The following is a 57,671-nucleotide window of genomic DNA, read 5'->3' on the forward strand; positions in this document are numbered from 1 at the left end:
AATCCTCGTTAGAACATGCAACATCATTGAATCCAGGTTTTGGACCTCTTCGACCCATCTTGCTACACCCACAATGAGATAGAACGTAATAGTATAAATAACATCAACTCACTGCTGGTTCACTACCCGAATTTACCGTGAGATCCAGGAACAGGGGTTCGAGGGCAGATACACGATCGTAAAGGACTATGTGAGAGAGACGAGACCGAATTTGGCGCTTTGGCAAAAAGATCCACTTCTGAAGAAGTCCGACTTGGACCTCAACGGTACAGAGGAAGTGTGGACGAGTATAAGGACGGCCATTTTCCGGTCGCGTACTCAGATTACTGAATAGCGCTAACGGGTGACGTAATGGCTGTTTGGCGGAAAATACGTCCCTTGAATTCGATTCGAGTGGCGATTTTCAGTAGATCGAGTACGCGACCCATTTTCCTTAACCCTATTTTTCCATCGTTTGAATCGTTAAGGGAAGGCCGCCCTCTTGTCCCTTTTCGTTATATCTTGAGAGGCGTCCATTCGGATCGTCGCTCCTATCCTTCTCCGAGGGGAGATGGTACGGTGGCGGGGGGGAGGGGTGGCGATCGATCGACCATGCCGGCTCGGCGGGAGGGAATGGGAGAGGGCCAGCGACCCGTCTTGTGATACCGGCTCCATCAATCACGAAAAACTGTTAATATCTTGTGCTGAAAGGATGTTGAAACAGATGATGCCAGGAAGGTCAGCACAAATGCTGAAATACTCATCTCTCAGGGGGTTAGACGCTGATGAAAAGGATTTTGGCTCATTCTATCGTTCTCGTGATCTTCCTTTTATCACTCACGACGACCGCTGCCGGAGCGCCCGCTCCTGCAAAGATCGATAAGACCGCCTCGGAGCTGGCCGTCGCCGCACCGTCGATGACCGCCGACGCGAGAGCCGTCATCTATCCGTGCGCCTTCGAGGGGAGGGTCACCGACGAGGTGACCGGTGACCCGATCCGGGGCGTCGCCGTCACCTTCGTCAGTGGCGATGATCGACGCTCCTGGACGGCGACGACCGGCGGCACCGGGAGCTTTCGGGTGGCGGTCCCTGAGGGGAGCTATTCGTACATGGCGACCCACAGAGACTACATCATGGAGTCGAGCAGCCCGGAGCTCATCAGCGTCCGCGCCCCCTATTCTCGAAGGGTCCGCGGCGCGGGCGGGATCGTCCGGGAGATCACCGTCACCAGCGATAGCATGAGGGTTATCGACGTCGATATGAAGCCCCGGCCCCGGGAAGTCCTCCTCGTCACGACCAGCCTCTTGAGGGAGACGGCAGCCCTCGAAGACGCCGTCGAGAGGTACGTCGAGACGGTGGGTCGGACCGACGGCCTCGACGCACGTTACATCGTCCTCGACTCGATGGAGTGCTTGAGGGATTACGGCGTCCGGGCGTCCGATCCTGCCGACTGGCACGAGATCAGGGACGCCCTGGAGGGGATCTGCGAGGAGACGGGACCCGCCTACATAATACTCCTGGGAGGAGAGGCTGTCGTCCCGAGGCCCCTCACCGTTACCATCGACGGCCGACTCTCTTACCTCCCGACCGACGCCTGGTACGTCGACTTCGACGACGACGGGATCGTCGACGAGGGTTTCGTCGCGAGCAGGCTCCCCGACCTCTCGACTGACTCCGGGGGAATAGTCTCGGCTCTGGAGACGTCCATCGACCTTCACGAATCCGGGGGTTATGGGCTGAGCCCCGAGGTCTGGTTCAGCACCAGGTGCTGGCTATCCCCACCGATCGGCCTCGGAGACGCCTGCGATCCGGACGATGCCTCCTGTGGCCCCTGCCGGGCGACGCCCCCCTACGGGGTCTGCGACGCCTGCAGCATGAGAGACGAGACCTTCGAGCTGATATCGGAGAGCGACTACATCGTCTTCATGGGCCACGGAAGCCCCACATCCTTCTCCACCAACGATCGCGTCCCGATATTCAGGGTAGAGAACGTCGAGGAAGTGGATCTCGCAACGAACCACCCGGTGATAACCGGCTACGTCTCCTGCAACACCGGCCTTCTGTACCGGGATCGTCCGAGCTATGCAACTGAGTTTTTGCGGGCGGGAGCTGCAGCCTTCGTCGCGAGGAACACGGAGCAGGGTACTCCCAGCCACTTCGCCGCACGCTTCCCGGATTACATATCCGGGACCGGGTCGCAAGGGACATACAGGATCGGAGACGCCCTCTTCGAGCTGATGCGGGAGTCGGTCTTGATGGCGGGCGATTCGGAGAAGCCGGCGGCATCCCAGCTCTCCATCTACGGCGACCCCACCCTCAAGAGAGACCCGCGAGAGATGCTCGTCGTTTCGCGAGAGATGCTCGTCGTTTCAAGGCCCGCCATGAAGGCGATAAGGTGAGGCGGGACCTGATGAAGGCTTACTTCATGTGAAGGGGAGAGGTCCCCCTCGCCCCTCACATGAAGTCCGCAAGCCCCATCTGCTTCGACTTGTCGTTATGGAATAGGGAGTCGATGTCCATCTTTATGATCTCGAGCCTCTGGCGGGTGTAGTCGTCGACCCCGAACTCCTCGGCGACCTTAATCGAGACCTCCAGGTACTTTCTGACGCTCCCCTCGTGGACGGTGAGGATGACCCGGCCGCCGCATTTGGGGCAGACGTCGGATAGGGGGGGCCTTCTAAACTTCGCCCCGCACTTGACGCACCGGACCTTCTGCCTGGAGAAGGCCCGGAGGTTTCCTATCAGGTCCGGGAGGAAGTGGGAGTTGATCACCCTCGTCGCCACGTCCCTCTCGTCAACGGCCCGGATCGACCTCGCCAGGGCGAGCTGGGCGTCCATCTTCTCCACCATCGTCCCCAGAGTCTTATAGGCGCTGTTCTTCGGCCCCGCGGCGATATCGTCGGTGTCGTGGGTGAACGAGAAGCCGGAGTACTGTCCATCGGTCCCAAGTCTCTTGGATACGATGTCGATCAATCCCTCTACATCCTTCGGCGACGCTCCGCCGAGGGTCGCCCGGTAGAACTCCAGGGGGTATCTCGACGGCAGGTCCAGGTTGTGGGCCTCGCCGTCCACCTCCGAGGGGTCGAGCCTGGTGGTCATCACCAGGGGAGCGTCCATCTTGCCGCCCCTCTTCTCCGGGAGGTAAGACATGGAGAAGTTGAGGAGGGCATCCATGAGGAGCATGACGCAGTCCTCGTCTCCGTCACAGTTCCTCCTCTTGGCGGCGTGGAAGAAGGGGTGGCCGTATCCGGCGGAGGCGGAGGTGTAGCCGATGAGCCGGCATAAGACCCCGGCGGAGGTGTGGGGTGCGAGCCCCACCATGAGGACGCCGATGAGGTCGTCGGGGGTCTCTGCGTTGTAGAACCTCTCAAGGCCGTAGAACTTCTCCAGCTCGTCATCGACGAACTTCGCCACCTTCAGGAGGTACTCGCCTCCGTCGAAGGATAGGACGACATCCTGGACCAGAAGCTCCAGGATCTGGTCGGGGCTTCTCAGGGGCTCGCCGCGAATGTCGTGGGTATAGCCGAGCTCCTTCAGCTTTTCAAGATCGGCGTGGACCTCCCTAGGAAGGAAATGGGTGAGGGGGAGGTCCGTCAGGTCGTACCTCACCGTCCCGTCCTTGAATATGTAGACCCCGTTCTTCGCCCGCAGGACCCCCTTCTCCAGGCTCTCGGGGGTCTTATCCCGGCTGGTGAGGCCCAGGACGCCCCTCACCAGATCCGGCTCCCTCTCGGAGAGGGAGGTGAGGGCCCGGGAGTAGAGATCCCTGACGTCGAGCTTCATGATGGCTGCGGCGGTGGTGGGCTTTGCGCACCGGGGACACTTCTCTGCTCCCGGCTGGTGGCAGACGGGGCACGCCCTTTTGAGGAGTGTGTGGCTCCCGCATCCGCAGAGGAACTCGTGGGTTTCGGCGCCGCATTCAGGACAGTATCTCTTTCCTATGGAGGTCTCTATGATCCCGTGCCTGCCGTTGCCGACGTGGTTTTTTGCGCACTCCCCCACCGACCTGCTCTTCCCACCGGCGTCGCCGGTGGGGAAGAGGACGTGGGGGGGAGGCCTCATCTCCCGCTTGTCCGACTTCTCGGGCCGCCCCATCCGGGAACCTACCCTGGTGGGGGCCCTCGCCATAACTCTGATCCCGGCGACGAGGTTGACGAGGTCGAGGGCGGTCTTGGGATCCTCTAACTTCGAAGAAACGATCTCGTCGTCCTTTCCCCCTCTCAATTCATCATCTTCAACACTATCAGGCTCTTCGCAAAGCTCCTTGATCCTCATCCCATCGGGATCGATCCCGAGACAGAGGAGGAGGGGGAGCGGATCGTCCACCTCTAGCCTCCCACCTCTCGCCCTGTGGAGGACGAGGAGCGTCTCCAGGGGTTCCAAGAGACATGGAGGTAAGAGGAGAACGCCGTCCTCGAGGACCCCCTCGATGGAGACGGCCTCTCTCAGCCGACGATACTCGTCGATGGAGAGGTCGTGCCAGAGGTGGGTCGAGGTCGGGTGGAGGGGCACTCCCCACCGGCGGGATACCTCTATCGCCTCCTCTCCCCCTATCTCCTCAAGCCCCTCGGGGTCGCCGCCTGCCTCGAGAAGCTCCGCCGCCCACCACTCAAAGCAGTAGGATGCGGGAGCCAGGGTCCGGTTGTTCTCAAGAAAGTCGCCGAAGCTGATCAGAACCTCGCCGACGTCGATGATTCTCGCCACCTCTCCTCTCATCAGGACCGCCTCCTCGACGGAGTCGATCCGGACCAGGTCGCCGTTCTTCAGCCTCACCGTCGGCCCCTCGATGCTGGAGACCGGGGAGACGGCCGCCGCCTTTCCCGGAAGCTCCACCTTCACCTGGGTTCCGGCGGCGAGAAAGTCCCAGAGGAGGATCATGGAAGCAGGGCTGAACCCTGCGGCCGCAAGGCCGGTGTTCCGCGACCTGCCATACCTGAGCCGAAATCCCCCCGGGCGGTGGGGGTGGCAGAAGACCGGCCTTCCGGCGATGATATCTCTGAGGAACTTCTCTCCGGAGGCCCCACCGTCCTTCTTTCCTCCGCTGGCGAGGTCGTCAAGCCAGTCCCACCCCTCGATCCCGAGCTTTGTCACGTGCTTTTTCAGCTTCGGTCTCTTGAGGGCGATCCCCTCTGCCGAGACCAGGGCGACGCCGCCACGGATCCTGTTCGTCTCGATCCTATCGAGATCTCGATAGCCCGAGACCTCCTCCTCCTCCGTTGGCTCCCCCTCGATGCAGATGGGACAATTTCGGACGAGGGTCCTTATCTCCTCGTCGGAAGGGACGTACTGTAGCCCCGCCACCCGGCGGTATAGGCCGATCTCCTCTACGTACCTCTCCACCTCCTCGGCCCTGGGCTTGTAGCGATCGATCCCCACTCCCCGTCGGACGTAGTCTGCGACGAGGACGGAGAGGGCCTGGGCCGTCCCCCCAGCGCTCCTGATGGGACCAGCGTAGTAGACCTTGAGGTAGTCGGTGGCGTCGTCGTTTTTGCCCAGCTCCACTTTGGCGATACCCTCGATCGGGGCCGCCACGACCCCTTCGGTGAGGAGGGCTACAGAGGTCCTGATGGCGCCGTCGATCGCCTCGATCTTGGTCGAGAAGCTTCCTATCCTCCCCTCGGCGAAGTCGAGGCCGATGGCGAGGGCAGCCTCCTCCCGGCTCATCCCCTCCCCCTCCAGCTCTCTGATCCTCTTTGCTACCCCATCGATCCCGATGAGCTTCTCAACCCTCTCCGCCAGGTCGACGGCGGTCGGAACCTCCACCAAGAGGCTCGGATCTTTCCCCTGACTTCTGGCTTTGCCGGCGATCTCCATCTCCCGGGCGAGCCCCCCCTCCAGAGCTTCGAAGTAATCTGAGGTCTTCAATAGGTCTCACTCCAGAGGAAGAGGCCCGTCGTGGGGTCGTGGCTTCTTGTTGGCGGCCGTCCGACCAGCTCCCTGATGTACACTTCTGCCGCAAAGACCGTCCCGCTGGATAGGTGGCCGCCTCTATCGTTTCCTTGCGAGTCGGCGAGGGTCGCATGGATGTGGAGGAAGGGCTTCCCGTCTCTGATGGAGATGTTTCCGGAGAGGCTTGATATCTCCACGGGACCGCCGATCTCCATCGATCTGTACTCGTGGGCCACCTGATCGTAGTAGCCGATTACAGCATCCTTCAGCGCTCCAATCCCTGAGACGATCCCTGCCTCTACCCCCAGGGATTCGGCCAGAGCGGTTATAGAGGCGACGATCTCAGAAACGTGATCGAGGCTAGCGAGAAAGAGCCTTCCAGGCGTCAGTTCATGGACTATCGACAGAGATGACCCCACCTACCTCGCGAGAGGTGGGACCTCTCGATTGAAAAAGTATGTGGTGGATCTCCCTCACATGAAGGTCTCCAGATAATCGGAGAGATTACTGAAGTTTCTCCTCCTGGCCAACCTCTTCATCTCTCGCATCACCCCGGAGCCGTACTGCATCGCCTTCTTCTCGCGATAGGCGACCTCGTTCGGCATGTGTCGAGCCGCCACCTCCCGAAGGGGCCTCTTTCGGATCCCGCCCCTGACCTTCTCCTCCGGCGGGATCCCTCGCGCTGCCCTCACCACCCGGACGTCCAGGTAGGGGAGAGAAAAAAGGGCGCCGAAGAGGTCGGCCACCGCCTGGTCCCGGGCCGCCTGGGCCGGAAGGCCGAGGAAGTCACGATGGAGTTCCTGACCGAGGGTCTCGGTCTCCAGGTATCGGGCGTAGCCTCCGAAGAGCTCGTCGGCCCCCTGCCCCGCCAGGATCCTCTCGTACCCGTGATCCTTCGCCCATTCCGCGACGAAGTAGAGGGTGGCGGCGATGGAGGCGTCGACGGGGGTCCTTCGGGGGATTACGGCAAGAACCTGGCCCAGGGCCTCCTCGATCCTTCCGGGGTCGATGACCGCCGCCACCAGCGCCAGATCCAGCATCTCTGCGACCTCTCGCGCCCTCTTCAAATCCCCGGACCCTTCGACCCCCACGGCGACGCACTCCCTTCTGGCGATGGCCGCCACCAGGGCGGAGTCGACGCCTCCGGAGAGGGCGACGACCGCCCCGTCCTTTCGAAGGAGGACGGCGGTCTTTATGGCTGCTGCGAGGTCCGGGGCCGGAGGATCTGGATCGACGGCTCCCACCACCTCGCCGTCGGAGACGACGGCTCCAGGCGGACCGTCGCCGGGTACGATCCCGAAACGGTCCCGGGCCGAAAAGCCGTCCCACCGGAGGAAGAACTCGCCGCCAAATCTGGAGACGATCTGTGGTCCCTCTTCGAGGAGACTATAGACCTGCGACTCGGAGAGCCTTCTGCCATCCACTTCGATCCACCCCTTCAGTTCAAAGCCGCCTTCCATCGGATAGGCAGTTATCATACAGGCCGTTTATAAGGCTGCGCCCTCGGGATAGACCTGGTGAAGACCATCCATATCGATGCCGAAGTACTTATGGTAGATCTCTTCGTGCAAAGACCTCGGATCCAGATCTTCGAAGAGGTGGGGGTGGAACCACCGGGCGTAGTAGAGCATGTTCACCACCTCTGCAAGGCCGCTGGCCATGTTTATGTCCACTACGTAGACTCGGCCGGCCTTGACGGCGTCGATCTCGGTGAAGCCCGGAAGGGCTATGATCTCATCCCTCTTCTCTGCCATCTCCTCGGGGGTAGGGACCGTCCCCTGATACTGGGAAGATGGCATCGAGTAGACGATCACCTCCGGGTTTCTCTCTATCACCCACTCCATCTCGACTTGAGGGACCTTCCCCATCAGATCCTCTGCCGTGTTCATGCCCCCTGCCGCCTTGATCCTATCGTGGCCCGTCGATTCGGAGCTGGCGGTCCAGTCGAAGTGGCCCATAGACATGAAGTATACCCTCGGCCTCTCCTCCTCCGGGATCCCGGCGGTCCTGCTGATTACGACGTCGGCATATACTCCGAGATAGTCCACCATTTCTTTCGCCTCGTCCTCCCTATCCAGGATCAGTCCCAGATCTTCGATCATGGGGATGAGGGTATTGATGGATAGCGCCCGATACCTGAGGACGGGGACGCCGTAGCCTGCAAGCTGCTCCTCATGCTCTTGGGCAAAGAGGCCGCCGGTCTTTGCTATCACGAGGCTGGGACGAAGCTCCATGATCCTCTCGATGTCCGCCTCCCGCCCAGACCTGCCGACCCGCTCCTTCTCGCAGAGGGCTGGCGGGATGGTGCAATCGTCGGAGAGGGCGACGAGCCGATGGGACTCGCCGAGGGCGTATACCACCTCTGCCGCTGCGGGGGTGAGGCAGACGATCCTTTCGGGGGATTTGTCCACCGAAACCATCCTCCCCTCTTCGTCGGTTACGTAGACCTGCTGGCGGGAGAAGGCGCCCTCCGAGAGGGAAGGCGCGGAGAGGAGCGCCAGGGAGAGAAATACCATCAGAGTTCTCTTCATATCGAAACACCTCAAGCAAATTCATTTGTCTTATTTAAAATTCACTTGTTCAATGGTGGTTAAAGTACTTTTGGGTAAATCAAGCTAAATTGTCCTCTCCCACACGGATCCGACCTTCATCCAGCCCCACCTCAGCAAAGTTTCTTGAAGGGCGGGAGCGGATAGATCTCTTGACGGAGAGCCTCCTTCTTCGGAGAGCTAGCGTCGTCAAACCGGAGGTGACTTCCTTGATCGTGACCGAATACGTAGACTTTCAGACCAGAGGAGACGGAGAGATGACAGATCTAACCGGAAAGGTGGCCGCCGCCGTAGATAGGTCGGGGCTCTCCGCGGGTGCGGCCGTCGTCTTCGCCTCCGGCGCCACCGGAGCCATCACCACCATCGAGTACGAGCCGGGGCTCGTCGAGGATATGAAGGCCGCCCTGGAGAGGATCGCGCCCCAGGATATCGAGTACGCCCACAATCGGAGGTGGGGCGACGGGAACGGCCACTCTCACATCAGGGCCTCCATCATCGGTCCGAGCCTCGCCATCCCCTTCTCCGACGGCAAATTGATGCTGGGCACGTGGCAGCAGATAGTCTTCATAGACCTGGACACAAGCCCTCGCTACCGGAGGGTCGTCGTCCAGATCATAGGAGAATGAGACCGTCGATCACCTGGCGAAGGCGAGGAGTACCAAGAGGATCAGAAACCTGACGAAGATGCTCATCCCCGAAGATAAGGCGACGATTCCGACCCCGAGGCGCGGTCCGAAGAGGCCGACGTAGCGGGGCAGGAGGCTTCTTGCGGCGAAGAGGGGGAGCATGAACATGCTTCCCAGCATCAGGACGATCATCGCCTGGACCTCTGAGATCCCGTTGCTCGCGATCATCGGTCCCAAGAGGGATATCCCGACGATGGGGCTTGCGACGTAGGTCGTCAGGGGGACGATGCTCTCCGGGGGTATCCCGAAGATCTCCGCCAGGGGGAGGACGCCGAAGGCATCGAAGGCTCCTCGATCCCTGAGGGCGAAGACGGCGGCGGTCATCGTGACGTAGAGGGCGGCGATCTTGAGAAAGAGCCTCCTCTCCCGGCGTATAGACCTCTTTGCCGCCTCCAGGAAGGAGACCCTCTCCTCTTGTATCCCCTCGGGGACGCTGCAGACCCTCTTTCCAAGGAAGAGCCTGCTCATGATCACCACCGCCGAGATCTTGAAGAGGGCGGTGACTATGAAGACGAGGGCGTAAAAACCACCCACCACAAGTCCGAGGGCGGGAATGACGATGGGTATCTGGTAGGTGAACAGCTCCCTCAAGTAGACGGGGATGCTGTTCATGATGGCGCAGAGGACCACCTCCTTCTCTTCGAGCCGCCCCTCATCCCTGAACTTCGCCACCATCCCGTTGGCTGCCACCGCCGACCCCAGGGAGACGACGAAGGCCGAGGCGCAGGCATCGGGGAGCCCCGTGAAGGAAAAGATGGGCCTGGTGATCCTGGAAAGCCCTCCCAACAGCCCCATCTCCGTCATGACCCCGGCTCCGAAGAGGCCTAGGCCTATCATCGCGAGGATGGGGGCTGCGAACTCGAGGGTCCTAAGGATGAGATCCATCATCAGATGATGTTTTAGCCTCCCGATAGATCAACCTATTCCAGAAGAGAGGGCCGAAAAGTCATCATCTCGTTGATGGCGGCATCCAAAGATGGTCCATCGAGGTTCCGGAGATCGAGGGCATCATTTTAGCAATATTTATATGTGATATAGGAGAAAGATAGAGCAAAAATGGGGAGTAACGAGTATTGATGCGGGGTGACTTATGATGAGAAATCTTCCTTTCGGCAGGACAGCTCTCTTGGTTCTGGTTTTGGCCCTGGCGGCCACATCGGCCTCCGGGAACGGCGACCAATTTCATTACGGATCAAAGGTTATGGTTAACGATATGGACGAGTCGAGGGCTTTGAGCCCGTTTTATATGGGTCCTGAGTTCGCCTTCTGGGACGGCGGGATCGTAGGCGTATTCGACCGCGAGGACGTCGTCTACATAAATATCGATCCCACCAGCGATGTCGTCGGCGAAAATGACATAAGGCTTACGCCGTTCGGCGACCTTCCTGCGGGATCGCAGGTGGCCAAGGCCGACAACGACATAGGCAAGCCCCTGACCAAGTTCGGGACCACCACCACCCCCAGGGCTGAGCTCAGGTTCCTCGATACGGGGGGGGACCGGGCCTACAACCTGGATGATCCCATATACCTCAACGTCGTCCCCGGAGAGATCAACTCCAACGACGTCCGGATCACCAATTATAAGGGCTTTCCGGCAGGGAGCAGAGTCAACGACACCGACCCGGATAACGGCCTGAAGACCTCGACCCTCCCGGGGATGCTGAGCTTCTTCAACACCAACGGGAACATCAACAACGGAGGGTATGCCATCTATGATAGAGGTGACATAGTCTACATGGACACCCAGTTCCCCTTCTACGTGGTGACTATAAACGACGTCAGGATGTCCATCTGAGCTTTCTTTCATCCCCTCGACCTCTCTTTATTTGAGGTAGAGGGGATCGAAGACGCGTGATGGATCAGGTCCTTCTCAGGAATCCGAAGATTTGTATCCGCCCGACTTTCGGTTGAGGATTCGATCTGGCGTTTTTTCCTGGATGAAAATTGCCCATCAGAGTTTTGGTCCAACTTATCCTCCCGAATCCCAAAAAAGTACTTATAAGATTACGGTAGACTGTAATCCATTCCTATAAATATGAAGGGGGGTTAATTTGAAGGGAATAACGAAAGTTTGTATCATGGCCGGACTTCTTTTTGTCCTGAGCTTAAACGGGGCTGTCGGACAGTTCGGGTCAAAGGTGATGGCTGGAGACGCCGACATAGGGCGTTTTCTCGAGGACTTCCCGCAACCGCTGAATCCAACTCTCGGCTACTGGGACACCGGTGCTAATCCTGGGATCTATGATGACGGCGACACCATCTATCTGGACATGTTGGGAAATAACATCATCGACTCCAACGACATAAGGCTCACCGATTACGCCGGATATCGGGCCGGCACCAAAGTGACGTCCATGGACAACGACATAAACAAGCCCCTGTCCCCGCTGCCGGGCCAGGCGGCTGGCATCTATTACGCAGACCTTTACGGCAGCCAGGGTTACGACTTCCGGGATCCGGTATACGTGCTGGCGATGACGCCAGCGGCCATCGGTGCTCGTACCGCCACAAAGGATGTACGGCTGGGACCGGTCTTAGGCCTCTCTCCGGGGACTAAGGTCCTCGACTACCATCCTGACAGAGACGGACCTGCGATCCCCATGATCGTCCCAATCTCCGCAGGAGGGCCGGTGGCAACCCTGAGGTTCTACAACGCCAACGGAAACGTCAATGGTATTGGGGATCCCATCTACGACTACAGCGACGACGTCTACATAGACATATCTCTGCCCAGCGTAGCCATGGGAGGTTATCCCTTCGGTTTTGTGGTTCCGAACAACATCCGACTTACCGGTTGATGAGCTGATGAGAGTCTTGGAATATCTGGAGGTTACATGAAGAGATCGATGAGGGCCTCTGCTCTTATGGTCCTGATCCTCATGCTCTGTATCGGTGGAGTCAGTGGCCAGTTTGGCTACAGGGTAACAAACTCAAGTCCGGAGAACGGGATGATCGTCGAGGACTTTGCATCTGCCGGTGATTTGAAGCAGACTCCTGTCCAGATAGGGTACTCGGAAGGAGGGTCTAACGCAGATCTGCTGGATATGGATGACGTCGTATATCTCCACATCGGAGAGGTGACCTTAACAGGATCTAAGGTTAAGGTCAACGATATAAGGCTGACAGACTCCCTCTTTGGTCCTCCGGGGTCAAAGGTTGATGGGGGAGACGGCGATCATGATATGGATCTAAAGAGGTTTCCTCCCGGTTTGCCGCGAATGGTCTATTTAGATTCCGGCAGCATCATGGGGCAGTACGATCTTGACGATCCAGTTTATATCAAGATCGTACCTCCCCTGGATAAAATCGGTATAGGAGATATCAGGTTGGACTCCCTTGAAGGCCCGCCGGGCTCGAGGGTATCGAACTTAGATGGCGATAAAGGTGCCACCTGTTCCGTCCTTCACCCCGGTCCCAGCTTCAACCTCTGGCTTCCCGGGGCTGGAGGTGTGGTGAGGTTCATCAACGCCAACGGAAACCTCTATACCAACCCCATCGGCATGATCAGCAGCTGGCCCAGCCCGCCGATCTATGACTGGCCTGATGTCGTCTACTTCGACGTATCCAGCCCCGCGGCATACCCACGGAATTTTGGGTATCTGACGCCCAACGCCATACGAATGAGCCTTTAGAGCGCCCTCCGACGCTCTCTCTTTTTATCAGGTAAAGCGACATCATGCCAGCTAATATTCTTGCCGGGTCACCTTTTGCTCCGAAATAAAAAGCTATATTTATGATTAAGTCAGTAATTTAAGGCTGAATGAGATCGCCGACGAACTCCGACGCCGCCTCCCTTATCCTTATGGGTTTATGGTTGAGGTCATCGATCTCTCTGGTTTGTATGGGTGGAACGGAGGATATCTGACTTGAGAAAGATGGCTGGGGATCGGTATGCTATGGTCTGTGCAATTCTCATCTCTCTCCTGCTTATGAACCAGGCGTCAGGTCAGTTGGAGTTTGGTTCGATATCTTATCCTGCGAACCCTGGCGAAGTTCTGATAGTAGAGGACTTCTCCTCCGCCCCCGGCCTCGTCCAGCGACCTGTGACGATAATGTACCTCGATATCGGGATAGCGCCGGGGTTTTACGACCAAAAAGACCCTATATACCTTCACGTCGGCCCTGGACCCGTCGGCCTCGCAGATATAAGGCTCACACCATCGCCCTTCGGACCCGGAGGGTCGAGGGTGGTTCCGGGAGATAAAGACCTGGGCCTGGAGCTTATGTCTTTCGATCCGCCCTATTCCAGGCTCGTATATGCAGATATCGGGGGGAAGATGGGTCAGTACGATCCGATGGACTCGGTCTACGTCAAGGCCGTCCCGCCGATCTCAGAGCTGGCCGTCGGCGACGTAAGGGTCACCTGGGCGGGGAGCCTTCCTCCAGGGACGAAGGTCAAAAGCTCTGATCCGGATCGCGGGTCTGCGGTCATCCTCCTCCATCCCGGCCCCGACTTCGCCTTCTGGTCGCCTCTCGCCCGGGGCCAGGCCAGGTTCTACAACGCCAACGGGAACGTCTTCGGCGATCCGATCAGCCTTCCCATCTACGATGCTTCCGACAGGGTCTACTTCGACATGTCGGTCCCCTCGGATCCGCCGAGGCTTTTTGGGTATGTGATGGTCAATGAGCCAAGGTTTTCTGGAGCTATTGGAGATTTCGTCTGGTGGGACCGGGACGAGGACGGGATTCAGGATGCTATTGAGATTGAACCCGGAATTCCTGGAGTGATGGTGAAGCTTTATTATGAATATGAAGGCGACTGCTGGGAACTTGGGACCAATTGGACGGATAATTCTGGCTACTACAGATTCGATAGGTTGCCCAGCGGGAAATACATAGCGAAAGTGGATATGAATACCCTGCCTGGAAAAGGATGGAAGCCTACCAAATACAGAGCAGGGGACGACAGGCCGCTGGATAGCAACGGGGATCCGGCTTTCCAACCCGGATGCTTGGGACATGCCTGATCCCGGCCGAGAAAGAAGATGAGGACGAAACGATTATCAATCAGAAGAATTAAACACCTACAAAGATCTAGTATTGATCTTCATGGATGAGGGAGATGGAGATGAGGCACGTTTATTTCTTTATGTTTATGGTGTTGCTCTGCCTCGGTGCAGGGACGGCGTCTGCTCAGCCGGATGAATCCCGGGATAGCAATAATTATATTTACTCTGATGAGATCAATCTCGGCACAAATGAATATAATGATACGATAGATTTCGGATTTATTATCCCTGGTGTTTCCTCCATAGGTGATCTGTTCTGGTTGGACTTAAACAGAAACGGCATTCAGGACGATTTTGACTCCAGCGGCAGACTGCTGGGGATCAAAGAAGTTCGTATCCTCCTTTATTATAAGCTTGGAGATGATTACGTCAAATTAGGTGAACAGCTCACCGGAGAGGACGGTTCATATAGATTCGACGGCCTCCCTTCCGGAACATATAAAGTATATGTCGACAGAAGCACTCTCCCCGATGACAGCTACCAGCCCACGATACCATATGCTCCCGGAAGCACCATAGAGAACGATAGCAATGGGATAGGTATAACGGATACACTTCCAGCGTGATAGGCGCTCGCAGGTATGAGGAAACGAGAAAAAGAAGCTTGTGCGATATGGCGGGCTAGGCTGATTCTCAGCCCGCGTCCAAATCTTCGAGGGTCTACCATCAATTGGGGGGGGGATTCGAGTGAAACTTTATAGAAGCATATCGGTGGCGATGGCGGTTCTATTCCTCACCGCCACCTTTGCATATTCGGAGCCCTCAAAAATAGGCGGTTATGAGGAGGATATTCATAAATTCATATCTACTGATGATGTGATCCTCGGAGATGATGAGCAGAATGATACCATAGACTTCGGATTCATGGCTAAAAAGGGCCTCATCGGCGACTTCGTATGGAACGACTCCAATGAGAATGGGATTCAAGACGATGGTGAAGAAGGCCTTCCCGGGGTTAATGTATCACTTTACATGCTTCCTGATGGCGAAAAAGAAGTGTTCTACAACAGCACCTTCTCCGATTTAAACGGTAGTTATTCCTTCATAGTGCCGTTCGGCAGATATGTAGTGAAGACGGGAGAAGGGCAGAAATACGGGAACGGTTACATAAGGATTTTTGATCCCACTTTACCAGAGGATGTAAGGATCTTTCCGTGGGGTGAAATAGACAAGATTTATGCAGGCGGTGAAGAGAACGACAGCAATGATCATAAAGGATCTATTGTAGTCATGGACCATCATGATCCAGTAAATACGACGATCGATTTCGGTTATGTGAAATATTATTGATAATAAGGAGGCGATAATGTGATAATGAGAAACCTCTTGGTGAGCATACTATGCCTTTCAAGCCTCGCTTTCGCATCATCATTTGTACAGCCTCATTTGAATGTGACATATCATGATGTATCCCCAAATCCGATCTGCATTGCAGGCTCCGGGACTCCGTGTGAGAGCGTTGTCAAGCTTAAGATAGAAGGTTTAGGAGATCCTAGGCCTGTACAAGTGGTTCTCTCCATTGACAGTTCCTCCAGCATGTTCAAATATGACAGCAACAAAACTCGGCTCGATGCTGCCAGGGGCTTCATAGGAGTTTTGGACAACAGAAGTGACAAAGTCGGTCTCGTCATCTGGAGTGATCAAGTCATTGAAGCAGAGCCTCCGACGAGTAATTTTGAATCTGTTAATAGAACTATTAGTGGAATTATTTCTTATGGTGCTACAGATCTATATTACGGATTGAAACCGGCGATCGAAATGTTTGAAAACGAAAGCGTCGACCATCAAAAACACATAATACTCCTGACTGACGGCACAACTCGTGCAAGAGATCCCGAGGATTATCTTTCTGAGGTATATAGAGCCAAAGAAGCTGGCATCAAAATATGGACAATCGGTTTTCCTGCAGATGAGGCGGGTGAATTAGTTCTAAAAAATATTAGTGAATTGACGGCGGGAAATTATAGCACCGCAGATAATGCCACAGTCGAAAACGTCTTTATCAAAATTTATAAGGATATGACAAGTCTAGCTGGCAATAACGTCACAGTGAGATACGTTGCTCCTGGAGATCTTATCTACTTCCTCCAGGACGCCGAGGTTGAGGGGGATGATAAGGTCTTCACGTGGAAGCCGACGGTGGATGACGGAAGCGGCCCAAGGAACCATTTCTACATAGGGGAAAGATGGAGCAAGACCTTCGCAGTCCGCTCCGAGAATACCGGATTGTTCCCCCTCGGGAAGCCGGGGTCGGAGATGACCTATTCGGCACAAAACACGAACGGAAGCTACATCCCAATGAAGAAGCCGATCGAAGAACGCACCTTGGAGGTTATACCCTGCAATGATACAGATTGTAATAATACGTATATAAAAATCTTTATAAATTGTAGTTTAAATTTCACCGGCGATATTGCATATTTAGGGGAGGGTTCATCGCTACATTTCAATCTCAGCTTCCCATGGGGGCCTGACGGCCGCCCCTGGCACAACTGCCCTGATGACGGTTTAATCGTAATCAAAAGCCCTTGTGTCAACCATACCGACATCCGGAAAGAACCCCCATGTCTTGTGTGCCCTCCCTGCCCAAAATGTCCTGATGCCAACCTGGAGGAGAAGAATGCAACTTCGAAAGGTGGATCAAAGGAGAACACCATAAACATCGTCCAGACCGCCATCTTCGGCTCGACGCCATACTGGAACGGCACCGACGAGCCGGCCGGCGTCATCAACCTTACCGTCTCGAGGCCCGATGCTGCGATCGACGCAGTCTTCGCCTTCGACGTCTCCGGCAGCATGAGACTTCCCTACGAGGAGATGGGCGAGGAGGTGTGGGCGGCCTTCGCAGAGGCGAACTTCAGCAACGTCTCGATCATCGGCTGGGACGAGGACGACGGCGAAGGCGCAGATCCGCTGATGGTCCCGCTTCGGCCCCTGGAGGAGAGCGAGGAAGAGGTCCTGGCCGCCCTCTCGAACCTCTCCGGACTATGCGACGAGACGGACCTGACGGTCTACTCGGCGGGCCTGCGGGGGGTCATGGAGGTGGACTACGGGTTCGGGGACCATTTCGACGGAGACGAGAAGATCGTCCTCTTCATCACCGGCCCCGACGAGTTTCAGCCCGGCGAGGGCTTGGACAGCCTGGCAATTGAGCTGAAGCGGAGGGGCTACGCAATATATCCCGTGGGCATGGAAATCGACGAGTTCGAGTCGCCCCTCAAGTACGAGAGCCTGAGCACTATGGCCAGCATCACCGGCGGCAGGTTCTATTCCATCGGCGGCCTCGACTCAGAAGAGCTGAGAGAAGTTCTCCAGGATGCAGCAGCCCATGCTTCCAGCAGGGCCGCCCCCAAGGACATAGTCGTCACCGAGACCCTTCCCGCCCACCAGGAGGTTAAGGAGACGGTCCCCTCCGGCGCCGAGGTCAACGTCGCGAAGAACCCTGACGGAACCACCACCATAACCTGGACCGCAAGCGGCGTGAGGCCTGGGGAGGCGAGGAGCCTGATCATCCTCACCGCCGTAAAGGGCGCCCTTGCCTCCGACGCGATCAGCAACGCCGGCTGGCCCGGAGGAATCAATATAACGGCTACGGGCGGCGATGCCGCTGGGGTAAACGTCATCAACCTTAGAACTGAAGAAGGCGATGTGAAGATAGGAGAGATATCATGAGGCTGAAGCATCTGGTGGCGGTGGGGATCGCTTTATTTTGCGTCATGCTTGTGGTGCATGGAGACGAGATTACGTCAGGAGAATCAAGCAGCATTGCCATTGTTCTTTTAATCGACAATTCAAAAAGCGTAAATGATTTGGATAAAGATGGTGAGCGTTTTGCTAAGGCGATGAGTTTTATAGGATTTCTGAATAATAGTACACATGTTGTTGGTCTTGTGAGCACCTTGGGTAACAATCGTGGTGGCCTTGAATATATTTGCAAAGATCCAACGAGAAACTTCGACCTAATAAATAATACGTTGTTAGATATAAAAAGTGAATCCGAACGTTTTCCGAGGATGCAACAACATAAAATTACGAACATCAATGAATTCCTAATACGGGCGACTATACTATTAGAGAATAATAAATTTAATTGTATGAATAATATAACGATATTTTTCTCAGATGGGGTCCCAAATGATGTTACTCCGAATGGTGGCTATAATAACTCAACTCTGATTAATATAGAAGAAAAAACGTGGATCTATACCATTGGTATTGGAAACGATTCCACTGGTACAGGAATCCTCAAAGAGATCTCTTATTCCACTCATAGTAAATTCTACCACTGGGTCGATATCGATCCTGTAACCATTCTAAGAGATATTAATAGCCGCATCAATAGCAACATTGCTTTCATAGATGTCAACAAGACCACTCACCCCTCATCAGGATCTAACGGGACCGTGGTCAACTTCACGATCAACGTCACGAACACGGGTAACGCGACATTCGACCCGGTCATCGTGACCGATACTCTGCCAGAAGGACTTGATTACTTCAACTCGTCGGATAAATGCGAACTTTCGGGAGATAACGTCACATGGAACCTGGGTCAACTGGTTGAATCAGAGTCCAGATTGGTCTACCTCGAAGCAAAGATCAACAGCTCAAAGTCCGGCAACCTGACGAATAACGTCACGGTTACCGGCGTGACGCTCTCTGATGATAACGTTACAGCAAACTATTCAGATAACGTGACCGTCATCAACGCCTCGATCTCCGTCAACAAGACCGCTCACCCCTCATCAGGATCTAACGGGACCGTGGTCAACTTCACGATCAACGTCACGAACACGGGTAACGCGACATTGAACCCGGTGATGGTGACCGACTCTCTGCCCGAAGGGCTAGATTACGTCAACTCGACGGGGCTCCTGGACACCTCCAGCAACAACGTCACCTGGAACTTGGGATCGTTGAGCAAACCTGAGCACAAATTGGTCTACCTCGAAGCCAGGATCAACAGGTCAGAGTCGGGCGTTCTGACCAACCTCGTATTGGTCGAGGGCAAGCCCAAGTCCGGTTACAACGTCACAGATGACAACTCAACAATCGTGACCGTCGTCGACGCCTCGATATCGGTGAACAAGACCTCTAACATTTCATCAGGATCTAACGGGACCGTGGTCAACTTCACGATCAACGTCACGAACACGGGTAACGCTACATTGAACCCGGTCATACTGACCGACACTCTGCCGGAAGGCCTCGATTACGTCAGCTCGACGGATGAAGGTAACAACTCCAGCAACAACGTCACCTGGAACCTGAGATCGTTGAACAAATCTGATCACAAATTGGTCTACCTCGAAGCCAAGATCAACAGGTCCGAGTCAAGCGTTCTGACCAACCTCGTATTGGTCGAGGGCAAGCCCGAGTCCGGTTACAACGTCACACATGACAGCTCAACAACCGTGACCGTCGTCGACGCCTCGATATCGGTGAACAAGACCTCTAAAATCTCATCAGGATCATACGGCACCCTGGTCAACTTCACGATCAACGTCACGAACACGGGTAACGCGACATTCGACCCGGTCATCGTGACCGATACTCTGCCAGAAGGACTTGATTACTTCAACTCGTCGGATAAATGCGAACTTTCGGGAGATAAGGTCACATGGAACCTGAGTCAACTGGTTGAATCAGGGTTCAGAGTGATCTACTTTGAAGCCAGGATCAACAGCTCAAAGTCCGGCAACCTGACGAATAACGTCACGGTTACCGGAGTGACGCTCTCTGATGATAACGTTACAGCAAACGATTCAGATAACGTGACCGTCATCAACGCCTCGATCTCCGTCAACAAGACCGCTCACCCCTCATCAGGATCTAACGGGACCTTGGTCAACTTCACGATCAACGTAACGAACACGGGGAACGCGACATTCGACCCGGTGATGGTGACCGACTCTCTGCCCGAAGGGCTAGATTACGTCAACTCGACGGGGCTCCTGGACACCTCCAGCAACAACGTCACCTGGAATCTGGGGAAGCTGAAAGAATCCGAGTTTAGAGCGGTCTACCTCGAAGCCAGGATCAACAGGTCAGAGTCGGGCGTTCTGACCAACCTCGTATTGGTCGAGGGCAAGCCTGAGTCGGGTTACAACGCTACAGATAATGACTCAGAAGATCTGTTAATGAATTACACATCCGTCGTCTTCGCCCTCGACACCTCCGGGAGCATGAGAAAGTATTACCTTCTGGCCCCGAACGAAGGCGCCGAGATCGTCTCTGGATGGGCCGGCTTCGGCAACGCCACCGTCTCGATCGTCAGCTGGGACCACAATAGCGAGATTATCTTCGGGCCCGCTCCCCTGGTGGGGAGCGAAGGCCGCCTAGCTGAGGTACTGGAGAGCCTCTCCGAGATCTGTATCGAGACGGATTTGACCATCTACGACCAGGGGCTCAAGGGCGCCCTCGCCGCGCTCCGCGATGAAGCTACTTTCTCTGACGGCTCTTCGAAGATAATAATCTTTCTTGCGGGGTATAGCGAGTTCAAGCCGGGAGCGAGGCTGGACGATTACATATCCGAGGCAGATCGTTCTGGAATCAGGATCTTCACGATAGGCATGGGGATCAACGAGAGCCTAAACGCCTCAGAAAAGCAACACCATAACTTAACGAAGATATCTCATGGAACCAGAGGCGAATTCTACAGCATCACAGCGTTCAGCCCCCAGGAACTTAAACTTGTCATGGAAGAGATAGCCCACAAGTTATAGTGCCATCGGAGCTGCGGACATATGGATATCAGAATTTAACTTATCGATGGATCTGTCCTCTCATCCGGCATTCCGCAGTAAGGCTATGCAAAATTAAGAATTTATTGCTTGCCAAAATGTGCATAAATTCAAACGTTTAACTTAAATTTTGTTTAAAATAATTTTACTAGAATTTGTCAACACGATATTAACAATTCAGTATATTATAAAAATTTAATAATTATATTCTTAGTCTTTATGAAGCTGGCCTTATTTGATCTCTATACAGAGTCGATTGATATCTATTCTCAAAAAATCGATAGCAGGAAAATTAATGAGCGTTCAAACCGTTAATGCGAAATGCCGGTCTCATCTTTCGGCAGATTTAATCGGTGATCGGCCGGATCTTCGTCGCCGGGATAGTTGTCGACGAGGAGAGATTGGGGGCGATAGACGGGTTCGGCCAAGATGATGGCGAGGAGGATACTGCGGTGCTGATGAAATAAGCACTCATTGTCTGAAGTCGTCCCCAGCGTCCGTCCCGGATCGCTCAAGTCCCAAAACCGTCGCCTCACACCACTCCCCGATAGAACGCTAGCCGCCTCGCATACGGCCGGAAGAGCGCTAGCAGCCTCTCCTCCTCTTCGCCGGATAAGGGTTCAGCATCCCGCCCCGCATCGGAAAGGATGCGGACCTCATCGGGGGTCGAGCAGCCGGCGATGATGAGGGATACCTCCTGAGTTAAAGCGTACCGGAGGAGGAGGTCGGGGCCGATTCCGGCCTTGGGGTTGAGGTAGTGGGAGCCCCCCAGGACCTTCATCCCGATGACGGCTATGCCGCGCTCCTTCGCCGCCGCGATCGTCCCGTCGAGAAACCCGCCGATGACCCCCTCCAGGGGGTTCACCGGTATGAGGATGGAGTCGACGGGCCAGTTTTGAACAGCATAGTTGACGATGGCGGGGTCATGGTGGCCGCTGACCCCGATGAGCTTTGTTATTCCGACCTCCTTCGCATCGATGAAGGCCTCCAGGGCCCCGCCCGGCCCCTCGATCTCCCGGAGGTCCTGGCGGGTCCTGACGTCGTGGATCTGCCATAGGTCGAGGCCGTCGATGCCCAGGGTCTTGAGGGTCCGGTCCAGGTCGACCCGCGCGCCTCTGGCGGTCCGAGACGCCGACTTGCTCGTCTGGAATATCCGGTCCCGAAGCTCGGGGTGGGACCGCCAGAAGGTGCCGTAGTAGCCTTCGCTCCCTGAGTAGGCGGGGGCGGTGTCGAAGTAGCCGATCCCCTGGAGGGCGGCCTCTTCGATCACCTCCGCCGCCCTCGCCTCCTCGCCGAAGGTCCGAAGAATCCCCTCGCCCCCCAGCCCCACCACTGTCAAATCCAGGCCGCTCTTCCCAAAAGGACGGGTCCTGATCTCTGCCATATTCGCCACCTCCTCCCAACCATAAACCGCTTCTTTCAAGTCACTTCGGCCTCGCTGGGCCAACCCCGCCCCGCCTTCCTCCTCCGTCAGACGGTCTGGGGTTCTCTTTGGGCCCCGGGGCCTGCCCCGGACGGCTCAGCTCTCCTTCTCGCCCCTCACCATCACCTTTCCGGCGGTGATGTCGGCGGGGAGGGGGAAGTAGTTGGAGAGGTTCTCCTTAACCCACTCCGAGGCGATGTTGTTCGACTCCTCGGCCCCGCCCTCGGTCTCGAAGAAGTTTATGAAGGCGACGAGGCCGTCGCCGCAGTCCACCCCGTAGTACTTGACGAAGCCGGGGATCTCCCGGACCTTCGGCAGAAACCTGTCCTCTACGAGCCTCATCACCTCGCCAACGTGCTCTTCGTCGGTCTTGTAGCGCCTTATGCTCAGATACATTTCTTCCTCCAACCAGGTTCATGGACCGCCTCTGATAATAACCTTATGCGAATATCCTGAATCAAGAGAGGTCGAAGCCTCATCCCCGACGTCTCTTTCTGAAGCAAATCCTCATCAGGGCTCTGGTCACCTCCCGGCGAGGACCATCTCCGCCGTCCTGCGGGGGGTGTGCTTCGCCGGGGGAGCGTACCCCATCCTGATGAGGATCTGGGGATATTCGACGCCGAGGATCTCGACCATCTTCCGGCGGAGCTCGTCGATCGCCACAGGCTGGCTGAAGAGGTCGAACCTGACCCCGAGCTTCGTCGCCGTAAGAAAGAGCCGCTCAAACCTCATCCCCGCCTCGACCCAGGTTCCTTTGTCCTCGGCGTCTGTGGAAAGGATCCCGACCGCCGGGGAGGCCTTCATCAGCCCCATCTCCTTCTTCGCCCTGGAAGATGAGGTGTCGAAGGTCCCGAAGATGAACTTGCCGAAGTAGGACTCAAAGTCCGAGTAGCCGAAGGCGTAGCCGGGAAGGCCGTCCCAGGCGTCCTCGTCGTTTCTCCTGATCCACCGGGCCAGGTCCTTTCGGAAGGCCTTGTTACCGAGCTGTATCCTGTGGGACTCCCCCAGGACCTCGGCCATCGCCGCCCTCTCCGCCGGGTCGGTGAGGACGTCGAGGCGGAAGCCCCCGTCTCCGACGGCCTTTTTCATCGCCTCGATCTTATCGGCCTCGATGGGCCGGTCGTCGTAGGCGCCGCGGTTGGTGTGCCTCTCGGTGATCTCGTCGAAGAGGTATGGCGGAAACTGCGGCGCTGGAGCGGCCTCCTCCTCAAACTTGACGGTCGCTATCGTCTCGGCGTCGATCCCCTCTGGGAACCTCTCTACCCGGTAGCCCAGACCGAAGTGCTCGGCGGCGACGAGGAGGTTTGTGAGGGCGCAGCCGAGGCTCATGTACATCGTCCTGTTCGTCGGCTCGACGTCGGGGAGGGTCCGGCCGAAGTCGGCCTTTACGGTGACCTCGCTTCCGTCTACGGCGAGCTTCCAGGGCTGGTTGTTCGGCCCCGAGGGGGCCAGGACCGCGTAATTCAAAAGGAACTTCAGCTTCTCGTCCAACTCTTCCGACGCGGGGTAATCCCCGGCGTCGAGGTTCCAGGCGATAAGGTTCTTCTCTGCCATTGTAATCTACCTCTACAACCGCTATTTAGCATGAGACTTTTTGAGGCTTTTGGAATCGCTGTCTCTTTGTCAGGACGGGAAGACGGTCCAGCCAACATCCCCGGGTATTACTTGCTCGACACCCTCAAAATCGGTATATACATCGACCGCCAACCAAAGTCCGAGATGATCGAGAGGGAGAAGCTCGCCGAGGCCGCGCGGGCATTGATGGAGTACCTCGCCCCCGTCGACCCTGACGAGTTCGAGGCGGAGACGGGCATCCGCGAAAATGACTTTCGCGAGATCGTCCCCCAGGAGTTCGACGGCCGGATCTTCGCCATAGACGGGTCCAACGTCGTCGTCTTCGACCTTGGAGCCGTCAGCCTGAACAGGATCAGGGCTGGCTACGTCGTCTACCGCGGGACTGAGTGGGAGAAGACCTCCATCACCTGTGACGACCTCTTCGTCGCCGATCGGGAGAACTACCAGAGATCCTTCGACCGGTTTCGCCGGGGGATCTTCGGCATCGAGGAGCCCTTCCTGCTGAAGACGGCCGAGGAGATCGACCGGATGCCGACCTTCTATCGGGACCTCCAGGAGCACGTCGCCCTCTTCGAGGCGGTCCTGGAGGCAGAAGGCGGCGACCTCGTCCTCTACGACGGGAGCTTCTCCCTCTGGAGGGAGCCCTACCACCGGGAGGTCTTCACCAGCATATTCGAACGGGCCGGGGAGAGGGGGGTGGACCTCCTCGCCATCAGCAAGTCCAGCCAGCTCTCCTGGGGCCGGGGGATAGCCAGGCCCCTCCTCAGGAGCGTCGATCGTCTCGGTTTCGCCGCCGTCCCCGGCAGCCCCTGGCTAGTCCAGCTCAGCGGCAGGAGGGCGATGAGAGAGGAGCCCTGGGGTGGCGAGACCTTCGGCGCCCGGCTCCACCCCGCCTCGACCCACGCCTTCAGGATCGACGCCCCCGGCCGGGCGGCAGAGTCGATAGACGAGATCCTCGGGCGGGTCGCCTTCTACTCCAGCTCCTCCGAGAGCCCCGGCTACCCCCACGCTCTCTTCAGGGCTCATCAGGAGATGAAGATCCCGGTCCAGGAGCGAGACTTCACCCGACTATCCCTCTTCGAGGAGCTCCGGGGGCTAGGGTTTGCGGAAGGAGATATACGGGGAGCCCTCGACTATCACGAGATCCTCGATTCGATCAAGAGGAGATAGAATGGCAAATTTATCTGATGAAAGATGGAAGGAGCCCCGGGGGCAGGAGAGCGCCCCCCCGGAGGGTCTCGCCAGAATCGGCAGAAAGCCCCAGACCATAACCATGGACGAAAGCTCTAACCCCTACTTCAGGATAATATCAAAAGACGTCCGGGAGTACCACTTCATAGTCCCGAGCGAGGAGTGGGTGGAGCTGGGAGAGATCGTATCGATCCACGATCGAAGGGCGGAGAGAGGCGCCACCTTCCTCGCCAGGATCACCGACCTGCGCCACGACTCCAACTACGACGGAAACTGGGACACGGTGATCCGGGGCGACGGCTTCTACGACTCCGACCATATATTCTGCCGGGTGGTGGCAGAGCCCCTCGGCTGCATAACCAAGGAGGATGGGGGAAGGGAGCGGTTTAGAAAGTCGAGGACGATCCCCGCCAAGTTCTCCCCCGTTACTAAGGCGGAGAAGGAGGAGCTGCGGTTCCTCGGAGAGGTGATGGGGGATATCGAGGTGGGAAGGCTCAGGAACGGGAGCCGGGACGTAAAGGAGATCCCCGTCGCCCTCCACAGCGACGCCATGGACCACCACATGGGGGTCTTTGCGACTACAGGCATGGGCAAATCGAACTTCATGAAGGTCTTCGCCGCCTCCTGCATGAAGATGGCCTCGGCCAAGAAGTCGAAGTTCGGCCTTCTCATCGTCGACCCCCACGGCGAGTACATCTTCGGAGCGGAGGGGACGAAGGGGCTCCTCCACCTCGACCGGTACAGAGACGGGATCGTCTGCTACTCCACCGATAAAAGGCACCTGAAAGACCCCCTCGTCTCAAACCTGACGGTGAAGAGAAACGAGATCCTCCCCGGAGATATAGAGGTCCTATACGACTGGACCCCCGCACAAAGGGAGGCGCTGGAGGCGGTATCAAGGGTCTTTTACGGGGACGGTTGGCTCGACGACCTCCTAACCCCCGAGGGGGGCGCTAAGATGATCGCCGAGGGGTTCCACGAGAAGACGGTTGGAAGGATAAGCAGGACGATCAGAACGATCCTGGACAAGAACCGTTACATATCGGACCTCACCTCCAGCATCCCCGGCATCGTAAATAACCTCCTGGCAGGAAAGGTCGTCCTGGTGGACATCCCCACCCTCGGCGAGAGGAGCGAGCTCTTTCTTCTATCGATCTTATCTCGGTCGATCCTCGACCGGTACAAGAAGGAGAGCGCTGAGGGGCAGAGGGGAAAGAGGTGCCTCATCACCGTCGAGGAGGCGCAGCGGGTCCTGGGCGGCGGCGAAGGGAGCCTCGCCCGGTTCGAGTCGATCGCCCGGGAGGGGCGCAAGTTCGGCGTCGGCCTCTGCGCCATAACTCAGCAGCCGAAGCTTATCGATAAGCAGCTCCTCTCCCAGTTCAACACCTTCGTCATCCTCGGCCTCGCCGACAGAAACGACAGGACGCGGCTCGAGGAGTCGGCGAAGCAGGATCTATCGTCTCTGGACGTCGAGATCCAGACCCTGGAGAAGGGGGAGGCGATCGTCAGCACCCTGAAGATCCCCTTCCCCGTCCCGGCGAGGGTCCACCTCTACGAGGAGTACCTGGACCGGCTCAACGGGGAGGGGTCGGCTGAGAAGAGGGAAGAGAGGAGGGGGTTTACCCCTCCCCCCGATTAGATCCAGGAGATAGCTCATGAAGATCGTCCACATGGCAGACTCCCACCTCGGCTTCTCCGCCTACGGCCGGGTCGACCGGTGGGGGAGAAACCAGAGAGAGGAGATGGTCTACCAGGGATTTGCCAGGACCGTTGATAAGATCATCGACCTATCCCCCGACGCCGTCGTCCACGCCGGCGACGTCTTCCACCACGTCCGCCCCCGGATCAGGCCCCTTTACGTCTTCCAGCAGAACCTGGAAAAGTTGGTGGAGGCGGGGATTCCCGTGGTCATTATCAGCGGAAACCACGACGCCCCCAAGAGCTACGCCGCCCTCTCCCCCTTCACCCTCTTCGAAGGGATGGAGGGGGTCCATATCGCCCACCAGTACCGGTACGAGCCCTTCGAAGTTGGGGACACCACCTTCCACTGCATCCCCTTCTGCCTCGGCCCCGAGGATTACCTGGCGGAGTTTCGTAAGATGCAGGATTACAGGGCCGAGAGGTCGGGAGGAAGGGACGTCCTGGTGATGCACGGCCTCGTCGAGGCTTTATGGGACCGGAGGCTCCGGACCGTGGGGGAGCACCAGCTGCTAGAGAGCTTCCTCAAGGGCGACTTCTCCTACATCGCCCTGGGCCACTACCACGGCCAGGCAAAGGTGGCGAAGAACGGCTGGTACAGCGGCTCTGTCGAGTACTTCAGGTTCAACGAGGCCGGCGACGATAAAGGCCTCCTCCTCGTCGACCTCGAATCCGGGAAGGTGACCCAGATCCCCATCCAGGATGAGTACATGCGGGATCTCGACCCCGTCGACTGCCGCGGCCTCTCCTCCCGGGAGGTGGAGGGACTGATAAGATCCGTCTGCGACGATCTGGGCTTGAAAGATAAGATCATCAGGCTGAAGCTCTCGAAGATCTCGAGGGAGGCTTACAGGTCCCTCAGCCAGAGGCTCTTGGGAGAGCTGAGGGCTGAGCCGCTCCACCTTGAGATCCTCCCGGAGTTTGCAGACGACCCCGTACGATATGAGACCGAGCCGATGGACTCAAGAGATCTGCCCCAGGAGTTTCGAAAATTTCTCGACGAAGAGGCGGCCGGTGACGCCATCCCCGCCGCCATCAGAGATGATGTCATAGCCTACGGGACCGAGTTGCTCGCGCGGATCTCGGAGAAGAGGACGACGGAGAGTTTCAATGCGGCTAAATAGCCTCTCAATGAATAACTTTAAAAAGTATAGGGGCTCCGTCAGAGTCGAGTTCCAGGACGGCCTCACCGGGATCGTCGGAGGTAACGGCTCGGGGAAGAGCACCATCGTCGAGGCGATCGCCTGGGCGCTCTACGGCTCCAGGGCCTCGACGGTGAGGCGCGATTTCATCAAGAACTCCCGGGCTTCGGAGAGGGACGACCTGGAGGTGAAGCTCTCACTCTATTCGGACGGGAAAGAGGTGACGATCTTCCGGGCGATGAGGGGGAAGAACATGACGCCGGAGGCGAGGCTCTCCATCGACGGGGTCCTGGTTGCCAACGGCACCCGGGAGGTGGACGGCCGCCTCGGAGAGATCCTCCGGATAAGCTTCTCGGACTTCATGAAGACCTTCTATGCGAGGCAGAAGGACCTGGACAACCTGATAAGAGATCGGGGCTCGGAGAAGCGGGAGTACCTCCTCGCCCTCCTGGGCCTCGACGAGGTCAGGGACAGGGCGATCGAGGAGATCAGGTCCGACCTGAAGGAGGCCGAGGGGGAGATCGGGAGGCTCGAAGGGGCCCTCGCCGAGATCGGCGACGTCGGCGAGATGATCGCCGTCCTTGAGAAAGAGGTCTCCAAGACGAGGGATGAGCTTGCTGCTGCAAGAGAGGAGGAGTCTCATCTCGCCATTGAGGCGGAGAAGAGGCGGAGGACCCTGGAGGGTGAACTGGAACGGAGGCGGACCCGGGACCATCTCAGAGGAGAGACCGACCGGCTCTCCCGAGATCTGGAGGAGAGGAGGAGGGCGGTACTCCTCGACGAAAAAAGGCTCTCGGAGATCGAGGAGGGGAGGTGGCGGCTCTTCGAGCTGGAGCCGAAGCTCGCCCGCCTAGCATCGGTGAGGGGGCGGCTGGAGGAGCTGGAGCCCAAGAGGGTCCGCCACCAGGAGCTCCTGGAGTTTCGGGCGAGGGCGAAGGCCGAGATGGAGGGTAGATCCCGCGGCCTGAAAGAGGCTGGGACGAGGCTCCTTCGGCTACTGGAGGAGAGGCGGGAGATGGAGTCGATCCAGCCCCGGGAGGAGGAGTACCGCCGGCTCATCTCTGATCTCGAAGCCCTGGAGTCGAAGCGGGACCGGTACCATAAGCTCTCAGCCCTCGCCGGGGAGGAGAGGGGGAGGGAGGAGGCGGCGAGGGAGAACATCGCCAGGGCAAAGGAGGCTCTGTTGGGCCTTTTGGCGGCGAAGGGCCGGATGGAGGAGATTTTTCCCTCCGTCGATAGATATCGGGCCCTCGGAGCGGAGATCTCGCGGCAGAAGAATGAGAGGGAGAAGAGGAGGCGATTATCCGAGCTGGGGGAGAGGCAGGCTGCCGTCGCCTCCCGGATCGATTCCCTCAGGGCCGAGGTCGCCGCCCTCGACGGAGAGATCTCAGAACTCGGCGACCTGACGGGGAGGGAGGCCGACCTCCAGAAGAGGGGAGAGGAGATCGACCGGCTCAAAAAGTCGCTGGAAGGTGAGATCGCCGATCTGAACCTGAAGATCTCCGTATCGAGGCGGGAGATGGAGGAGGCCGCGGAGGAGAGGTCCAGGATCGAGGCTCTGGGCGAAGAGAGCCTCTGCCCTGCCTGCGAGAGGCCCCTCGCGGGGCAGAGGGACCTCCTCCTGGAGAAGTACGGGACGGCGGCCTCGAAGGCCGAGGAGAGGATATCCTGCCTCGAAGAGCTGAGGGGAGAGGCGCTCTCCCGGCGGGAGGGGGCGGCAAGATCGGCAGAGGAGCTCCGGATCGATCTATCCGCCCTGACCGGATTGAAGGCGAGGGCTGGAGAGATCCTCGCCGAGAAGAGGGGGCTATCCGCCCGGATCTCAGAGCTGTTGGACGAGGCGATGAAGATAAAAGCCGATATCGAGGCCGTCGGACCCGCAGATTTCGACCCGGAGATATTCGAACGGCTCGAGGCGGAGGCAGGAGCCCTTCATGACCTGGTCGCAGAGCACGCCATTCTCACCGTCCGGATCGAGGAGATCCCAAAGAGGAGGGTGGAGCTGGAGGAGGCATCCAGGTACCTCGCGGCCTCCCTGGAGAAGCTCTCCTCGTTGGCAGAGATGATGGCGAAACTCGGGTACGACGAGGAGGAGAGGTCGAGGCTCAGGGAGAGGATAGGCTCCCTCCGGGAGGACCACCATAGGTTCACCGCCCTGGAGCACCGTACCGGAGAGATCCCGGATCTAGAAGAGGCCGTCCTCTCGGCAAAGAGGGAGGTGGAGAGGCTCAAGAAGGGGTACGAAGAGGTCGAAGGGGAGATCGAGCTCCTCGGCTTCAGCCCCGCCGCAGATAAAAGCCTCCGGGAGGTGGCAAAGGAGCTACAGAAGGCCGAGGCTCTCGCCTCCGAGGTCAGGCTCGCCCTCGCCGCCGAGGGGGAGGTGAGGCTCCATCTAGAGGAGGCGAAGGCGGCGGCGACGAAGCTCGCCGGGGAGATCGCCGACGCGGAGGAGCGGCTCTCTATCCTGGTTTTCTCTGATGGAGCATATGAGGAGGCTGAGGCGGCCCTGGAGAGGGCCGGCCTCCGGCTCGAAGATGCGAGGAAGAGGGGGTCGCAGCTGGCCATCCGCCTCGCCCTCGCCGAGGGGGAGCTAGAGCGGCTTAATAGGGAGGCGGCCCGGAAGGAGGAGCTGGAAGAGAAGGCGGCCTGTCGGAGGGTCCGGGTCCAGGTCGTCGAGACGACGAGGGGGCTGGCCAACCGGTTCATGGACGCGATCCTGGTCCGGATAAGAAACGAGATCGCAGAGGAGGCGGGAAGGATCCTCCGGGAGGTGACGGGAAAGTACGGAAGGATCGGCATCGACGACGACTTCAACATCCTCGTCGAGGACGAGGGGGATTTCTACCCCATATCCCGCTACTCCGGCGGCGAGATCGACATGATCGCAGTCTCCGTCCGGGTAGCCATAAGCGAATACCTGATGAGGTTCTCATCTAACGGCCCAGGTTATTCTTTCCTCATCCTCGACGAGGTCTTCGGAAGCCAGGACGTGGAGCACCGGGAGAGCATGATCAACATGCTCCGCAGCCTCGACGACCGGTTCCCCCAGATCTTCGCCATAAGCCACATAGGCGAGGTCCAGGGTCAGTTCGACAACTCGATCCTCGTCGTTGAGGATGACGACGGGTCGAGCAGGATCGAGGTGGATTTGAGGTGAGGTCGGACCTGCGCGATCATTTAAAGATCTCTCGATGGCGAAGGAGGATCTTGGCCATCCCGATACCGGCAAAGCCCATCCTCGGCGCCACCTTCTTGATCGCCCGGCTCGGGAGGTCGACGTCCCCCACCTCCTCGATGATCCTGGTCAGATCTTCCTCATCTCTGAGATGACGTATAAGATCGTCCATCTCGGAGTCGGCCATCACCGCCCTCAACCTGTGGACGATCATCCCCAGGCGGATCTCCCGGCCCAGGGCAGCCCGCCACCTCCGCTCGTACTCGGAGAGCATCGCGGCGGAAGAGTCCCCCTCGCAGGCCGCCGCCGCGGCCACCTCCCCGGCGATCTTGGCGGATACGAGCCCCGGATAGATCCCGCCGCCGGAGGTGGGCTTCACCTGCCCCGCGGCGTCTCCGACGGCGATGAAGCCATCGGCGACGGTCGATGCGGGCGGCCCCAGGGGAAGCCCGCCGAAGGCCAGGTGTAAGGGGCCGCCCCGGATTCTGCTGCGGATCTGGGGGCTCTTCAGAAGGCCTCTCAGATGGAAGCAGCCCATCTCCCGGCAGCATAGCCCCACCCTGGCGGCCCCCTCCTGGGCCGGGATCGCCCAGCCGAAGAAACCGGGGGCGACTTCCTGGCCGAGGAATATCTCCACCATCTCCGGGTCGCCGACCTCGATAGGTAGTTCCACCTGGGCTGAGGAGAGGAGGACCCTCGGCGGCCCGATCCCTGCCCGCCTCGCGATCCGGGCCCCCGCTCCCTCGGCGGAGATGACGACCTTTGCCTCAATCTTCCGCCGGTCGGGGCCACGGCCGACGGCGAGGACGGACCGCCCTCCGCCCCTCACAAGGTCCGTCACTGGGGAGGCCATCATCACCTCGGCCCCCGCCCTCGCCGCCTCCGCCAGGAGCGCCCGGTCAAAGAGCCTCCGATCGACGACCCACGCCTTCGTCTCAGGGGCCTTGAATGCCGATTGAAGACCCCCCGGCGATAAGACCTTCGCCCCCCGGAGGGGCCTGATCAAAAAGGAGCCCGGCGGCAGCTCCGATTCCTCCACCGCCCTCACCCCCAAAAGCCCCGCGCACTGGACGGGCCAGCCGGCCCGGGGGTGCTCCTCAAAGATGACGACCTCCGCTCCGGCGCTGGCCGCCTTCTTCGCCGCCATCGATCCCGCAGGCCCGGCCCCGATGACGGCGACGTCGTACCGTTCCATCTCAACGAAACTCCATCGGCCGGGGGGATAGCCTTTTCCATCCCCGGGCCAGATGACATCTCACGGGAAGGGTCTATAGGGTCTGGAGGGAACTATTTGGAGATACTCTGGCTATCTGAGGAGGATGTGAAGGGGTCGCTCTCGATGGAGGGGACGATGGAGGCGGTGGAAGAGGCCTTCCGGGAGGCCGGCCGAGGGACGGTCCAGATGCCGCCCAAGTCCTACCTCATCTACAAAAAGTACGACGGCGACCTGCGGACGATGCCCGCCTACTTGGAGGAGATGGACGCGACGGGGGTGAAGGTCGTCAACGTCCATCCGGAGAATCCCGGCTCGGGCCTTCCCACGGTGATGGCTTTGGTGATACTTAACTCCCCAAAGACGGGTGCCCCCATCGCCGTCATGGGAGGTACCTTCCTCACCAACATGAGGACGGGGGCGGCGGGAGCCGTCGCCGCCAAGTACCTCGCGAAGAAGAGCTCCAAGACGGTGGGGATCGTCGGCGCCGGAGCTCAAGGAAGGAGCCAGCTTCTGGGGCTGGCGGAGGCCTTCGATATCGAGGCCGTCAAGGTCGCCGACGTATCCCTCGACCGGTGCCGGGCTCTTGAAGAAGAGAGCAGGACCTTTCTCGACGCCACCTTCGAGATTTCCACCGATATCAAAGAGGTCTGCGATGCCGACATCCTCGTCACCACCACCCCGTCGCGAAAGCCCCTGGTGAAGGACGACTGGATAAACGAAGGGACCCACATCAACGCCATCGGGGCCGACGCCGCAGGAAAGGAGGAGCTGGACCCGGCGATCCTCAGGAGGGCGAAGGTCGTCGTCGACGACGTCGTCCAGGCCACCCACTCCGGGGAGGTGAACGTCCCCCTGGCGGAGGGGCTCATCGCCCTTGAGGACATTTATGCCACCATCGGCGAGGTGGTGGCAGGGAAGGTCCCGGGTCGGACGAACGAGGATGAGATCACCGTATTCGACTCCACCGGCCTCGCCATCCAGGACGTTGCGACGGCATCGAGGGTCTACAGGACCGCCGTCGAGAAGGGGCTTGGAATACGGCTCCCGTTTCTGTGAGCATCCCCATCGGATAAGCGATATATAACATCCCGACGACTCTAGGGTTGTCCATGTACGCGATCATCGCCTGCGGCATATTCAAGGATGAGATCGAGAAGATATCGGAGAAGCTCGACTTCCCCTTCGAGGTCCGCTACCTGGAGGCGGGGCTTCACGTCGACTTCGACGACCTTGAGGAGGCGCTGAAGGCAGAGCTTGAGAGGTGCAAAGAGCATGAGGGGATCATCGTCGCCTACGGCGAGTGCCATCCCCGGATCGGTGAGATCCTCGCCCCTTACAACGCCGTCCTCATGAGGTGCCAGAACTGCATCGACGCTCTCATTACTCGAAAGAAGGTGGAGGAGATAGCGACCCGGGGACTCTACTTCTACCTCTCCCCCGGCTGGGTCGAGAGCTGGAGGGATATGTTCGAGCGGATGAACTGGAGCCGCGAGGAGGCCCGCTTCCAGCTCGCCCCCTTCAAGGGCGCCATATTCCTGGACACCCTCGGCGACGCCGACGACCGCGAGGATGGGCTCATCGAATTTCTCGATTTCACCCTCTGTGCCTACCAGAAGATGGCTGTGGACCTGGACCACTTCAGATCCCTGATCGTCGAGGCCAAAGAGAGGTTAGAGGTGTGATCTTTGGACGAGGAGCTTGAAAGGATAAGGAGAAAGAAGCTCGAGGAGATGAAAAAGATGGCAAACGAACCAAATGCGGACTATCCCGACAGCCCCGTCAAGCTGACGGACGGAACCGTCGGCGACGTGGTGGCCAGGTATCCTCTCGTCATCGTGGACTGCTGGGCGGAGTGGTGCGGACCCTGCAGGATGATCGCCCCGGTGATCGAGGAGCTGGCCAAAGAGATGAAAGGGAAGGTCGTCTTCGCAAAATTGAACGTCGACGAGAATATGCAGACCTCCAGCAAGTACGGGATCATGGCGATACCCACCATGCTCGTCTTCAAGAACGGCGAGCTGATCGACCAGATGGTGGGAGCTTACCCCAAGACCACCCTCACGAATAAAATTCAGAAGTATCTTTGAGGCCGGCGGCCCGCCCGCCTCAATGATACGGTTTTGCCTGTGGAGGTGTCCCCTCTTCAAGCCCGGATCTTCGAGGGGATCAAGACCCCCTCCTTCACTCCGGATCCTAACTCCCGGAGCTCCTTCTGCCGGAGTCGTGAGTCGATCTGGTTGATGGGTTTGGGCTTCCCTCCCAGTTTCGTCGGCTCCTGACCGGTCTCGGACGGGACGACGTAAGCGCCCTTATCCCTGACGGCGATCTCCCGCAGGTCCTTTATCCTGAAGTAAGCCGCGACGTCGTAGAGGGGCTTGGCATTCCTTCCCAGCTCGTAGGTCCCAAGGAAGGACTTCTGCCGTACGACGTAAAGCCCCTTATCCCTGGCGGCGATCTCCCGCAGGTCCTTTATCCTGAAGTAAGTGTCGACCTGGTAGAGAGGCTTCGCCTCTTTGCCGAGATGGATCGGGTCTAAGGCCTTGTAACTGACGTCTCCGAAGCTCGAAGCCTTTGCTGTCGAGCCGTCCTCTCCAAAGGCCGGCGACGCCAGGGCGATGAGGAGCGCCAGGGCTGCCAAAGGGGCTGTATGATGGATATTCAGGCTCATGATGATCCTCCTTCTATTAAGTGGTCGGATGTGCATATAAATTTTTAGGGTGCTGGATATGGAGATGGGGGCCTCCCCCTCCAGCCGTCTCATGCCCCTCGATCCTATCCTCGCTCCGATCTTCAGTTCACCCTGATGATCTGGAGGAGTGAGGAGACGGGGACTCCCAGGATATCGTCGACCCCTTTCTTGTCCAGAAGGACGCCGATGGCATTCGTCGAAGCGCCGTGATTGTTCAGCTCCTCCACCGCCTCCTCGAGGGTCCTCCCTGAGGTGATGACGTCGTCAACGATGACGCACTCGGCGTCGGAGACGTCCGAGAAGTTGGTGCTGAATATCCCCTTGAACTCCGCCTCCCCCTTCTCCTGAGACCACCTCTGCTTCGTCGGGGTGTAGACCGCCAGCTCCGCCCCCAGCTCCTCGGCGACCATGCCGGCGATGGGAACGCCGGAGAGGGCGATCCCCACGACGACGTCGACGTCGGCGTCGGAGCATTCGAGACACTCCAGGATCATGTCGGTCAGGGCCATGGAGACCTGCCGGAGCCTTATGGAGCTCTTCCCTATGGAGGACCAGTCTACGGAGACGTCCTTTGGCCCCTGGACCCCCGACCTCTTCTCGCCATGGGTCAGAAGCCACGTCACCGTCTCCCTGGAGATGTTCAGCTCCTCGGCGATCTGTCCCTCCACCAACCCCTCCGCCTTCAGCTCGGCGGCGGTCTCTATCAAACTATCTATATTTTTCATAATAACCCCCCTCTTCTCTTCCTTCTCGTCGTGCCGCAGACGGGACAGTCTTCTCCTTCGAAGGGCCTGCCGCATCCGGGGCACCTCTGGGTCCTCTTCAAGATCTTCTTAATCCTGGGCTGGGCCACCGTCTCCACCCGGAGGCCCAGATGAAGGGCCACGTTCTGAAGGGCGTAATCGTCGGTGGCTAGGGTCGCAGAGAGCTCCAGGGCTTTAGCCAGAAGCTCCAGGTCGACCTCGGAGAGGACGGCGGCGTCGCCGGTCCTCTCGGCTCCGGCCCTAGCCCTCGCGAGGGCGTCTCGGGAAGGGGGCTCTATCCTCGCCCCGGATATCTGTAGCCTCATCCTGGAGCCGATGTCCAGAAGCTCTCCCTCGACGCCGGGGACGGTGACCACCTCTCCCTCGAACCCCTTCCCGCATATGAAGACCGACGAGTCTGCGACGGTAGCCGGACGCATCCCGTACCTTTTTGCATCAATACTACTTGGACTTTGCCTCGCCCTGGGCCGGGAGGACGGAAGGTGGCGAAAAGGGGGCGGCAGCCCGAGACCAAAACGCTATTAAGATATGATGCCACCCAGGGCAGGGAGGATCCCATGGCCAAGAAGAGGAAGAGGTCGAAGAGCGCTCAAAATGGAGCAGCTGCGGGCCCAGACGGGTCGAAGGCGGCAGATGAGAAGAAGATCACCGCATCAAAGATGGATGCGGCGGAGAGGAAGAAGGCCAGGTCCGATGGGATAGTCATGACCATCTACCCCGCGTTTCTGGGGGTGATCTTCGGCTTCGCGAGCCTGCAGCTCTTTGGAACTGGAGTCCCCGAGGAAGGGTCGGTGGGGATGATCTACCCGTGGTACTTCGTCATGATCCTCGTCATCGGCTTCACCTTCTACATCCAGAAGTTCACATATCCATACCTGAAGATAAAGGTCGAGGAGTTCAAGGCCAAGGACTGGCTTTACGTCGAGTTCATAGCCGTTGACCTCTGGCTCGTATCCTGGACCCTCCTCATCAACTGAAACGGGGTGGAACCTTTGAGGATCGCCGTCATCAATAGAGATCGGTGCCAGCCGAAGAAGTGCGTCCGGGAGTGCGAGTACTTCTGCCCGCCGGTGAGGACCGGGGACGAGACGATCACCTTCCCCGACGGAAAGCCGCAGATCACCGAAAACCTCTGCGTCGGCTGCGGTATCTGCGTCCGGAAGTGCCCCTTCGGGGCGATCACCATCATAAACCTCCCCGACGAGCTGGAGAACCCCACCCACCGTTACGGCGAGAACGGCTTCGCCCTCTACGGCCTCCCCGTCCCGACCGTCGGGAAGGTGACGGGCCTTTTGGGCCCCAACGGGATCGGAAAGAGCACCGCCGTCGCCATCCTCTCCGGCCTTTTGACCCCCAACCTCGGGAGGGGAGCCTCCTGGGGAGAGGTGATCGACGACTACTCCGGCTCCGCCCTCGGCGACTACCTCCGGCGGGTGGGAGAGCGGGGGGTGAAGACCGCCTACAAGCCCCAGTACGTCGACCGGATACCCAAGAGCTTCTCGGGGACCGTCGGAGCCCTTCTGGAGAAGACCGACGAACGGGGCGCCCTCTCGGAGCTCGCCGAGAGGCTGAACCTGCTCTCCCTGATGGAGAGGGAGATCTCGAGCCTCAGCGGCGGGGAGCTGCAGAGGGTGGCGATAGCGGCCTGCGCCGCACGAGATGCCGACGTCTTCTTCTTCGACGAGATCAGCCCTTACCTCGACATCTACCAGAGGATCAACGCCGCCGAAGCGATCAGAGATCTGGCGGAGACGAGGTCGGTGATGGTGGTGGAGCACGACCTCGCCCTCCTGGATCTATTGGCCGAGAACGTCCACCTCGTCTACGGAACCCCCGGCGCCTACGGGGTGATAACCAGGCCGAAGGGGGTGCGGGTGGGGATCAACCAGTACATAAAGGGCTACTTCTCCGAGGAGAACGTCAGGGTCAGGTCGGAGCCGATCGTATTCGAGGTCCATGCCCCCCGGGCCGAAAAGGACGTCCCCATCCTCGCGGAGTACGAGAGCTTCTCGAAGAGGTACAGCGGCTTTCTCCTGGAGGCGGAGGCGGGGGTCATCAGGAGGGGCGAGGTGGTGGGGATCCTGGGGCCCAACGGCATCGGAAAGAGCACTTACATCAAGCTCTTGGCGGGTATCGAAGAGCCGACGGAGGGACGGCTCCATCTGAAGCTGAAGGTATCCTACAAGCCCCAATACCTGAAGGCTGAGACCGACCTGTCGGTGGAGGGGTTCCTTCGGAAGATGACGCGGGAGTTCGACTCCAGCCACTACCAGTCGGAGTTCGTAAAGCCCATGGGGATCGAGAAGCTCCTGGACCAGTCGATGGACGAGCTCTCCGGCGGGGAGCTACAGAGGGTCGCCGTCGTAGGCTGTCTCAGCAGGGACGCGGACCTTTACCTTTTGGACGAGCCATCGGCCCATCTCGACGTCGAGCAGAGGATGATGGCGGCGAAGGTGATGCGCAGGTTCGCCGAGAGCGCCGAGAGGTCGGTCCTCGTCGTCGACCACGACATCTATCTCATCGACCTCCTCAGCGAGAAGCTGATGGTCTTCGAGGGGGAGGAGGGGAAGAGGGGCGTCGCCCATCCGCCGGTGGAGATGAGAAAGGGGATGAACCGCTTCCTGAAGGGAATCGGGATCACCTTCAGGAGGGACGAGGAGACCCGCAGGCCCCGGGTGAACAAGCCCGGCTCGAGGCTCGACCGGTCCCAGAGGGAGTCGGGAGAGTACTACTATTACGCCCCCGATGGAGCCTGAGGGGGCGCAAAGCTCCCTCACCATCCGCACCCAACCCCTCCTTCCGCCTCCATCCCCTTCTCCGCGGCCTTCTCTCCTTCTTATCACGCTATCCCTTTGCGCACTATCCCTTTGCCCACCCGATCCCCCTCCAGCCTCCTACACGCTCCGGAGATCCCCCACCGAACGGGGGATCGGGGGGATTTTCCCCCTTATGAAAAGAGATTCGGGGAGAATTTTCAACATAAACCGTCATCTACATATCGTCTGGGCGACAGAACCCCAAATGCAAGGAGATTTCGAAATGGAAAGTGCAAAAGCCGACGACGTTGTTAAAGTTCATTATACGGGGATGCTCGAAGACGGGACGGTCTTCGACAGCTCCATGGAGAGGGACCCCCTGGAGTTCACCCTGGGAAAGAATATGGTGATCCCGGGGTTTGAGGCGGCGGCTTTGGGGATGGCTCCCGGCGAGAAGAAGACCGTCAACGTCCCCGCCGAGGAGGCGTACGGCCCCCGCCACGAGGAGATGGTGATGGAGGTCTCCCGGTCGAGCATGCCCCCGGAGATCGAGCCGGAGGTGGGCCAGATCCTCCAGATAGGGCAATCCCAGGATCAGATGCTCCAGGTGGTGGTGGCCGAGGTCTCAGAGGAGTCGGTCATCCTCGACGCCAACCATCCCCTGGCGGGCATGACCCTCGTCTTCGAGATCGAGATGGTGGAGATCGTCGGAGCCGGGTCCGCCTGATCCGCCCCGCCCGATCCGCCCGTCTCCCCCGGTCCGTTACGAGATCGATCTAGCGATCGATCTAGCGATGGTTCCGCGGTTGGTTCCGCGATCAATTTCTTTAAATCGGATGGATGATGGAGAGTCGTAAGATGAAGCAGGCTAAAGAGGGGGACACCGTGAGCCTCCACTACAAGGGGAGCTTCGAGGACGGAACGGTCTTCGACAGCTCCGAGACCCACGGGGCGCTGAGGTTCACCATCGGCAAAGGGACGGTCATACCGGGCTTCGATGAGGCGGTTTTGGGGATGAAGCCGGGGGAGGCGAAGACCGTCACCATAGCCCCGGAGAAGGGGTACGGCCCTCGAAACGAAGAGCTTCTGATGAAGATCGACAAAAAGGAGCTTCCCCCGGACCTCGCCCCGGTGATCGGCCAGAGGATCGAGTTCTCCAAGGGCGAGCAGAGGCTCCAGCTGACGGTGGCCGAGATCTCGGAGGAGGCGGTCACCTTCGACGCCAACCACCCCCTGGCGGGAAAGACCCTCGTCTTCGAGCTCCTCCTCCTGGAGATCGAGGAAGAGTGAGAAGAGCCTTGGCCAGGGGTTGCGGCCGATACGATGTTGGAGGGGCATGGACGGCAAGAATAGAAAGGATATAAAGCCGGGGCTGAAGGTGGAGGTCGTCCTCAAGCGCGACCAGAGGACGGGCAAGCTGACGGAAGGGGTGGTGAAGGAGATCCTGACTAACTCCTCCTTCCACCCCCACGGCATAAAGGTCCGGCTCGCCGACGGCCAGGTGGGTCGGGTGGCGAGGATCGTGGGGTAGAGCAGATAGAAGAAGGGAGTCTTCAGCAGTGAAATCTGAAGTCGAGGGGATACATATTTCTTCGAGCAGGTTACTGATAGCTGAATACTAATAAAATACTCTAAGACATTTATGGTGCTAAAATGATACTCGACGAGAAAATCCATCGAAAGATACTTGAAGCCTACGAATGGATGAACAAAGAGAAAAAATTATCTTCCGGAGTTCAATCGAATACGAGCGATGATCTTGTTTATTTGATGAGAGAAAATCTTGGTTATTTGCGTTTTCATTTGATAAAAATGCTGCAAAATCCACCACAGGAAAATAAGTTGGATGCCTATTTTCGTCAATACGAAGCCATCGCTCAAGAACTGGGGATCTCTCGTCATTCACTTATGTCCTTGTTGGAAAAGATTAATGGACTGCCACATCGCTATTGGTCCATAGCTACCACTCGTGGCCTCGATTGGAGGGGTGAACGCGCCTGGGATTTCATGAGAGATGGATTCTATGTATCAATCGGATGGACAGAGCTTGGTGACCTTTCTGACATAACTCCCGACAAAGCCGGTAAAGAAAAAATTCGTGAAATATTAAGGAATATGGGATACGACTCAACCAATTCAAGAGTCAATCCTCCATTTAAATTCACTACTGAAATCAAGAAAGGCGACCTGGTAGTTGTATCAAGATTATCGGTTCTTGGTTTTGGACGTGTGGTTGGAGATTACTATTACGAAAAAAATGATGCTGACCCTTGGCCCCACCGTATTCCTGTAGAATGGATTTCGTTTGAAAAATGGACTCTTCCAAGAGGAAGATTGCAAACTGCGCTATACGAGATTAAAGACCCGATAAACCTAATTGAAATTGAGAGACGAAGAAATAGTGTACACGTAAAAATACCACCACCAATTCAAAGCAGATTTATTATTCGTGTTCGATATATCTTAGAACGAAGAGGCCAAGTAATAATATATGGCCCACCTGGCACCGGAAAGACTTACTGGGCAGAGAAGGCTGCGTTTGAACTTGCCGCTAGATCAAATTTTCTGATGGAATTTGACCAGCTTGTGGATTATCAGAAATCCTTCTTAACTGGAGACGGTGAGAGCTTCGGCGCTGTGAGAACATGCTGCTTTCATCCCGCCTACGGCTATGAGGACTTCATCGAGGGGTACAGACCTGAGCAGGCCGAGGGCCAGATGATATTCTCCCTCCGAGACGGCGTCTTCAAGAGGCTCTGCAAAGACGCTTTGGAGAACCCGCAGACGAGCTTCTACCTAATAATCGATGAGATCAACAGGGGAGACATCCCGCGAATCTTCGGCGAGCTGATGACGATAATCGAGAAGGACAAGCGCGGAAAGTCCATCACCCTCCCGATCAGCGGCGAGCAGTTTAAAGTCCCGAGCAATGTCTACATCATCGGGACGATGAACACCGCCGATCGGTCCATAGCTCTTCTTGACGCAGCCCTCAGGCGGCGGTTTGGCTTCATCGAGCTGATGCCCGATCCGTCAGTTTTGGGCGGAGCGACCATTGAGGGCATCCACCTTGGAAGGTGGCTTGAAGCCCTAAACCAGAAGATCTGCAAAAACGTGGCGAGGGACGCCCGAAATCTCCAGATCGGCCACTCATACCTCCTCAGGGACAACGGTACGCCCATAGCCAACCTTTCTGAGTTCGCCAAAGCATTACACGAGGAGATGATACCTCTTCTGGAAGAGTACTGCTATGAAGATTTTAGAACACTTGAAAAGATTCTTGGGTCAGGCATAGTGGACGCCAATTATCAGAAGATTCGAAACGAGCTTTTCAAGCGCACAAGCCAAGAAGAACTTCTTAAAGCACTCGCTCTGATCTCAATAGAAACATTAGAAAAGTAGGTGGAAGAGTTGGCGGAAAAAACACAATTATCAAATAGCAAAGATACCGAATCTTTGCTAAAAAAGGATAATCTACTCGAGGAAAGAGAGGAATATAAAAAACAGTTAGAATATTATAGCAGATTGTTAGAGTTCGATTCAGAAAATTCTGATGCGTGGAACGCCAGGGGAGAGGTATTATACGAATTGGAGAGAATAGACGATGCTGTTAAATGCTATATTAAAGCCATTGATATTAATCCAAACAATAATATCTTCAAATTTAATTTATTTCATAGCCAAGCCATTTTGCTCTACAATAATGGAAAATATGAAGAAGCTATTAAATGTTACGAAAAGTCTATTCAGATAAACCCAAAATACGAATACGGTTGGTATGCTAAAGGAGAAATATTGCTTCTACATCTTGGCAAATTTGAAGAAGCATTGAATTGCTTTAATACAGCCATCGAGATAAATCCAAAATTTTCTGATGCATGGTACTTAATAGGATTCTCATTGTCATACCTTGGACAATATCATGATGCTGTTGAATCTTTCGACAAAGCTATTAGTTTAGACTCGAAAAATTCGGATTATTGGATTGGAAAGGGAGATGCTCTTTATAAACTTAATAGAAAAGAAGAAGCAAACAAGTGTTATAATCAAGCATCTAAATTGGGCTCTGATTTGCAGCAAAACGGGGTCAATAAAAGTGAATCCCTCTTCGACTTAGAATTGCATGACGAATCTCTAGAATGTTATTCAGATTTTTGGAAGAAAGAAGGCCGTTCGGTGCAAACGCCGAGCCAGATAAACGATGCTGAGAAGATCGAAGTCGAAAAGACCGTAAGAACCTTTGCCCAAGACTTGACGGCTGACATCAAATCCCAGAGCTGGAAGAGGACAATTTTAACTGAAGGCGAATCAGAGCCCGCTCCTTTGCCCGAAATCATCCAAGACATTCAATCGGTCCTCGAACGCAAGGGCCAGGTTATCCTTTACGGCCCGCCGGGGACGGGTAAGACCTACTGGGCCGAGAGGGCGGCCCGAGAGATGGCGTCCCTCGACCGATATGGAAAGTCCTTAGATCAGCTTTCAGAGGAGCAGAGGAGCGCCCTGATCGACGGCGGCGACGACTCCGGCCCCGTTAGGATCTGCTGCTTCCATCCCGCCTACGGATATGAGGACTTCCTCGAAGGCTACCGGCCGGAGGAGACGGACGGCAAGATGAGCTTCGCCCTCCGGGACGGGATCTTCAAGAAGCTCTGCAAAGAAGCCCTCGCAAATCCCGACGTTAGGTTCTACCTGATCATCGACGAGATCAACCGGGGCGACATCCCCCGGATATTCGGCGAGCTGATGACCATCCTCGAAAAGAACAAGCGGGGAAAGCCGATAATCCTCCCCGTCTCCGGTGAGCAGATGCGGGTCCCGGAGAACGTCCGGGTCATCGGGACTATGAACACCGCCGATCGGTCCATAGCCCTCCTCGACACCGCCCTCCGGCGCCGCTTCGGCTTCATCGAGATGATGCCGGACGCTTCGGTCCTGGGCGAATCCGTCGTCGGCGGGGTTCACCTCGGCGAATGGCTCGGTGCCCTCAACCGGCGCATCTGCGATGGCGTCGGCCGGGACGCCCGAAACCGCCAGATCGGCCACTCGTACCTGATGGAGGCCGGAAAACCGATATCGAACCTCTCGAGCTTCTCTCGGGTGGTCCAGGATGAGATCATTCCCCTCCTGGAGGAGTACTGCTATGAGGATTACTCGACCCTGGAGAAGATCCTGGGCGGAGAGGTCGTCGATGTCCAGAGACAGATGATCAGAGATGAGATCTTCGGCGGCTCTCTTGATGGCGAGTTCGTCCAAGCCATGTCGAAGATCTCAAAGGACAGATCTTCATTTTGCCCTTCGATGACGGCCGGATCTGAAGCGTCAGAGGACAGCGTGAGCGATTCGGATGACGCCCCAGAAGAGGAGCGAACCGATGGCTGAAGATCCGATCTCAGTTGATCTTTCAGAGTGGGAGAGCCGGGGTCCGCAGTCAGACAGATGCCTGGAGGGCGTTTTTCTCAGGGATGATCCCTCGGTCCAGAAAATGGCCCAGTACCTATCGGAAAAAGGGATGCTTGAGATATCTGAGCTTCGAAAGGGCCTTTTGATCAAATCAAACTCCTACGTCGGAAGGGTTGATCTCGGCAACGTTCGTATCACCATCCGCCCGAAGATCGAGGACGCCCCCTTCCTCCAGCTCCTCAGGTACGCCTACGGGCTTCGAGACCTCCGTCTCTTCGGCAAGACGGTATACCCCCCAGAACCCAGGGCCTTCCAGGATCTTTTAATCCACCAGCTGGTGGCCGAGGCCAGCGAGCTGATCTCGCGGGGTCTTCACCGAAGGTACGTCCGCCTCGACGAGACGCTTCAAAGCCCCCGGGGCAGGATCGACATCAAGAGGATAGCGAGAAATGGCGGGATCGCTCAAGCTGCTCTCCCCTGCACCCACTACCCCAGGCTCGAAGACTGCCTCATAAACCAGGTCCTCCTCGAAGGTCTCCGCCTAGGCGCGAAGCTCACCGAAAACGTTATTCTGCGGTCCAACCTCCGCCGCCTGGAGGGGCTGATCCGGGACGGGATCAGCCCGATCCGGCTGGATCAGGAGACGATTGGAAGGCTCCGCCGCCAGATGACGAGGCAGACGGCGGCCTACCGGCCGTCGATCTCCATCATCGAGATCCTCGTCGCCGCCCAGGGCCTCTCCCTGGATGACGCCAAGAGCGATCTTGCGCTCCCCGGCTTCCTCTTCGACATGAACCGCTTCTTCCAGGCGCTCCTATCCCGGTTTCTTCGGGAGAACCTGCCGGGCTACACCATCGTGGACGAGCGCCGCCTCCGGGGGATGATCTCCTACGTCCCCGGAAAAAACCCGAAGAATAGGCCTGCTCCGAACCCTCGGCCCGATTACGTCATTCAGAGGGGGCCGGAGGTAGTCTCGATCCTCGACGCCAAATATAGAGACCTCTGGGCGAACTCCCTCCCCCGGGAGTGGCTTTATCAGCTCGCCGTCTATGCCTTGAGCCGGGGCGCGAATGGGAGGTCGGCGATCCTCTATCCGACGACCTCTCCTGAGGCGGAGGAGGCCTGGATAGAGGTGAGGGATCCCGTCGCCGGCGGCGGGAGGGCCCGGGTGGTCCTCCGCCCGGTGGATTTATATAAACTGAACGATTTAATCTCCGGCGGCGGTGGCGGTCGGGAGCGGGGTGCGTACGCCCGGCGGTTCGCGTTCGGGGATTCTAGGAGATGAAATCTCGTTCACGCCTTCCTTCTTCGTTTTTGGCAGCGCTCATCATGGGGATCGAGGACGAGATGCAAGGTTGAGGTCGGGGCTTAGACGCGAAAGCCTTCGTGTTCCAAGAATAGATAAAACAGATCCGCCAGGAGGGCTGGCTCATTTCGCTTTGCTTCATCAGAGGCCGATCTTCGCCTTTATCTCGGCGATGTCCCTTTCCATCCTTTCCATCCTCTCGGCGTGGATGGTGCCCAGGTCCTCCCTCAATCCGCGCACCTGGTCGACGGTTTCATCCTGCTTTTCGAGCATTCTATCCATCTTCTCGTCGATCCTCGCCATCCTTCCGTCCATGCTGACGAGGATGGGGATCGCTTTATTCATCTGCTCGACGGTGTTCAAGATCGTCGCCTCCTGGAGGGTCATCACCCTTCCCTTGAAATCCTCAATTCTGACCTCGGACACCTGGGCGTGCTCCGGACGACGGGTGGATATAAACTCCTTGAAATTTGATATCGTGGTTTCGTCGGCCTCGGCGAGGACAACCACCGTATCATCTGACACGTTCAGGGCTGTAAACCTCTCAATCCCCTGAGCTACGGCCTCGTGCATCAGGAATACCCGGTAACCTACCCCCTGTACCATTGGACCTGTAATCACGGCCTTTATCTTCATTTGCGATCACCATATCACCATTTTACAGTGCACCAATATTATTTGATTATTTGGTTACAGACCACCAAGGCAGAATCAACATAAAGGGGATATCAAGAGACGGCGGAGTCGCCCAGGCCGCCATCCCCCGCACCCACCATCCCAGCCTCGAAGACTGCATCATAAACCAGGTCCTCCTCGAAGGGCTCCGCCTCGGCGCAAGGCTCACGTACGATCTAATTCTCGGGTCCAACCTCCGCCGTCTCGCGGCGCTGATGCAGGATGGAATCTCTCCGGTGAGGCTGGATCAGGAGACGATCGGACGGCTCCACCGCCAGATGACGAGGCAGACAGCGGCCTACCGGTCGTCGATATCGATCATCGAGATCCTCGTCGCCGCCCAGGGCCTCTCCCTGGATGACGGCAAGAGCGATATTCTGCTACCCGGCTTCCTCTTGGACATGAACCGGTTCTTCCAGGCGCTCCTGTCCGGGTTTCTCCGGGAGAACATCCCCGGCTACACCGTCGTGGACGAGCACCGCCTCAGCGGCATGATCTCCTACGTAACGGGGAAGAACCCGAGAGGAACCGGCGGGCTCCAGACCCCCGCCCGGACTCCGCGATCCTGAGGGGGCCGGAGGTCGTCTCCATCCTCGACGCCAAATATAGAGACCTTTGGAGAAGATCCCTCCCCCGGGAGATGCTACGCCAGCTCGCCGTCTACGCCCTCGTCGGAGGGCGGGGCGCGGGGGGAAGGGCTGCGATCCTCTATCCGACGACCGCCCCCGGGGCGGAGGAGGCGGAGATCGAGGTGAGGGATCCGGTCGGCGGCGGGGGGGGGAGGGGGCTGGTGGTCCTCCGCCCGGTGGATTTATATAAACTGAACGATTTAATCTCCGGCGGCCGGGCCTACCGGGACCGGGCGGAGTACGCCCGGCGGCTCGCGTTCGGGGATGAGATCCCCTCTCTGGGGGAGAACCTCAGAAACGGCGATCCGGGAGAGTCCAACGATAGATCACACATTCCGCACCTTAACTTCCTAAATCAAGTATTTTGCTAGCTAGCGATTACTCTAATATAATTATAAATATAGCTATTCAAATACATTAATCTCACATTCCGCACCTTGAGTTCTGAAATTGGTATTTTTGCTGCTATCGATTTTTGATGTTAAATTCAATTAGTTTAATTTTTATCGAATACCCCGCAGCTCTGCTGCGGGGATGAGCATATAACCGAAAAACAATTGCTGTGGTCTCACATTCAAAGATAATTTTATGTAACAGAATTGTTAAACATGATGGGGGGGCGACCTATAAATCAAGATACAAAGGCGGCGGCGCGAATCATGCCCCGCAGCTTGCTGCGGGGTGCGCCGCCGCCAGTTTGACTTAAAAAGTTATTTTAATTTGTATAAGTTTACATTATGATGATTACTCCCCGCTATGTGACATGATGAGATGCCCCCTCAATAGGGTCGCGTACCCAGATTACTGAATAGCGCTAACGGGTGACGTAATGGCTGTTTGGCGGAAAATACGTCCCTTGAATTCGATTCGAGTGGCGATTTTCAGTAGATCGAGTACGCGACCCTCAATAGGAGTTTGCAGTAAACAGACATACTATTAATGTATTTGAATATATATATATATATATATATTTATAATTATATTAGAGGAATCGCTAGCTAGCAAAATACTTGATTCAGGAAGTTAAGGTGCGGAATGTGGGATAGAACGAGGCCCGACTCCTCAGCGGCGGCGAGGAGACAGTTAGGAGGGAGGTGGCGGAGAGGAGGCGGAGGGCTATCGTTGCGGTCTGATTTTCCAGGTCGGCTCTGCATTCCTCCTTTCAATACCATGGCTTTAAATAGAGGAGACGAGTTCTAGGTCCGGCGCGATCACATCTCAAAGTCGACAGTGATCCCAAGCGCAAGAGTTACACAATTGGATGTTCAAAGCTCGTATGCTATCTTTAACACCGTCAAAATAAGGGTCATTAATCAGATCTGAGCTAATTGATGACGACTATTCTGGCCCAAATTCATATGACAGCGTCCGACTGCGTAACCCCAAAGAGGCATAAAATGCAGTTTGAAAATCTAAATATTTCGGAACCGCTCCAGCGGGCGCTGATCAAAGAAGGCTATACGACTCCCACGCCGATCCAGGCGCAGGCCATCCCCCATCTTCTGAAGGGCGAGGACCTTATGGGCATAGCCCAGACGGGCACCGGAAAGACCGCAGCATTCGTTCTGCCCGTCCTGCAGAGGATGGCGGAGACGCAGAAGGTTGCAGCTCCCGGGGTGCCGCGAGCCCTGGTGCTCGCGCCCACCCGGGAGCTGGCGGCCCAGATCGACGCGTCCTTTGGGACGTACGGCCAGTTCCTCCGGTTCAGGCACGCCGCCGTATACGGCGGCGTCAACCAGGGACCTCAGGTCAGGGCCCTATCTCGAGGCGTCGACACCCTCGTCGCCACGCCAGGCCGACTGCTCGACCTGATGGACCAGGGTTACATAAATCTGAAGGACGTCGAGTTCTTCGTCCTCGACGAGGCAGACAGGATGCTGGACATGGGCTTCGCCAACGACGTGCGCAAGATCGTCTCGAAGCTTCCACAGAAGCGTCATTCTCTCTTCTTCGCGGCCACCATGTCACGGCAGATCGGCGAGCTGGCCGGAAGGCTTCTCACGCACCCCGTCCGAATCGAGGTGGCTCCCCAGGCTACGACGGTGGAGAGCGTCGAACAGCGCATGTTTTTCGTGGATCAGAACAACAAGGATGCGCTGCTCCTCGGGCTTCTCCAACAGAAAAACCTGAAGCGTGTCCTGGTCTTCACCCGGACGAAGCGGCGTGCTGATAAGGTCGCATCGGTGCTATCCAAGAACAGGATCCGGTCCGACGCCATCCACGGCAACAAGTCTCAGAACCAGCGGACCCAGGCCCTCAGCGGTTTCAAATCTGGACGGCTGCAGGTTCTGGTGGCGACCGACATAGCCGCTCGCGGGATTGACGTCGAGGATATAACCCACGTCATAAACTACGACCTCCCCAACGAGGCCGAGAGCTACGTTCACCGGGTCGGCAGGACTGGACGAGCGGGGGCATCCGGCACCGCATACTCGTTCTGCTCCGCCGAAGAGAGGGGACACCTCCGGGATATCGAGAAGCTGACGAGGGCTAAGATCGGAGAGATGGAGCACCGGTATCATTCGGAGGACGCAAAGAGAGGGGCAGGCTCCGGTGCGAAGGGCGGGCCCAGGAGGCAGGGGACAGCTCCGAGGGGGCTAGGAAGGACGGTTGTGCAAAAGTCGGGTCCCCGAAAGTCGGATCCTCCAAGGCCGGGTCCCCGAAAGTCGGATGCTCCAAGGCCAGGTCCCCGAAAGTCGGATGCTCCGGGGTCGGGTCCTCGAAGGTCAGGCCGTACTCCGGCCCGCCGGTAGACTCCCGCGGTGATCCGGCACAGGCTTTTTGATCAAAATAGCCGGTCATTGTGCCGCAAGAGAACGTTTTCTTAAGTCGCAAAAAGAGAGAAGGCGGTGGGTTGGTCGGATATGACGCCCAACCTCGTCGGAAGGCCGGGCTTCCCGGCGTCGTCCGTCCCAAAAGCGGCGGCCGGAAAGCTACCTATTTTTCCGTATTATCTTGATGCTCCCCTCGGACTTCGCTGCCATATCCTCTGCAACGTTGACGGAGATGCCCAGATCTGACGGCTCAACCCGGTCCCCGTAATCGAAATGTCGGCCCATGTACTCCATCCCCACCTTCCTCCCGTTCTCCATCTTCCTGAATTCCATGTAAACTTTCTCTACCACTTCCACCACCCCGCTAGCGCCGGGAGCATCTCGGTCTCGTCCAGCCCTCAACCATAAATTGGAGGATCTACCGCCTCAGAAGCCCGGCCGAAGACTCAACGCCATTTGATTTATTATGGTCGCCATACTATTAAATGTTTTTGGAAGATTGCGCCTATCTACATACCCGATGACCCGACTGTACGCGCTTGAAGCCTCCGATGATGGGCGCGATCCGCCCCCCCCCCTCGATATGAAGTTATGCGGTAAGAAGATGTGATAGGAAGATCTCATCATCGACCCTATCTCAGCCTCTCTCCGTCGACTGGATGTGCAGCCTCATCCGGGAAGGATCGAAACGTATTTCTTATAAAACGTGAAGAATACCAACAGAAGGGGGAATTTGATGAGGGCAAAAGAGATCTCATATCTGATATCGCTACTTTTTCTGTTCTCGGCGGTCGCCTCCGCCGGACCGGATGAAGCCAGCGGCACGGTAATCAGCATCATCGACGGCAAGACCTTCGAGGTAAGGATCGAGAAGGCCGATCCCAGGGTCAAAGAGGGCGTAGTGAAGGTCACCCTGGCGGATTTGAAGGTTCTGGAGACGTGGGTGGAAGGATCGGTCGACGAGTCCATCGAAGAGCTGGATAACGCATCCATCGACGAGCCGGTCGACGAGTCCATCGAAGAGCTGGATAACGCATCCATCGATGTCCCGGTCGACGAGTCCATCGAAGAGCTGGATAACGCATCCATCGATGTCCCGGTCGACGAGTCCATCGAAGAGCTGGATAACGCATCCATCGACGAGCCGGTCGACGAGTCCATCGAAGAGCTAGATGACGTATCCATCGACGAGCCGGTCGACGAGTCGATCGCAGAGCTGGATAACGCATCCATCGACGTCCCGGTCGACGAGTCGATCGCAGAGCTGATTAACGTCTCGACCCGCGAAGGTACATCTGCAAAGGACCTGGCGGTGGCCATTCTTCTGAACAAGACCGTCTGGCTGGACATCGACGACGGGTCTGAAGACGGAAGAGACGCCGACGGCAACCTGGAGGTGGTCCTCCGCCTATCCGGCCTCAACGGCGGACCGGTATTATCCCCCACCTTTAACAGGATGCTGGTGGACTACGGAATGGCGGAGGTGGACGACTCTCCCGCCAACGAGTTCGACCCTGCGGACTGGTGGCCTCCTCATGACGAAGGCTCCGGTGAGAACGAGACCATTGTGGCGGAAGAGGAGAAGAAGTCCAGCGGCCTCAACATCGACATAAAACCGACAAAGCCCAACGTCGACGTGAAGATCTCGCCGCTGAACGTCAACATAAACCCCACCAGGCCGAATGTGAACGTCAGCCTCACCGGCCCCAGCATAAACGTCAACCCCACAAAGCCCAGCATAAACGTCAACCCCAATAAACCCGCCGTCGACGTCAAACCCACCGAGGCGGGCGCCCCGGAGAACGAGGATAACGGCAGCTCGATATCCCAGGGTTCTTTGACTGGGGCGGATGAAGGGGCGGGCATGCCGATGATCAACTACAGCGAACCGGTGATTTTGAGGAACCTGACGGTGCCCATCACCCTGGTCAACCCCGCGGGAAATATCACCGTCATCAACTGCACGGGACATGTGACGCTGATCGACCCCGCAGAGCCTGTGAACGTCATAGACTCCACCGAACCCTCCCCGATCTCTAACGGCGATGGGGCTGAGATGATGGAAGCTGCCAGAGCTCCCAGAGGGTCCGAGATCGAGACTGGCGAGAGGGCCGAAACGGACGATCCGGAGACTACGGCCGCCAGCGACCTGCCCGGAGAGGAGACGGCGACGTAATATGCGGATTCAGAATCGGAGACCTAGAGATCCCGCCAGATCTGGAGGGAAGGGGGGTCGGCCCCAGGGCGGAGGATGGATAGGGGCTTCGATGGGGGGTCTAGGGGCCGATCATCTCGGCCTGGCGGATCCTCCCAAAACCCTCACCCGAAGATATAACGGTCCCGTTTCTGTCGAGCTTCGCGTAATGCCAGCCGTCCAGGAAGGTGGCGTTCCCCCGGCCGAACCGCGAAAAGTCTCCGACGATGTAGTTTCGAAGGTCGATCATCTCTGACCAGAGGGTGGTTCGGTTCCCCGATCCATCCCCCAAAAGGTCCAGGGCGAAGGGTCGGTGCTCCGCTGAGACATCCCTGGAGATCTCGATGGACCTCATCCCTTCATCGACCCTCACTTCCTCGCGGCTGCTGTACTCTCCGCTCCCCGTCTCCTGGACCTTCACCACGGCGCCCTCCTCTCCGAGGACCGAGACGACGGAGGAGTTTCGGACAGGCCCATCGGTCCCCTCTCCCCAGGCGGCGACCTCGCACCTGATCTCATAAGGCTCCTTCCTCGTGGAGTACTCCTCAGAGACGCTGACAAACCCCTCTCCAGTGATGGACCTGCTCATGACGAAGCTCCTCTCCGGCCTGGGAACCCTCACCACCAGGGAGAGGGTAGCAAAGCTTCGGGCTCCCACCTCCTCGAACCTGAAGAGGGAGGCGGATGAGGGGGCGGGGGCGATGGAGGCTGCCACCGGCTCCACCTCGGCGTCGAAGGTGACCATCAAAAAGACGTCCTTCATCGGCTTTGAGGTGGGGTTATGGACCGTCACGTTCCAGGTGACCGTCTCGCCGCGGCTCACCTCCGTCGGACTGGGAGCGGAGGAGATATCCAACCCGCCGTCTTTATCCTCCATCCGGCCGCCCCCCGCCGCCCCGTCGCCTGCCGCCGGGATAGATGCAACTAAGCCGGCAAAAAGGAGGATCAGAAGCATTGTGGACAGAAGACCGGACCTCAAGGCTCAACACGTCCACCATCCTCTCTTGAACTAATAGGCGAAAAATCTTTGGGTCCGACGATGTTGCCGTCCTCGCTAGCCATCCCCTGGATCCCTCCTCCTCTCTGAGAAGGCTTTTATCCTCTCTCGACGAATTTCAGCTATGGCATCCCTTTCGGGTTATGTAGGAGCAATCCGGATGGACAGCCCCGTCATGCTGGCGGCGGGGATCCTGGGGACGACGGGAGCTTCCCTCAGGAGGGCGGCGCTTTCGGGCGCCGGGGCGGTAGTCACCAAGTCGGTGGGGGTGGCCGAGAGGGAAGGCCACCGGGGGCCCGTCGTCGTCCAGGTGGAGGGGGGGCTCCTCAACGCCATGGGCCTTCCAAACCCGTCTTACCGCTCCTTCCAGGAGGAGATCGATATCGGCAGAGAGGGCGGTGTTCCGGTGATCGCCAGCATCTTCGGCGCCACCACCTCCGAGTTCGGAGAGGTGGCGACGGGGTTGGACGCCGACGGCTTCGAGCTGAACCTCAGCTGCCCCCACGCCGAAAGGTTCGGCGCCGAGGTCGGTTGTGAGGCCTGCAACGTCGAGGAGATCACCCGGGCGGTGAAGAGGAGCGTCTCCGTCCCCGTCTGGGTGAAGCTCACCCCCAACGTCGCCGAGATCACCGCCCTGGGCCTCGCGGCCCAGCGCGGCGGCGCCGACGGCGTGGTGGCGATAAATACCCTGAAGGCGATGGCCATCGACGTCGAGTCCTGCAGGCCGATCCTGGGAAACCGATTTGGAGGGCTATCAGGACCTGCCATAAAGGCCGTGGCGGTAAAATCCGTCTACGACCTGGCGGGTGCCCTGGATATCCCCGTCATCGGGGTAGGGGGAATATCAAGGTGGGAGGACGCGGCGGAGATGATCATGGCAGGGGCCTGCGGGGTCCAGGTGGGGACGGCCCTGAGGAAGCCTGAAGGGTACGGCATATTCAGGTCCATCTCCGAGGGGCTCGCGATCTACCTCGACCGGAAGGGGATGACCTTGGAGGAGCTGGTCGGCGCCGCCAGGAGGTTTTCATGAGGCCGAAGAACGCAGAGATCGTCGAGATCGTCCCCGAGACCCCCACCGTCCGGACGCTGCGGTTCGACCTCGCCTTCGACGCGGTCCCGGGGCAGTACCTGATGGTCTGGGTTAGGGGGGTCGACGAGGTACCCATGAGCATCTCTTATAAAGACGGGATCACCGTCCAGCTGGTGGGGGAGGCGACGAGGGCGATCTTCGACCTTGAAGTCGGCGACGGCCTGGGGCTCCGGGGACCCCTCGGCAACGGCTTCTCCCTATTAGGCGATAGCATCCTCCTCGTCGGCGGCGGGGTCGGGGCCGCTCCCCTCGCCTTTCTGGGGGAGGCGGCAAAGGAGAGGGGGATCGAGGTCACGACGATCCTGGGGGTTAGGTGTTGCGGCGACCTCATCTTCAGGGAGAGGTTTCGGAGGATCGGCGAGCTGGTCATAACGACGGACGACGGTTCTCTGGGCATCTGCGGCCGGGCCTCGGCGGGGCTATCGTGCCTGAACCTGCAAGAGTTCCACCAGATCTACCTCTGCGGTCCGGAGCCGATGATGGCGGACGTGATCGGCAGATGCCGAGGTATGGAGACGAAGATCCAGGCGTCGATAGACCGGTACTTCAAATGCGGCATGGGGATCTGCGGCTCCTGCTCCATCGATCCTTCAGGGATCAGGCCTTGCGTCGAGGGGCCGGTGATCAGGGCAGACGAGCTGGTGGGGACCGAGTTTGGCAGGTACAAGAGAGGTCCCAGCGGGAGAAAAAAATGATGGCGAAGGTGATTCTCTTTTGATGGTCAGGTTTCAGTTCGAAGATACGGTTTATAGAGGTAGAGTGGCTGGAAGGTCCATCGAGGCTGGTGGGAGGTTCTACGACCTGGATGAGGTGGAGATCCTCGCCCCCTGGGAGACGACCAAGGTCGTCTGCGTCGGCCTCAACTACGTCGAGCACGCCAAGGAGCTGAATATGGATCTGCCGAAGGAGCCGATCATTTTCCTGAAGCCCCCCACGTCGGTCATCGGCCCAGGGGCGGATATAGTGATCCCCCCCTCCAGCAGCCAGGTCGACTACGAGGGGGAGCTGGCAGCGGTCATCGGCAAAAGGTGCAAGAACGTCGCCGCCGAGGAGGCGGACGATCACATCCTGGGGTATATGAACTTCAACGACGTCACCGCCCGGGACCTCCAGAGGCGGGACGGCCAGTGGACCCGGGCGAAGAGCTTCGACACCTTCGCGCCGATGGGGCCTTACGTCGTCGACGCCGACCCCGCCTCCTTGAAGATCCAGACGAGGGTGAACGGGACGGCAAGACAGAGCTCTGTCACCTCAGACCTGATATTCTCGGTCCCAGAGCTGGTGGAGTTTATAAGCACCATCATGACCCTCCTCCCCGGCGACGTCATAGCATCGGGGACGCCTCCCGGCGTAGGTCAGCTCAAGGCCGGAGACGTAGTGGAGGTGGAGATAGAGGGGCTCGGCGCTCTCAAAAACAGGGCGGTGGCAGGGGGCTGAGCCCCCTTTTTCGGCTCCACGGTCGTTGCCATCTTTTCGCCTCCTCTTAGGCCCAGCCCTCCGATGGATCGCTCTTCAGCCTCTCCTCCGGCGGACGATGAGGACCGCTGCGGCGCCGATGAGGAGGATGGCGACGGCAATCGCCGCTTCGGAGGTGCCCGAACCCTCGTCTTCCGGGATTTCGATCGTCTGGGGCCTGAGAGGGATCGTCGCCTCTATGATCCTCTCCTCGACGTCCAGGAGATCGCCTTCTCTTCCGAGGAGCTGGACCGTCAGCCGGTAGATCCCCGGCTCCAGGGTCCCGTTCCACGAGATCTCTACAGTTTCGTCGTCGCCGGCGAGGAGGATCGGCGTCCTCTCCTGGACGCTGGTCAGGAGGGTATCGCTTCTATGCAGGTCGAACTTCAGGAAACCCTCGAAGGGTACTCTGGACCTGCCCATCACCGTGGCGCTGGCTCCGGTCTCGTCACTGTAGGTGTCGGTGATCTCGGCGTCTTCTCTCGCGGTGAAGCTGTTCATGAAGGCCCTCGTCTGACCGTCCTTCTTCTCGACGATCTTCACCCTCCCCGTGTACTCCTCCCCCTTCTCGAGGATCTGCTTCCACTCAAGGCTCAGGTCAGTAGGAGAACGGAAAGAACCGGCTATAGGGACCGACCCCCTCTTCGAGACGTACATCGCCCGGCCGTCCTTGACGAGCATATAATATATGTCCACCACCGCCATGTCTTCGGAGTATATCAGAAGGGTCATACCCCTGTGGTCGGCGTGGACGTCCCGAACGTCGAACCTGATGGCGATTCTTCCGCCGTAATAGAAGCTGGTGCACATATCGGAGACGGTCACTCCGTCTCTTATCAGTTTAGCGCAGGCGTCATAAGACCCCTCAGAAGCCTCCGGCACCCCCCAGGCGACTATCCAGGTGCCGGGACCGTCCAGACCGAGGGTCTTGGTCTCGATAAGACCGTCTTTCGAGGATGATAGATCGACCTGGAGGATGGAACCTGCCGCATCTCCCGTGACGGTGACGTCGCAGGAGCTGAGGTCCGAATATATCTCCGTCACCTCTTGGGCCTGGGCAGAAGCGGCGATGACGACGAGCGCGATGGCGAGCATGAATGGAAGAGACAATTTCATAGCGAATCCTCGCATCAATCTGCGTTATCAGCATCTTTGAAATAGCCACCGATCAGATCTTGGCATCCGGGGTTGGTGGCGACCCCCATCTGCCCTGGAAAGCTCTGACCTCTCCGATAGAGGTCGGAGCGGGTTTAATACTTTTGGAGGATGGAAGTGTCAAAGTTCGACCATCATCACCCTCCCATGGATTACCTCCTCCTCCGCCACAAAGACGAGCTTCCTCTCGCCCCCAGAGGATATTATGTAGGGTCCCAGGGCCCGGACCGCGCCGCCCCCTTCTGTCGAGTAGGGGACTATCAATTCGCACCTCCCATTTTGAGCCGTCCCGCTCATGGCGTACTGGAACAGTCTTCCCTGATTTGTGGTCAAGTTCAGGGTTGCGATGATCTCCTCGTCCGCTCCGGAGGCGACGACGATCCTGGCACCGGCGACCACCTCGAAGATCTTGACCTGGTCTGCCGGAGAGGCCGACCCCATCGGCTCAGACTCGTAGATCAGCCGGAGATGGCTCATCTCCCGACAGTCGTACAGGTGGCAGCGGGCGAGGGTGGTTCTCATGAACTTCTCTGTATGTTGGCGGCCTGCACCGTCGTTCCTGACGTAATCGGTGGGCTCTTCGCCGATCCACAACGGGATCGCCGATAGCCCCGAACCCACCATCTTCGAGTCCGTCACCACGTACCGCGACCTCCTCTCATCCAGGATCCTCTTTGCCTCCGTCTCGCCTCCGGAGAGGAAGAACCTGGCCGCATCCTCTGCCCCCGCTTGAAATCCGTTGGCTACGACCGGTCTCTTCGACCTGTATAAGATCCAGTTGCCCCGGTCCCACCAGCACAGGACGCCGTACTCTGGGGCCTCCTCCAGCTCTCCAAAGCTTCGGGTCTCCATCGAGTTCTCCGCGAGCCAGAGGAGGGGGGCATCCCAGCCGTCTTCAACGATGGCGGGACGGACCGAGAGCCCCTCGGAGACGGTCGCCGCCGATGGGATTAGGAGGAGGATGAGGAGGGCTGGGCCGAAATATCTCGAAAGGTCCTCGCTCCTACCCCATCTCGAAGCGTCGAAGATCGCCACCGCTCTGAAGAAGAAGAGGGGCATGAGGACCGACATGCTGGCGGATAAGACGTAGAGGAACCTGTTCTGGAAGAGGGCGAAGATCAGGATCGAGACCGTCCAGACCAGGAAGAGGAGCTGATCTTTATCGATATTCGACCTCCAGAGGCAGGCGAACCCCATGACGGCGATCGTCAGATTGAAACCGGTGACGGAGAGAGGTCTTACGGCGGCATAAAGGGGGGCTGCCTCCGCCACTTTATGAGAGAGGCTACCGCCGAAGAAGTAGCTCAAAGCCTCGTTGAAGAGGAGAGATGCCCCCATAGAAGGGCCGAGGGCGTAGGCGGCTATCAGGAGGAGGTAGCCGAGGGCTGCGACCGCCGGGAGAAAGGCGGGCCAGGGGAGGTCCCTCTCCCGAAAGGTCCGGGATAAGAGGAGGATGATCGATGTCATCAGGAGAAGGGCGGCTGCGGTGAAGAAAGAGGGGGTGAGCCAAGC

Annotated in this window: 49 protein-coding genes and 1 pseudogene (1 of these 50 running past the window's edge); 33 read left to right on the top strand and 17 right to left on the bottom strand. The window is 58.0% G+C overall.

All coding sequences use genetic code 11. The annotated features are described in order from the left end of the window. The first annotated feature begins 764 nt into the window (after window positions 1–764). Window positions 765–2,378 (top strand): C25 family cysteine peptidase, encoded by a 1,614-nt coding sequence (locus P0O24_RS05085; RefSeq protein WP_316968658.1) that lies wholly within the window; start codon window positions 765–767, stop codon window positions 2,376–2,378. A 55-nt stretch (window positions 2,379–2,433) separates the two neighbouring features. Here the strand turns inward: P0O24_RS05085 and P0O24_RS05090 are convergent, their stop codons facing one another. Genes P0O24_RS05090 through P0O24_RS05105 form a run of 4 tightly spaced genes read right to left on the bottom strand, consistent with a single transcriptional unit; the run spans window position 2,434 to window position 8,399 of the window. Continuing rightward, window positions 2,434–5,844 carry a DNA polymerase II large subunit gene (locus P0O24_RS05090; protein ID WP_316968659.1) on the bottom strand — a complete coding sequence of 1,137 codons (3,411 nt, stop codon included), beginning with the start codon at window positions 5,842–5,844 and terminating at the stop codon, window positions 2,434–2,436. Beyond that, a complete protein-coding gene (locus P0O24_RS05095; RefSeq protein WP_316968660.1) occupies window positions 5,841–6,287 on the bottom strand; it encodes a PPC domain-containing DNA-binding protein in 447 nt (148 codons plus the stop codon). Before P0O24_RS05095 ends, P0O24_RS05090 begins: the two co-directional genes overlap by 4 nt. Window positions 6,288–6,341: 54 nt before the next feature. Continuing rightward, window positions 6,342–7,346 carry an asparagine synthase C-terminal domain-containing protein gene (locus tag P0O24_RS05100; protein WP_316968661.1) on the bottom strand — a complete coding sequence of 335 codons (1,005 nt, stop codon included), beginning with the start codon at window positions 7,344–7,346 and terminating at the stop codon, window positions 6,342–6,344. Window positions 7,347–7,355: 9 nt separating this feature from the next. Beyond that, complete coding sequence (locus tag P0O24_RS05105) at window positions 7,356–8,399, bottom strand: ABC transporter substrate-binding protein (RefSeq protein WP_316968662.1); 1,044 nt, start codon at window positions 8,397–8,399, stop codon at window positions 7,356–7,358. 227 nt (window positions 8,400–8,626) lie between these two features. Here P0O24_RS05105 and P0O24_RS05110 point away from each other — a divergent pair, with 227 nt between their 5' ends. Then, window positions 8,627–9,043 (top strand): secondary thiamine-phosphate synthase enzyme YjbQ, encoded by a 417-nt coding sequence (locus P0O24_RS05110; protein ID WP_394356701.1) that lies wholly within the window; start codon window positions 8,627–8,629, stop codon window positions 9,041–9,043. A 9-nt stretch (window positions 9,044–9,052) separates the two neighbouring features. Here P0O24_RS05110 and P0O24_RS05115 read toward each other — a convergent pair whose 3' ends face one another. Beyond that, entirely contained in the window at window positions 9,053–9,991 is a 939-nt protein-coding gene (locus P0O24_RS05115; RefSeq protein WP_316968663.1) for a nucleoside recognition protein, read from the bottom strand. Window positions 9,992–10,193: 202 nt separating this feature from the next. Here P0O24_RS05115 and P0O24_RS05120 point away from each other — a divergent pair, with 202 nt between their 5' ends. The 8 genes from P0O24_RS05120 to P0O24_RS05155 all read left to right on the top strand — a co-directional run bounded on the left by P0O24_RS05120 (window position 10,194) and on the right by P0O24_RS05155 (window position 20,837). Beyond that, complete coding sequence (locus P0O24_RS05120; protein ID WP_316968664.1) at window positions 10,194–10,898, top strand: hypothetical protein; 705 nt, start codon at window positions 10,194–10,196, stop codon at window positions 10,896–10,898. Window positions 10,899–11,181: 283 nt separating this feature from the next. Then, window positions 11,182–11,901, top strand: a complete 720-nt coding sequence (locus P0O24_RS05125) for a hypothetical protein (protein ID WP_316968665.1) — start codon at window positions 11,182–11,184, stop codon at window positions 11,899–11,901. Between the two features lie 66 nt (window positions 11,902–11,967). Then, on the top strand, window positions 11,968–12,735 hold the full coding sequence (locus P0O24_RS05130) for a hypothetical protein (protein WP_316968666.1): 768 nt from the start codon (window positions 11,968–11,970) through the stop codon (window positions 12,733–12,735). A 318-nt stretch (window positions 12,736–13,053) separates the two neighbouring features. Further along, window positions 13,054–14,070 carry an SdrD B-like domain-containing protein gene (locus P0O24_RS05135; protein ID WP_316968667.1) on the top strand — a complete coding sequence of 339 codons (1,017 nt, stop codon included), beginning with the start codon at window positions 13,054–13,056 and terminating at the stop codon, window positions 14,068–14,070. A gap of 86 nt (window positions 14,071–14,156) precedes the next feature. Then, window positions 14,157–14,678 (top strand): SdrD B-like domain-containing protein, encoded by a 522-nt coding sequence (locus P0O24_RS05140; RefSeq protein ID WP_316968668.1) that lies wholly within the window; start codon window positions 14,157–14,159, stop codon window positions 14,676–14,678. Between the two features lie 151 nt (window positions 14,679–14,829). After that, window positions 14,830–15,402 carry an SdrD B-like domain-containing protein gene (locus P0O24_RS05145; RefSeq protein ID WP_316968669.1) on the top strand — a complete coding sequence of 191 codons (573 nt, stop codon included), beginning with the start codon at window positions 14,830–14,832 and terminating at the stop codon, window positions 15,400–15,402. Between the two features lie 24 nt (window positions 15,403–15,426). Next, complete coding sequence (locus P0O24_RS05150; RefSeq protein ID WP_316968670.1) at window positions 15,427–17,784, top strand: vWA domain-containing protein; 2,358 nt, start codon at window positions 15,427–15,429, stop codon at window positions 17,782–17,784. Between the two features lie 422 nt (window positions 17,785–18,206). Then, a complete protein-coding gene (locus P0O24_RS05155) occupies window positions 18,207–20,837 on the top strand; it encodes a DUF7507 domain-containing protein (protein ID WP_316968721.1) in 2,631 nt (876 codons plus the stop codon). A 550-nt stretch (window positions 20,838–21,387) separates the two neighbouring features. On the opposite strand, the gene P0O24_RS05160 is transcribed toward P0O24_RS05155, so the two are convergent. From P0O24_RS05160 to P0O24_RS05170, 3 genes are all read right to left on the bottom strand, one after another. Continuing rightward, entirely contained in the window at window positions 21,388–22,239 is an 852-nt protein-coding gene (locus P0O24_RS05160; RefSeq protein WP_316968671.1) for an aldo/keto reductase, read from the bottom strand. Between the two features lie 135 nt (window positions 22,240–22,374). Continuing rightward, on the bottom strand, window positions 22,375–22,686 hold the full coding sequence (locus tag P0O24_RS05165) for a hypothetical protein (protein ID WP_316968672.1): 312 nt from the start codon (window positions 22,684–22,686) through the stop codon (window positions 22,375–22,377). A 114-nt stretch (window positions 22,687–22,800) separates the two neighbouring features. Next, complete coding sequence (locus P0O24_RS05170) at window positions 22,801–23,832, bottom strand: Acg family FMN-binding oxidoreductase (protein WP_316968673.1); 1,032 nt, start codon at window positions 23,830–23,832, stop codon at window positions 22,801–22,803. A gap of 165 nt (window positions 23,833–23,997) precedes the next feature. Here P0O24_RS05170 and P0O24_RS05175 point away from each other — a divergent pair, with 165 nt between their 5' ends. Genes P0O24_RS05175 through P0O24_RS05190 form a run of 4 tightly spaced genes read left to right on the top strand, consistent with a single transcriptional unit; the run spans window position 23,998 to window position 31,041 of the window. Further along, window positions 23,998–25,023: a DNA double-strand break repair nuclease NurA gene (locus P0O24_RS05175; protein WP_316968674.1), complete on the top strand. Its 1,026-nt coding sequence runs from the start codon at window positions 23,998–24,000 to the stop codon at window positions 25,021–25,023. Window position 25,024: 1 nt separating this feature from the next. Beyond that, entirely contained in the window at window positions 25,025–26,683 is a 1,659-nt protein-coding gene (locus P0O24_RS05180; RefSeq protein WP_316968675.1) for an ATP-binding protein, read from the top strand. A 16-nt stretch (window positions 26,684–26,699) separates the two neighbouring features. Next, window positions 26,700–27,866, top strand: coding sequence for a metallophosphoesterase family protein (locus P0O24_RS05185; protein ID WP_316968676.1), 1,167 nt, complete (start codon window positions 26,700–26,702; stop codon window positions 27,864–27,866). A 7-nt stretch (window positions 27,867–27,873) separates the two neighbouring features. Then, complete coding sequence (locus tag P0O24_RS05190; RefSeq protein ID WP_316968677.1) at window positions 27,874–31,041, top strand: SMC family ATPase; 3,168 nt, start codon at window positions 27,874–27,876, stop codon at window positions 31,039–31,041. Between the two features lie 16 nt (window positions 31,042–31,057). Here P0O24_RS05190 and P0O24_RS05195 read toward each other — a convergent pair whose 3' ends face one another. After that, window positions 31,058–32,254 (bottom strand): NAD(P)/FAD-dependent oxidoreductase, encoded by a 1,197-nt coding sequence (locus tag P0O24_RS05195; protein ID WP_316968678.1) that lies wholly within the window; start codon window positions 32,252–32,254, stop codon window positions 31,058–31,060. Window positions 32,255–32,350: 96 nt separating this feature from the next. Here P0O24_RS05195 and ala point away from each other — a divergent pair, with 96 nt between their 5' ends. Genes ala through trxA form a run of 3 tightly spaced genes read left to right on the top strand, consistent with a single transcriptional unit; the run spans window position 32,351 to window position 34,362 of the window. After that, entirely contained in the window at window positions 32,351–33,331 is a 981-nt protein-coding gene (gene ala, locus P0O24_RS05200) for an alanine dehydrogenase (protein WP_316968679.1), read from the top strand. 53 nt (window positions 33,332–33,384) lie between these two features. Beyond that, the gene (locus P0O24_RS05205; protein ID WP_316968680.1) at window positions 33,385–33,957 is read left to right on the top strand and encodes a DUF1638 domain-containing protein; all 573 of its coding nucleotides are present in this window, start codon (window positions 33,385–33,387) and stop codon (window positions 33,955–33,957) included. A 57-nt stretch (window positions 33,958–34,014) separates the two neighbouring features. Next, a complete protein-coding gene (gene trxA, locus P0O24_RS05210; RefSeq protein ID WP_316968681.1) occupies window positions 34,015–34,362 on the top strand; it encodes a thioredoxin in 348 nt (115 codons plus the stop codon). Between the two features lie 56 nt (window positions 34,363–34,418). Here trxA and P0O24_RS05215 read toward each other — a convergent pair whose 3' ends face one another. Genes P0O24_RS05215 through P0O24_RS05225 form a run of 3 tightly spaced genes read right to left on the bottom strand, consistent with a single transcriptional unit; the run spans window position 34,419 to window position 36,147 of the window. Then, window positions 34,419–35,036 carry a hypothetical protein gene (locus P0O24_RS05215; protein ID WP_316968682.1) on the bottom strand — a complete coding sequence of 206 codons (618 nt, stop codon included), beginning with the start codon at window positions 35,034–35,036 and terminating at the stop codon, window positions 34,419–34,421. Between the two features lie 29 nt (window positions 35,037–35,065). Then, a complete protein-coding gene (locus P0O24_RS05220; protein WP_394356702.1) occupies window positions 35,066–35,689 on the bottom strand; it encodes an orotate phosphoribosyltransferase-like protein in 624 nt (207 codons plus the stop codon). Continuing rightward, entirely contained in the window at window positions 35,686–36,147 is a 462-nt protein-coding gene (locus P0O24_RS05225) for an NOB1 family endonuclease (RefSeq protein WP_316968684.1), read from the bottom strand. Before P0O24_RS05225 ends, P0O24_RS05220 begins: the two co-directional genes overlap by 4 nt. 138 nt (window positions 36,148–36,285) lie before the next feature. Here P0O24_RS05225 and P0O24_RS05230 point away from each other — a divergent pair, with 138 nt between their 5' ends. The 9 genes and pseudogenes from P0O24_RS05230 to P0O24_RS05265 all read left to right on the top strand — a co-directional run bounded on the left by P0O24_RS05230 (window position 36,286) and on the right by P0O24_RS05265 (window position 45,169). Then, window positions 36,286–36,705 (top strand): EMC6-like membrane protein, encoded by a 420-nt coding sequence (locus P0O24_RS05230; RefSeq protein ID WP_316968685.1) that lies wholly within the window; start codon window positions 36,286–36,288, stop codon window positions 36,703–36,705. A 15-nt stretch (window positions 36,706–36,720) separates the two neighbouring features. Then, the gene (locus P0O24_RS05235) at window positions 36,721–38,484 is read left to right on the top strand and encodes a ribosome biogenesis/translation initiation ATPase RLI (protein ID WP_394356703.1); all 1,764 of its coding nucleotides are present in this window, start codon (window positions 36,721–36,723) and stop codon (window positions 38,482–38,484) included. A 283-nt stretch (window positions 38,485–38,767) separates the two neighbouring features. Continuing rightward, window positions 38,768–39,211 carry an FKBP-type peptidyl-prolyl cis-trans isomerase gene (locus P0O24_RS05240; protein WP_316968687.1) on the top strand — a complete coding sequence of 148 codons (444 nt, stop codon included), beginning with the start codon at window positions 38,768–38,770 and terminating at the stop codon, window positions 39,209–39,211. A gap of 131 nt (window positions 39,212–39,342) precedes the next feature. Beyond that, window positions 39,343–39,774 (top strand): FKBP-type peptidyl-prolyl cis-trans isomerase, encoded by a 432-nt coding sequence (locus tag P0O24_RS05245; RefSeq protein ID WP_316968688.1) that lies wholly within the window; start codon window positions 39,343–39,345, stop codon window positions 39,772–39,774. A gap of 46 nt (window positions 39,775–39,820) precedes the next feature. Further along, window positions 39,821–40,015 carry a YwbE family protein gene (locus P0O24_RS05250; RefSeq protein WP_316968689.1) on the top strand — a complete coding sequence of 65 codons (195 nt, stop codon included), beginning with the start codon at window positions 39,821–39,823 and terminating at the stop codon, window positions 40,013–40,015. A gap of 122 nt (window positions 40,016–40,137) precedes the next feature. After that, the gene (locus P0O24_RS05255; RefSeq protein ID WP_316968690.1) at window positions 40,138–41,886 is read left to right on the top strand and encodes an AAA family ATPase; all 1,749 of its coding nucleotides are present in this window, start codon (window positions 40,138–40,140) and stop codon (window positions 41,884–41,886) included. Continuing rightward, window positions 41,887–42,504, top strand: a pseudogene (locus tag P0O24_RS12520) (tetratricopeptide repeat protein); the annotation flags it as partial. It lies immediately after the preceding gene. A gap of 303 nt (window positions 42,505–42,807) precedes the next feature. Further along, complete coding sequence (locus P0O24_RS05260) at window positions 42,808–43,863, top strand: McrB family protein (protein ID WP_316968691.1); 1,056 nt, start codon at window positions 42,808–42,810, stop codon at window positions 43,861–43,863. Window positions 43,864–43,993: 130 nt separating this feature from the next. After that, entirely contained in the window at window positions 43,994–45,169 is a 1,176-nt protein-coding gene (locus P0O24_RS05265) for an McrC family protein (protein ID WP_316968692.1), read from the top strand. A gap of 162 nt (window positions 45,170–45,331) precedes the next feature. Here the strand turns inward: P0O24_RS05265 and P0O24_RS05270 are convergent, their stop codons facing one another. After that, window positions 45,332–45,826 (bottom strand): acylphosphatase, encoded by a 495-nt coding sequence (locus tag P0O24_RS05270; protein ID WP_316968693.1) that lies wholly within the window; start codon window positions 45,824–45,826, stop codon window positions 45,332–45,334. Between the two features lie 50 nt (window positions 45,827–45,876). Here P0O24_RS05270 and P0O24_RS05275 point away from each other — a divergent pair, with 50 nt between their 5' ends. From P0O24_RS05275 to P0O24_RS05285, 3 genes are all read left to right on the top strand, one after another. Continuing rightward, entirely contained in the window at window positions 45,877–46,434 is a 558-nt protein-coding gene (locus P0O24_RS05275; RefSeq protein WP_316968694.1) for a hypothetical protein, read from the top strand. A gap of 71 nt (window positions 46,435–46,505) precedes the next feature. Beyond that, a complete protein-coding gene (locus tag P0O24_RS05280; protein ID WP_316968695.1) occupies window positions 46,506–46,865 on the top strand; it encodes a hypothetical protein in 360 nt (119 codons plus the stop codon). 1,026 nt (window positions 46,866–47,891) lie between these two features. After that, window positions 47,892–49,247, top strand: a complete 1,356-nt coding sequence (locus P0O24_RS05285; protein ID WP_316968696.1) for a DEAD/DEAH box helicase — start codon at window positions 47,892–47,894, stop codon at window positions 49,245–49,247. 180 nt (window positions 49,248–49,427) lie between these two features. Here P0O24_RS05285 and P0O24_RS05290 read toward each other — a convergent pair whose 3' ends face one another. Further along, on the bottom strand, window positions 49,428–49,619 hold the full coding sequence (locus P0O24_RS05290) for a hypothetical protein (RefSeq protein WP_316968697.1): 192 nt from the start codon (window positions 49,617–49,619) through the stop codon (window positions 49,428–49,430). A 385-nt stretch (window positions 49,620–50,004) separates the two neighbouring features. Here P0O24_RS05290 and P0O24_RS05295 point away from each other — a divergent pair, with 385 nt between their 5' ends. Beyond that, complete coding sequence (locus tag P0O24_RS05295) at window positions 50,005–51,444, top strand: hypothetical protein (RefSeq protein ID WP_316968698.1); 1,440 nt, start codon at window positions 50,005–50,007, stop codon at window positions 51,442–51,444. A gap of 100 nt (window positions 51,445–51,544) precedes the next feature. Here P0O24_RS05295 and P0O24_RS05300 read toward each other — a convergent pair whose 3' ends face one another. Further along, entirely contained in the window at window positions 51,545–52,417 is an 873-nt protein-coding gene (locus tag P0O24_RS05300) for a hypothetical protein (RefSeq protein WP_316968699.1), read from the bottom strand. Between the two features lie 166 nt (window positions 52,418–52,583). Between P0O24_RS05300 and P0O24_RS05305 the strand changes: the two genes are divergently transcribed. Genes P0O24_RS05305 through P0O24_RS05315 form a run of 3 tightly spaced genes read left to right on the top strand, consistent with a single transcriptional unit; the run spans window position 52,584 to window position 54,986 of the window. After that, window positions 52,584–53,489, top strand: a complete 906-nt coding sequence (locus P0O24_RS05305) for a dihydroorotate dehydrogenase (RefSeq protein WP_316968700.1) — start codon at window positions 52,584–52,586, stop codon at window positions 53,487–53,489. Next, on the top strand, window positions 53,486–54,244 hold the full coding sequence (locus P0O24_RS05310; RefSeq protein WP_316968701.1) for a dihydroorotate dehydrogenase electron transfer subunit: 759 nt from the start codon (window positions 53,486–53,488) through the stop codon (window positions 54,242–54,244). The genes P0O24_RS05305 and P0O24_RS05310 overlap by 4 nt, the downstream gene beginning before the upstream one ends. 19 nt (window positions 54,245–54,263) lie before the next feature. Then, window positions 54,264–54,986 carry a fumarylacetoacetate hydrolase family protein gene (locus P0O24_RS05315; RefSeq protein ID WP_394356704.1) on the top strand — a complete coding sequence of 241 codons (723 nt, stop codon included), beginning with the start codon at window positions 54,264–54,266 and terminating at the stop codon, window positions 54,984–54,986. A 75-nt stretch (window positions 54,987–55,061) separates the two neighbouring features. Here P0O24_RS05315 and P0O24_RS05320 read toward each other — a convergent pair whose 3' ends face one another. Next, window positions 55,062–56,120 carry a hypothetical protein gene (locus P0O24_RS05320; RefSeq protein WP_316968702.1) on the bottom strand — a complete coding sequence of 353 codons (1,059 nt, stop codon included), beginning with the start codon at window positions 56,118–56,120 and terminating at the stop codon, window positions 55,062–55,064. 159 nt (window positions 56,121–56,279) lie between these two features. Continuing rightward, on the bottom strand, window positions 56,280–57,671 hold the 3' portion of the coding sequence (locus tag P0O24_RS05325) for an STT3 domain-containing protein (protein ID WP_316968703.1). Its footprint extends 774 nt past the window's final position; only the last 1,392 of its 2,166 coding nucleotides appear in the window; its start codon lies beyond the right edge, outside the window; its stop codon occupies window positions 56,280–56,282.

It is taken from the genome of Candidatus Methanocrinis alkalitolerans, assembly GCF_029167205.1.
In the GTDB taxonomy this organism is placed as follows: Archaea; Halobacteriota; Methanosarcinia; order Methanotrichales; family Methanotrichaceae; genus Methanocrinis; species Methanocrinis alkalitolerans.

What these genes read in the sequence shown, in the direction of transcription:
- P0O24_RS05160 (WP_316968671.1), bottom strand. Translation starts at nt 22,239, where the DNA reads ATGGCAGAGATCAGGACCCGTCCTTTTGGGAAGAGCGGCCTGGATTTG.
- P0O24_RS05150 (WP_316968670.1), top strand. Translation starts at nt 15,427, where the DNA reads ATGAGAAACCTCTTGGTGAGCATACTATGCCTTTCAAGCCTCGCTTTC.
- P0O24_RS05085 (WP_316968658.1), top strand. Translation starts at nt 765, where the DNA reads ATGAAAAGGATTTTGGCTCATTCTATCGTTCTCGTGATCTTCCTTTTA.
- P0O24_RS05220 (WP_394356702.1), bottom strand. Translation starts at nt 35,689, where the DNA reads ATGAAAAATATAGATAGTTTGATAGAGACCGCCGCCGAGCTGAAGGCG.
- P0O24_RS05270 (WP_316968693.1), bottom strand. Translation starts at nt 45,826, where the DNA reads ATGAAGATAAAGGCCGTGATTACAGGTCCAATGGTACAGGGGGTAGGT.
- P0O24_RS05285 (WP_316968696.1), top strand. Translation starts at nt 47,892, where the DNA reads ATGCAGTTTGAAAATCTAAATATTTCGGAACCGCTCCAGCGGGCGCTG.
- P0O24_RS05305 (WP_316968700.1), top strand. Translation starts at nt 52,584, where the DNA reads ATGGCATCCCTTTCGGGTTATGTAGGAGCAATCCGGATGGACAGCCCC.
- P0O24_RS05115 (WP_316968663.1), bottom strand. Translation starts at nt 9,991, where the DNA reads ATGATGGATCTCATCCTTAGGACCCTCGAGTTCGCAGCCCCCATCCTC.
- trxA (WP_316968681.1), top strand. Translation starts at nt 34,015, where the DNA reads ATGGCAAACGAACCAAATGCGGACTATCCCGACAGCCCCGTCAAGCTG.
- P0O24_RS05295 (WP_316968698.1), top strand. Translation starts at nt 50,005, where the DNA reads ATGAGGGCAAAAGAGATCTCATATCTGATATCGCTACTTTTTCTGTTC.
- P0O24_RS05280 (WP_316968695.1), top strand. Translation starts at nt 46,506, where the DNA reads ATGCTACGCCAGCTCGCCGTCTACGCCCTCGTCGGAGGGCGGGGCGCG.
- P0O24_RS05175 (WP_316968674.1), top strand. Translation starts at nt 23,998, where the DNA reads ATGATCGAGAGGGAGAAGCTCGCCGAGGCCGCGCGGGCATTGATGGAG.
- P0O24_RS05180 (WP_316968675.1), top strand. Translation starts at nt 25,025, where the DNA reads ATGGCAAATTTATCTGATGAAAGATGGAAGGAGCCCCGGGGGCAGGAG.
- P0O24_RS05155 (WP_316968721.1), top strand. Translation starts at nt 18,207, where the DNA reads ATGAATAATATAACGATATTTTTCTCAGATGGGGTCCCAAATGATGTT.
- P0O24_RS05190 (WP_316968677.1), top strand. Translation starts at nt 27,874, where the DNA reads ATGAATAACTTTAAAAAGTATAGGGGCTCCGTCAGAGTCGAGTTCCAG.
- P0O24_RS05100 (WP_316968661.1), bottom strand. Translation starts at nt 7,346, where the DNA reads ATGATAACTGCCTATCCGATGGAAGGCGGCTTTGAACTGAAGGGGTGG.
- P0O24_RS05170 (WP_316968673.1), bottom strand. Translation starts at nt 23,832, where the DNA reads ATGGCAGAGAAGAACCTTATCGCCTGGAACCTCGACGCCGGGGATTAC.
- P0O24_RS05300 (WP_316968699.1), bottom strand. Translation starts at nt 52,417, where the DNA reads ATGCTTCTGATCCTCCTTTTTGCCGGCTTAGTTGCATCTATCCCGGCG.
- P0O24_RS05230 (WP_316968685.1), top strand. Translation starts at nt 36,286, where the DNA reads ATGGCCAAGAAGAGGAAGAGGTCGAAGAGCGCTCAAAATGGAGCAGCT.
- P0O24_RS05245 (WP_316968688.1), top strand. Translation starts at nt 39,343, where the DNA reads ATGAAGCAGGCTAAAGAGGGGGACACCGTGAGCCTCCACTACAAGGGG.
- P0O24_RS05225 (WP_316968684.1), bottom strand. Translation starts at nt 36,147, where the DNA reads ATGCGTCCGGCTACCGTCGCAGACTCGTCGGTCTTCATATGCGGGAAG.
- P0O24_RS05140 (WP_316968668.1), top strand. Translation starts at nt 14,157, where the DNA reads ATGAGGGAGATGGAGATGAGGCACGTTTATTTCTTTATGTTTATGGTG.
- P0O24_RS05185 (WP_316968676.1), top strand. Translation starts at nt 26,700, where the DNA reads ATGAAGATCGTCCACATGGCAGACTCCCACCTCGGCTTCTCCGCCTAC.
- P0O24_RS05120 (WP_316968664.1), top strand. Translation starts at nt 10,194, where the DNA reads ATGATGAGAAATCTTCCTTTCGGCAGGACAGCTCTCTTGGTTCTGGTT.
- P0O24_RS05250 (WP_316968689.1), top strand. Translation starts at nt 39,821, where the DNA reads ATGGACGGCAAGAATAGAAAGGATATAAAGCCGGGGCTGAAGGTGGAG.
- P0O24_RS05145 (WP_316968669.1), top strand. Translation starts at nt 14,830, where the DNA reads ATGGCGGTTCTATTCCTCACCGCCACCTTTGCATATTCGGAGCCCTCA.
- P0O24_RS05105 (WP_316968662.1), bottom strand. Translation starts at nt 8,399, where the DNA reads ATGAAGAGAACTCTGATGGTATTTCTCTCCCTGGCGCTCCTCTCCGCG.
- P0O24_RS05255 (WP_316968690.1), top strand. Translation starts at nt 40,138, where the DNA reads ATGATACTCGACGAGAAAATCCATCGAAAGATACTTGAAGCCTACGAA.
- P0O24_RS05215 (WP_316968682.1), bottom strand. Translation starts at nt 35,036, where the DNA reads ATGAGACGGCTGGAGGGGGAGGCCCCCATCTCCATATCCAGCACCCTA.
- P0O24_RS05195 (WP_316968678.1), bottom strand. Translation starts at nt 32,254, where the DNA reads ATGGAACGGTACGACGTCGCCGTCATCGGGGCCGGGCCTGCGGGATCG.
- P0O24_RS05125 (WP_316968665.1), top strand. Translation starts at nt 11,182, where the DNA reads ATGGCCGGACTTCTTTTTGTCCTGAGCTTAAACGGGGCTGTCGGACAG.
- P0O24_RS05205 (WP_316968680.1), top strand. Translation starts at nt 33,385, where the DNA reads ATGTACGCGATCATCGCCTGCGGCATATTCAAGGATGAGATCGAGAAG.
- P0O24_RS05265 (WP_316968692.1), top strand. Translation starts at nt 43,994, where the DNA reads ATGCTTGAGATATCTGAGCTTCGAAAGGGCCTTTTGATCAAATCAAAC.
- P0O24_RS05240 (WP_316968687.1), top strand. Translation starts at nt 38,768, where the DNA reads ATGGAAAGTGCAAAAGCCGACGACGTTGTTAAAGTTCATTATACGGGG.
- P0O24_RS05320 (WP_316968702.1), bottom strand. Translation starts at nt 56,120, where the DNA reads ATGAAATTGTCTCTTCCATTCATGCTCGCCATCGCGCTCGTCGTCATC.
- P0O24_RS05130 (WP_316968666.1), top strand. Translation starts at nt 11,968, where the DNA reads ATGGTCCTGATCCTCATGCTCTGTATCGGTGGAGTCAGTGGCCAGTTT.
- P0O24_RS05310 (WP_316968701.1), top strand. Translation starts at nt 53,486, where the DNA reads ATGAGGCCGAAGAACGCAGAGATCGTCGAGATCGTCCCCGAGACCCCC.